This window comes from Mesorhizobium sp. M1182, assembly GCF_040318335.1.
Classification (GTDB): Bacteria; Pseudomonadota; Alphaproteobacteria; order Rhizobiales; family Rhizobiaceae; genus Mesorhizobium.
Genome location: NZ_JAMYMD010000041.1, coordinates 1 through 48,628 on the forward strand (window position 1 = coordinate 1; position 48,628 = coordinate 48,628).

General features: G+C 62.1%; 50 protein-coding genes and 4 tRNA genes. 23 read left to right on the forward strand and 31 right to left on the reverse strand.

What is annotated here, in order from left to right; genetic code table 11:
• The 4 genes from NKH33_RS29170 to rpsL form a co-directional block, all read right to left on the reverse strand.
• A partial coding sequence (locus tag NKH33_RS29170; RefSeq protein WP_352649818.1) for an elongation factor Tu occupies window positions 1-748 on the reverse strand: 748 nt, incomplete at its 3' end.
• Window positions 749-815: 67 nt separating this feature from the next.
• Window positions 816-2,906 carry an elongation factor G gene (gene fusA / locus NKH33_RS29175; protein ID WP_023680448.1) on the reverse strand — a complete coding sequence of 697 codons (2,091 nt, stop codon included), beginning with the start codon at window positions 2,904-2,906 and terminating at the stop codon, window positions 816-818.
• A gap of 30 nt (window positions 2,907-2,936) precedes the next feature.
• The gene (rpsG, locus tag NKH33_RS29180; protein ID WP_008875664.1) at window positions 2,937-3,407 is read right to left on the reverse strand and encodes a 30S ribosomal protein S7; all 471 of its coding nucleotides are present in this window, start codon (window positions 3,405-3,407) and stop codon (window positions 2,937-2,939) included.
• An 85-nt stretch (window positions 3,408-3,492) separates the two neighbouring features.
• On the reverse strand, window positions 3,493-3,864 hold the full coding sequence (gene rpsL / locus NKH33_RS29185; RefSeq protein WP_006333356.1) for a 30S ribosomal protein S12: 372 nt from the start codon (window positions 3,862-3,864) through the stop codon (window positions 3,493-3,495).
• A 462-nt stretch (window positions 3,865-4,326) separates the two neighbouring features.
• Between rpsL and NKH33_RS29190 the strand changes: the two genes are divergently transcribed.
• The gene (locus NKH33_RS29190; protein WP_352922791.1) at window positions 4,327-4,608 is read left to right on the forward strand and encodes a transcriptional regulator; all 282 of its coding nucleotides are present in this window, start codon (window positions 4,327-4,329) and stop codon (window positions 4,606-4,608) included.
• 123 nt (window positions 4,609-4,731) lie between these two features.
• Entirely contained in the window at window positions 4,732-5,661 is a 930-nt protein-coding gene (locus NKH33_RS29195) for a Gfo/Idh/MocA family protein (RefSeq protein ID WP_352922793.1), read from the forward strand.
• Between the two features lie 49 nt (window positions 5,662-5,710).
• Here NKH33_RS29195 and NKH33_RS29200 read toward each other — a convergent pair whose 3' ends face one another.
• The 14 genes from NKH33_RS29200 to tuf all read right to left on the reverse strand — a co-directional run bounded on the left by NKH33_RS29200 (window position 5,711) and on the right by tuf (window position 23,368).
• Window positions 5,711-6,376, reverse strand: coding sequence for an O-methyltransferase (locus NKH33_RS29200; protein WP_023680445.1), 666 nt, complete (start codon window positions 6,374-6,376; stop codon window positions 5,711-5,713).
• Window positions 6,377-6,459: 83 nt separating this feature from the next.
• Window positions 6,460-10,656 (reverse strand): DNA-directed RNA polymerase subunit beta', encoded by a 4,197-nt coding sequence (gene rpoC / locus NKH33_RS29205; protein ID WP_023680444.1) that lies wholly within the window; start codon window positions 10,654-10,656, stop codon window positions 6,460-6,462.
• Between the two features lie 131 nt (window positions 10,657-10,787).
• Window positions 10,788-14,924 (reverse strand): DNA-directed RNA polymerase subunit beta, encoded by a 4,137-nt coding sequence (gene rpoB / locus NKH33_RS29210; protein ID WP_352874931.1) that lies wholly within the window; start codon window positions 14,922-14,924, stop codon window positions 10,788-10,790.
• A gap of 283 nt (window positions 14,925-15,207) precedes the next feature.
• Window positions 15,208-15,585 carry a 50S ribosomal protein L7/L12 gene (gene rplL, locus NKH33_RS29215; RefSeq protein WP_352922795.1) on the reverse strand — a complete coding sequence of 126 codons (378 nt, stop codon included), beginning with the start codon at window positions 15,583-15,585 and terminating at the stop codon, window positions 15,208-15,210.
• 54 nt (window positions 15,586-15,639) lie between these two features.
• Complete coding sequence (rplJ, locus tag NKH33_RS29220; RefSeq protein ID WP_008875657.1) at window positions 15,640-16,158, reverse strand: 50S ribosomal protein L10; 519 nt, start codon at window positions 16,156-16,158, stop codon at window positions 15,640-15,642.
• 393 nt (window positions 16,159-16,551) lie between these two features.
• Window positions 16,552-17,250, reverse strand: a complete 699-nt coding sequence (gene rplA, locus NKH33_RS29225; protein WP_023680441.1) for a 50S ribosomal protein L1 — start codon at window positions 17,248-17,250, stop codon at window positions 16,552-16,554.
• 4 nt (window positions 17,251-17,254) lie between these two features.
• Window positions 17,255-17,683: a 50S ribosomal protein L11 gene (rplK, locus tag NKH33_RS29230; RefSeq protein WP_352922797.1), complete on the reverse strand. Its 429-nt coding sequence runs from the start codon at window positions 17,681-17,683 to the stop codon at window positions 17,255-17,257.
• Window positions 17,684-17,843: 160 nt separating this feature from the next.
• Window positions 17,844-18,371, reverse strand: a complete 528-nt coding sequence (nusG, locus tag NKH33_RS29235) for a transcription termination/antitermination protein NusG (RefSeq protein ID WP_006333333.1) — start codon at window positions 18,369-18,371, stop codon at window positions 17,844-17,846.
• A 27-nt stretch (window positions 18,372-18,398) separates the two neighbouring features.
• Window positions 18,399-18,602 (reverse strand): preprotein translocase subunit SecE, encoded by a 204-nt coding sequence (secE, locus tag NKH33_RS29240; RefSeq protein ID WP_023680439.1) that lies wholly within the window; start codon window positions 18,600-18,602, stop codon window positions 18,399-18,401.
• A 364-nt stretch (window positions 18,603-18,966) separates the two neighbouring features.
• Window positions 18,967-19,042, reverse strand: a tRNA-Trp gene (locus NKH33_RS29245).
• A gap of 77 nt (window positions 19,043-19,119) precedes the next feature.
• Window positions 19,120-19,623, reverse strand: coding sequence for a hypothetical protein (locus NKH33_RS29250; protein WP_352875014.1), 504 nt, complete (start codon window positions 19,621-19,623; stop codon window positions 19,120-19,122).
• 145 nt (window positions 19,624-19,768) lie between these two features.
• Window positions 19,769-20,251: a group II truncated hemoglobin gene (locus tag NKH33_RS29255; protein WP_352766675.1), complete on the reverse strand. Its 483-nt coding sequence runs from the start codon at window positions 20,249-20,251 to the stop codon at window positions 19,769-19,771.
• 96 nt (window positions 20,252-20,347) lie between these two features.
• Window positions 20,348-22,033, reverse strand: coding sequence for a COG3904 family protein (locus NKH33_RS29260; protein ID WP_352766676.1), 1,686 nt, complete (start codon window positions 22,031-22,033; stop codon window positions 20,348-20,350).
• A gap of 159 nt (window positions 22,034-22,192) precedes the next feature.
• Window positions 22,193-23,368 (reverse strand): elongation factor Tu, encoded by a 1,176-nt coding sequence (tuf, locus tag NKH33_RS29265; protein ID WP_254817137.1) that lies wholly within the window; start codon window positions 23,366-23,368, stop codon window positions 22,193-22,195.
• 271 nt (window positions 23,369-23,639) lie between these two features.
• On the opposite strand from tuf, the gene NKH33_RS29270 reads away from it, so the two are divergent.
• The 3 genes from NKH33_RS29270 (at window position 23,640) to NKH33_RS29280 (ending at window position 25,783) form a co-directional block, all read left to right on the forward strand.
• The gene (locus NKH33_RS29270; protein WP_352686955.1) at window positions 23,640-24,527 is read left to right on the forward strand and encodes a DMT family transporter; all 888 of its coding nucleotides are present in this window, start codon (window positions 23,640-23,642) and stop codon (window positions 24,525-24,527) included.
• A 33-nt stretch (window positions 24,528-24,560) separates the two neighbouring features.
• Window positions 24,561-25,010 carry a GFA family protein gene (locus NKH33_RS29275; RefSeq protein WP_352501672.1) on the forward strand — a complete coding sequence of 150 codons (450 nt, stop codon included), beginning with the start codon at window positions 24,561-24,563 and terminating at the stop codon, window positions 25,008-25,010.
• A gap of 113 nt (window positions 25,011-25,123) precedes the next feature.
• On the forward strand, window positions 25,124-25,783 hold the full coding sequence (locus tag NKH33_RS29280; RefSeq protein WP_352922801.1) for a peptidoglycan recognition protein family protein: 660 nt from the start codon (window positions 25,124-25,126) through the stop codon (window positions 25,781-25,783).
• Window positions 25,784-25,828: 45 nt separating this feature from the next.
• On the opposite strand, the gene NKH33_RS29285 is transcribed toward NKH33_RS29280, so the two are convergent.
• Window positions 25,829-26,086 (reverse strand): GlsB/YeaQ/YmgE family stress response membrane protein, encoded by a 258-nt coding sequence (locus NKH33_RS29285; RefSeq protein WP_023717513.1) that lies wholly within the window; start codon window positions 26,084-26,086, stop codon window positions 25,829-25,831.
• A gap of 159 nt (window positions 26,087-26,245) precedes the next feature.
• On the opposite strand from NKH33_RS29285, the gene NKH33_RS29290 reads away from it, so the two are divergent.
• Window positions 26,246-26,713 carry a YidB family protein gene (locus NKH33_RS29290; RefSeq protein ID WP_023680430.1) on the forward strand — a complete coding sequence of 156 codons (468 nt, stop codon included), beginning with the start codon at window positions 26,246-26,248 and terminating at the stop codon, window positions 26,711-26,713.
• A gap of 166 nt (window positions 26,714-26,879) precedes the next feature.
• On the opposite strand, the gene NKH33_RS29295 is transcribed toward NKH33_RS29290, so the two are convergent.
• Window positions 26,880-26,953: transfer RNA gene (locus NKH33_RS29295), tRNA-Gly, on the reverse strand.
• A 67-nt stretch (window positions 26,954-27,020) separates the two neighbouring features.
• A tRNA-Tyr gene (locus tag NKH33_RS29300) sits at window positions 27,021-27,105 on the reverse strand.
• Between the two features lie 202 nt (window positions 27,106-27,307).
• Between NKH33_RS29300 and rlmB the strand changes: the two genes are divergently transcribed.
• A complete protein-coding gene (rlmB, locus tag NKH33_RS29305) occupies window positions 27,308-28,165 on the forward strand; it encodes a 23S rRNA (guanosine(2251)-2'-O)-methyltransferase RlmB (protein WP_352922803.1) in 858 nt (285 codons plus the stop codon).
• Window positions 28,166-28,175: 10 nt separating this feature from the next.
• The gene (locus tag NKH33_RS29310; protein WP_352457472.1) at window positions 28,176-28,487 is read left to right on the forward strand and encodes a hypothetical protein; all 312 of its coding nucleotides are present in this window, start codon (window positions 28,176-28,178) and stop codon (window positions 28,485-28,487) included.
• A gap of 12 nt (window positions 28,488-28,499) precedes the next feature.
• Here NKH33_RS29310 and NKH33_RS29315 read toward each other — a convergent pair whose 3' ends face one another.
• From NKH33_RS29315 to gcl, 3 genes are all read right to left on the reverse strand, one after another.
• Entirely contained in the window at window positions 28,500-29,384 is an 885-nt protein-coding gene (locus NKH33_RS29315; protein WP_352922806.1) for a 2-hydroxy-3-oxopropionate reductase, read from the reverse strand.
• A gap of 245 nt (window positions 29,385-29,629) precedes the next feature.
• Window positions 29,630-30,427 carry a hydroxypyruvate isomerase gene (gene hyi, locus NKH33_RS29320; protein WP_352702326.1) on the reverse strand — a complete coding sequence of 266 codons (798 nt, stop codon included), beginning with the start codon at window positions 30,425-30,427 and terminating at the stop codon, window positions 29,630-29,632.
• 23 nt (window positions 30,428-30,450) lie between these two features.
• Entirely contained in the window at window positions 30,451-32,232 is a 1,782-nt protein-coding gene (gene gcl, locus NKH33_RS29325) for a glyoxylate carboligase (protein WP_352922809.1), read from the reverse strand.
• A 203-nt stretch (window positions 32,233-32,435) separates the two neighbouring features.
• Here gcl and bhcR point away from each other — a divergent pair, with 203 nt between their 5' ends.
• The gene (bhcR, locus tag NKH33_RS29330) at window positions 32,436-33,293 is read left to right on the forward strand and encodes an HTH-type transcriptional regulator BhcR (RefSeq protein WP_352472784.1); all 858 of its coding nucleotides are present in this window, start codon (window positions 32,436-32,438) and stop codon (window positions 33,291-33,293) included.
• A 40-nt stretch (window positions 33,294-33,333) separates the two neighbouring features.
• On the opposite strand, the gene NKH33_RS29335 is transcribed toward bhcR, so the two are convergent.
• The 3 genes from NKH33_RS29335 to NKH33_RS29345 form a co-directional block, all read right to left on the reverse strand.
• Window positions 33,334-33,690 carry a hypothetical protein gene (locus NKH33_RS29335; RefSeq protein ID WP_352501665.1) on the reverse strand — a complete coding sequence of 119 codons (357 nt, stop codon included), beginning with the start codon at window positions 33,688-33,690 and terminating at the stop codon, window positions 33,334-33,336.
• 395 nt (window positions 33,691-34,085) lie between these two features.
• Window positions 34,086-34,409 carry a BA14K family protein gene (locus NKH33_RS29340; RefSeq protein WP_352922812.1) on the reverse strand — a complete coding sequence of 108 codons (324 nt, stop codon included), beginning with the start codon at window positions 34,407-34,409 and terminating at the stop codon, window positions 34,086-34,088.
• 176 nt (window positions 34,410-34,585) lie between these two features.
• Window positions 34,586-34,753, reverse strand: a complete 168-nt coding sequence (locus NKH33_RS29345; protein ID WP_352649049.1) for a hypothetical protein — start codon at window positions 34,751-34,753, stop codon at window positions 34,586-34,588.
• Window positions 34,754-34,911: 158 nt separating this feature from the next.
• Between NKH33_RS29345 and NKH33_RS29350 the strand changes: the two genes are divergently transcribed.
• The 5 genes from NKH33_RS29350 to NKH33_RS29370 all read left to right on the forward strand — a co-directional run bounded on the left by NKH33_RS29350 (window position 34,912) and on the right by NKH33_RS29370 (window position 36,852).
• Window positions 34,912-34,987: transfer RNA gene (locus NKH33_RS29350), tRNA-Thr, on the forward strand.
• Window positions 34,988-35,128: 141 nt separating this feature from the next.
• Window positions 35,129-35,368, forward strand: a complete 240-nt coding sequence (locus tag NKH33_RS29355) for a hypothetical protein (protein WP_352541361.1) — start codon at window positions 35,129-35,131, stop codon at window positions 35,366-35,368.
• 265 nt (window positions 35,369-35,633) lie between these two features.
• Window positions 35,634-35,831 (forward strand): hypothetical protein, encoded by a 198-nt coding sequence (locus NKH33_RS29360; protein WP_352541362.1) that lies wholly within the window; start codon window positions 35,634-35,636, stop codon window positions 35,829-35,831.
• A gap of 133 nt (window positions 35,832-35,964) precedes the next feature.
• Complete coding sequence (locus NKH33_RS29365) at window positions 35,965-36,603, forward strand: cupin domain-containing protein (RefSeq protein ID WP_352472779.1); 639 nt, start codon at window positions 35,965-35,967, stop codon at window positions 36,601-36,603.
• Between the two features lie 48 nt (window positions 36,604-36,651).
• Window positions 36,652-36,852, forward strand: coding sequence for a DUF2905 domain-containing protein (locus NKH33_RS29370; RefSeq protein ID WP_352922815.1), 201 nt, complete (start codon window positions 36,652-36,654; stop codon window positions 36,850-36,852).
• A gap of 55 nt (window positions 36,853-36,907) precedes the next feature.
• On the opposite strand, the gene NKH33_RS29375 is transcribed toward NKH33_RS29370, so the two are convergent.
• Window positions 36,908-37,522 (reverse strand): TetR/AcrR family transcriptional regulator, encoded by a 615-nt coding sequence (locus NKH33_RS29375; protein WP_352702335.1) that lies wholly within the window; start codon window positions 37,520-37,522, stop codon window positions 36,908-36,910.
• A 90-nt stretch (window positions 37,523-37,612) separates the two neighbouring features.
• On the opposite strand from NKH33_RS29375, the gene NKH33_RS29380 reads away from it, so the two are divergent.
• The 5 genes from NKH33_RS29380 to NKH33_RS29400 are packed head-to-tail and all read left to right on the forward strand — an operon-like array spanning window position 37,613 to window position 42,185.
• Entirely contained in the window at window positions 37,613-38,719 is a 1,107-nt protein-coding gene (locus tag NKH33_RS29380; protein WP_352922818.1) for a polyamine ABC transporter substrate-binding protein, read from the forward strand.
• A 13-nt stretch (window positions 38,720-38,732) separates the two neighbouring features.
• The gene (locus tag NKH33_RS29385; RefSeq protein ID WP_352922821.1) at window positions 38,733-39,575 is read left to right on the forward strand and encodes an ABC transporter permease; all 843 of its coding nucleotides are present in this window, start codon (window positions 38,733-38,735) and stop codon (window positions 39,573-39,575) included.
• Window positions 39,576-39,577: 2 nt separating this feature from the next.
• Window positions 39,578-40,360 (forward strand): ABC transporter permease, encoded by a 783-nt coding sequence (locus NKH33_RS29390; RefSeq protein ID WP_352501653.1) that lies wholly within the window; start codon window positions 39,578-39,580, stop codon window positions 40,358-40,360.
• Window positions 40,357-41,427, forward strand: a complete 1,071-nt coding sequence (locus NKH33_RS29395) for an ABC transporter ATP-binding protein (protein ID WP_352472774.1) — start codon at window positions 40,357-40,359, stop codon at window positions 41,425-41,427. The genes NKH33_RS29390 and NKH33_RS29395 overlap by 4 nt, the downstream gene beginning before the upstream one ends.
• Window positions 41,424-42,185: an MBL fold metallo-hydrolase gene (locus tag NKH33_RS29400; RefSeq protein WP_352922824.1), complete on the forward strand. Its 762-nt coding sequence runs from the start codon at window positions 41,424-41,426 to the stop codon at window positions 42,183-42,185. The genes NKH33_RS29395 and NKH33_RS29400 overlap by 4 nt, the downstream gene beginning before the upstream one ends.
• Window positions 42,186-42,202: 17 nt before the next feature.
• Here NKH33_RS29400 and NKH33_RS29405 read toward each other — a convergent pair whose 3' ends face one another.
• Window positions 42,203-42,367: a hypothetical protein gene (locus tag NKH33_RS29405; protein ID WP_352835934.1), complete on the reverse strand. Its 165-nt coding sequence runs from the start codon at window positions 42,365-42,367 to the stop codon at window positions 42,203-42,205.
• Between the two features lie 279 nt (window positions 42,368-42,646).
• Here NKH33_RS29405 and NKH33_RS29410 point away from each other — a divergent pair, with 279 nt between their 5' ends.
• Window positions 42,647-43,420: an NAD kinase gene (locus NKH33_RS29410; protein WP_023679915.1), complete on the forward strand. Its 774-nt coding sequence runs from the start codon at window positions 42,647-42,649 to the stop codon at window positions 43,418-43,420.
• A gap of 140 nt (window positions 43,421-43,560) precedes the next feature.
• Here the strand turns inward: NKH33_RS29410 and NKH33_RS29415 are convergent, their stop codons facing one another.
• Entirely contained in the window at window positions 43,561-44,154 is a 594-nt protein-coding gene (locus NKH33_RS29415) for an outer membrane protein (RefSeq protein ID WP_352922827.1), read from the reverse strand.
• A 348-nt stretch (window positions 44,155-44,502) separates the two neighbouring features.
• Between NKH33_RS29415 and NKH33_RS29420 the strand changes: the two genes are divergently transcribed.
• Window positions 44,503-46,098 carry a DEAD/DEAH box helicase gene (locus NKH33_RS29420; RefSeq protein WP_352472771.1) on the forward strand — a complete coding sequence of 532 codons (1,596 nt, stop codon included), beginning with the start codon at window positions 44,503-44,505 and terminating at the stop codon, window positions 46,096-46,098.
• 140 nt (window positions 46,099-46,238) lie between these two features.
• On the opposite strand, the gene NKH33_RS29425 is transcribed toward NKH33_RS29420, so the two are convergent.
• Complete coding sequence (locus tag NKH33_RS29425; RefSeq protein WP_352472770.1) at window positions 46,239-47,132, reverse strand: LysR family transcriptional regulator; 894 nt, start codon at window positions 47,130-47,132, stop codon at window positions 46,239-46,241.
• A 127-nt stretch (window positions 47,133-47,259) separates the two neighbouring features.
• Here NKH33_RS29425 and NKH33_RS29430 point away from each other — a divergent pair, with 127 nt between their 5' ends.
• Window positions 47,260-48,144, forward strand: a complete 885-nt coding sequence (locus NKH33_RS29430) for an NmrA/HSCARG family protein (protein WP_352922829.1) — start codon at window positions 47,260-47,262, stop codon at window positions 48,142-48,144.
• A gap of 50 nt (window positions 48,145-48,194) precedes the next feature.
• A complete protein-coding gene (locus NKH33_RS29435; RefSeq protein WP_023679921.1) occupies window positions 48,195-48,467 on the forward strand; it encodes a DUF2798 domain-containing protein in 273 nt (90 codons plus the stop codon).
• Window positions 48,468-48,628 lie beyond the last annotated feature (161 nt).

The window sequence follows — 48,628 nt, forward strand, 5'->3', positions numbered from 1 at the left end:
TGGTGGTCGGACGGATGCCGACGATCTCCAGCTCCTCGCCGACCTTGACGACGCCGCGCTCGACGCGGCCGGTCACAACCGTGCCACGGCCCGAGATCGAGAACACGTCCTCGATCGGCATCAGGAACGGCTTGTCGAGCGGACGCACCGGCGTCGGGATGTAGGCATCGACCGCAGCCATCAGTTCGCGGATGGCGTCCTCGCCGATCTTCTTGTCGCTGTCTTCAAGGGCGGCAAGCGCCGAACCCTTGACGATCGGAATGTCGTCGCCGGGGAACTCGTTCTTGGTCAGAAGCTCACGCACCTCGAGCTCGACCAGCTCGAGCAGCTCGGCGTCGTCGACCTGGTCGACCTTGTTCAAGAACACCACGATCGAGGGCACGCCGACCTGGCGGGCCAAAAGGATGTGCTCGCGGGTCTGCGGCATCGGGCCGTCGGCGGCCGACACCACCAGGATCGCGCCGTCCATCTGCGCGGCACCGGTGATCATGTTCTTCACATAGTCGGCGTGGCCGGGGCAGTCGACATGGGCATAGTGGCGGTTGGCGGTCTCGTATTCGACGTGCGCCGTCGAAATGGTGATGCCGCGCGCCTTCTCTTCCGGCGCAGCGTCGATCTGGTCGTAGCGCTTGTATTCGCCAAAATACTTGGTGATCGCCGCCGTCAGCGACGTCTTGCCATGGTCGACGTGACCAATCGTGCCAATGTTCACATGAGGCTTAGTGCGCTCGAATTTACCTTTTGCCATGTGATCTCTCCATTCCTGCCAGCCCGTGCGGGCCTTGAATTAAGTTACTGATGCAACTCGTTTCGAGTTACGCGTATTTCTTCTGGACTTCCTGGGCGACCGCGGTCGGGACCGGCTCGTAGTGGTCGAACTGCATCGTGTAGGCCGCGCGGCCCTGGCTCATCGAGCGAAGGTTGTCCACGTATTTGAACATGTTGGCGAGCGGCACCATCGCGTTGATGACCACAGCTACGCCACGGGCTTCCTGGCCCTGGATCTGGCCGCGACGGCCGTTCAGGTCGCCGATTACGCTGCCGACATAATCTTCCGGCGTCACCACTTCGACCTTCATGATCGGCTCGAGCAACTGCACGCCAAGCTTGGGGGCTGCTTCACGGAAGCAGGCGCGGCCGGCGATTTCGAAGGCCAGAACCGACGAGTCCACGTCGTGGTAGGCGCCATCGATCAGCGTCGCCTTGACGCCGATCATCGGGAAGCCGGCGAACGGGCCCGAGGTCATGACGCTGTTGATGCCCTTTTCGACACCGGGGATGTATTCCTTCGGCACAGCGCCGCCGACGATCTTGGTTTCGAACTCGAATTCGCTGCTTTCCGGATTCGGCTCGAACAGGATCTTGACGCGGGCGAACTGGCCGGTACCGCCGGTCTGCTTCTTGTGCGTGTAGTCCTGCTCGTGCTTGCGGGTGATCGTCTCGCGGTAGGCCACCTGCGGCGCGCCGACATTGGCCTCGACCTTGAACTCGCGGCGCATGCGGTCGACGATGATGTCGAGGTGAAGCTCGCCCATGCCGGAAATGATCGTCTGGCCCGATTCCTCGTCAGTCTTGACGCGGAAGGACGGATCCTCGGCGGCCAGGCGGTGAAGGGCGAGACCCATCTTCTCCTGGTCGTTCTTGGTCTTCGGCTCGATGGCGATCTGGATGACCGGATCGGGGAATTCCATGCGCTCGAGGATGACCGGATGCAGCGGATCACTGAGCGTGTCGCCGGTGGTGGTGTCCTTGAGGCCAGCGAGGGCGACGATGTCGCCGGCAAACGCCTCTTCGACGTCGGCGCGCGAATTCGCATGCATCTGCAGCATGCGGCCGATGCGCTCTTTCTTGCCCTTCACGGTGTTGTCGACCGAGATGCCCTTGGTGAGCTTGCCCGAATAGATGCGGGCAAAGGTGAGCGAACCGACGAACGGGTCGTTCATGATCTTGAAGGCAAGCATCGACAGCGGTTCGTTGTCGTCGGCATGACGCTCGATCTCGGCGTCGGTCTTGGCGTCGACGCCCTTGATGGCCGGGACATCGGCCGGCGACGGCAGATATTCGACGACGGCGTCGAGCAGCGGCTGCACGCCCTTGTTCTTGAAGGCCGAGCCGCAGAACATCGGATAGAACTTCACCGCGATCGTGCCCTTGCGGATGAGCGCACGGATCTCGTCGTTGCTCGGCATCTTGCCTTCGAGGTAATTCTCGAGCGCCGTCTCGTCCATTTCGACGGCGGCCTCGATCATCTTCTCGCGGTATTCTTCGGCACGAGCCTTGAGGTCGGCAGGGATCTCGACGATGTCCCAGGCAGCGCCCAGCGTCTCGTCGCGCCAGACCAGCGCGTTCATCTCGACGAGGTCGACGACACCCTTGAACTCGGTCTCGGCGCCGATCGGCAGCTGCATGACGACGGCATGCGCACCGAGGCGCGATCCGATCATCTCGACCGAGCGGTAGAAGTCGGCGCCGATCTTGTCCATCTTGTTGCAGAAGATCATGCGCGGCACGCGATACTTGTCGGCCTGGCGCCAGACGGTCTCCGTCTGCGGCTCGACACCGGCATTGGCATCGAGCAGCGCAATGGCGCCGTCGAGCACGCGCAGCGAACGCTCGACTTCAATGGTGAAGTCGACGTGGCCGGGGGTGTCGATGATGTTGAAGCGGTGCATCTTGCCGTCGCGACCCTTCCAGAAGGTCGTGGTCGCGGCCGACGTGATGGTGATGCCGCGCTCCTGCTCCTGCTCCATCCAATCCATGGTGGCAGCGCCGTCGTGGACTTCACCGATCTTGTGCGACTTGCCCGTGTAATAGAGGACGCGCTCGGTGGTCGTCGTCTTGCCGGCGTCGATATGCGCCATGATACCGAAATTGCGGTAGTCTTCGATTTTATATTCGCGGGCCATGGGAGGTGCCTCTTCAGTCTCGTTCGCGCTTTACCAGCGGTAGTGCGCGAAAGCGCGGTTGGCTTCTGCCATCTTGTGGGTGTCTTCACGCTTCTTGACGGCGGTGCCGCGGTTGTTGGCCGCGTCCATCAGCTCGCCGGAGAGGCGGTCGACCATAGTGGTCTCGTTGCGGTTGCGGGCGGCGGCAATCAGCCAGCGGATGGCCAATGCCTGACGGCGCTCGGGGCGCACGTCGACCGGAACCTGGTATGTGGCGCCGCCGACGCGACGCGAACGCACTTCGACATGCGGCGCGACATTGTCGAGCGCCTGATGGAAGACGGTGACCGGCTCCTGCTTGGTCTTGGACTGGACCTGGTCGAGCGCGCCGTAGACGATGGTCTCGGCAACCGACTTCTTGCCGTCATACATGACGGCGTTCATGAACTTGGTGACGATCAGATCGCCGAACTTGGGGTCCGGATTGATCTCACGCTTTTCTGCACTGTGACGACGGGACATTTTTTCTCTGCCTCAATTCTACGCGGTGGCCTGGATCCCGGATCGTCGCTTGACGCCGCCCGGAACGACCTTGGCTACGCTTCGGTCACTTCGGACGCTTGGCGCCGTATTTCGAACGGCGCTGCTTGCGGTTCTTCACGCCTTGCGTGTCGAGCACGCCGCGGATGATGTGGTAACGGACGCCCGGAAGATCCTTGACGCGACCGCCGCGGATCATCACCACCGAGTGCTCCTGAAGGTTGTGGCCTTCGCCGGGGATGTAACCGATCACTTCAAAACCATTGGTCAGGCGGATCTTGGCCACCTTGCGCAGCGCCGAGTTCGGCTTCTTCGGCGTCGTGGTGTAGACGCGCGTGCAGACGCCCCGCTTCTGCGGGTTCTGCTGCATGGCCGGGACCTTGTTGCGCTTCACCGGCGCAATGCGCGGCTTGCGGATCAGCTGGTTGACGGTAGGCATTAAACCCTCTTGTCTCTCAATTCCGTATCTCGCCCGGTCAGGGCCGCTCAAAGCGTCACTTCCATACGCAAATTCGGGCCACAAACCGCGCCTCGCGGTCTTGCCCGAACAAATGGCAGAGGAAGCGGAAGCCGCTTCGTGCACGCCGGAAATGTCTTTTCGCTCGTAAAACGAACCCTGTTTGAGGCAAACTCCAAAGCGTGTCGCTTCGGAAGCAAGAGCCTCACATCGGTTCTGACTGGGCGGCTTCTACTCGTATGGCCACTGTCCGTCAACCCCGGAGCGGCAAATATTGCGCTGAACCCGAGGCTTGGCAGCCATGCGAAAAGCGCATGTAATTTTCTTGCGCCGTTTTTCAAGAGGAAGCCAGAAAGTGACCGGCTTGCGTCTGTTTCCAGGCCGTGCTTCGTGCGAAAAGGCGGCATGAGCAGCCCAAACCCCCTCGCCCGGAGGTACGAACCCGTGAATGACAATGAGGAGCGCCCGGTCACTATTATTACCGGCCGGGTGTGGAAGCGCAAAGGCGGCAAGCCGGAAGGCGTGCATGTGATGCTGGTCGCACCGGACGACGATTCGGCGGTGCGCCGCGCTCTCGAATCGCTTGCCGCCGAAGGTTATGCCGAGGCAGAGCTCGATCAGATCGGCGACCTGGACGGCGTGCCGGACGACGAGCCGCATCTGTCCGCCTATCAGGGCGCGCTCGAAGGCGAAGTGTCGATCGTGACGTTCGATGTGCCGATCTGAAGAGATCTGAATCGCGGTCGATCTCACGGGCCGGCGACAAAGCCCGGCGACTTGCCCGGCACAAGTTCTCTGCTAAGAAGCGACCTCTGGCAAAACCAAGCACACTTAACCTGCGGAGCCCCCATGTCCTCTAATCCCATCGAGCTCGGCATCGTCGGCGTGGGGAAGATCGTCCGTGACCAGCATCTGCCGGCGCTGGCGAAGGACCAGGATTTTCGCCTGGTTGCTGCAGCCAGCCGCCATGGCAAAGTCGAGGACATCCCGAATTTCCCGACGATCGAGGCGATGCTCGAGTCGGTGCCGGAGCTCGAGGCGGTGTCGCTGTGCATGCCGCCGCAGTTTCGTTACGACGCCGCGCGCTTGGCGCTGGCGGCGAAAAAGCATGTCTTCCTGGAAAAGCCGCCCGGCGCCACGGTCAGCGAGGTCGAAGACCTGAAGGCGCTGGCGACAGCGAACAGCGTCTGCCTGTTCGCCAGCTGGCACTCGCGCTATGCGCCGGCTGTCGAAGCTGCGCGCGCATTCCTTGGATCGACAACGATCAGGTCGGCCGCCATCAACTGGAAAGAAGACGTGCGCCGCTGGCATCCGAATCAGGAATGGATCTGGGCTCCCGGCGGCTTTGGCGTGTTCGATCCCGGCATCAACGCGCTGTCGATCGCTACCCACATCCTGCCGCCGATGTTCATCAGCTCGGCAGAACTCGATTTCCCCGAAAACCGCGCGGCCCCCATCGCCGCCCATATCGCCTTCCGTACGTCGAACGGTCTGCCGGTGACGATGGAACTCGATTGGCGTCAGACCGGCCCGCAAAGCTGGGACATCCTGGCCGATACCGAGGCAGGATCGATGGTGCTTTCTGGCGGCGGCTCAAAGCTTGCCATCGATGGCCGCGTCGTTCACGAGGAGCCGGAAGCCGAATATCCGATGCTCTACAAGCGCTTCGCCGATATCGTACGCGCCGGCACCTCCGACGTCGATCTCGCGCCCCTGCAGCACGTCGCCGACGCCTTCATGCTGGGCAAGCGCAATGTGGTGGAAGCTTTTTTCGATTGACGAGTGGGCGCCGGCCGGATCGCAGGTCTGGTCGGCGCACCGCACAAAATCAATTGACGATCGCTATTGCAAAGCCGTCATAGCCCTTGGCGCCAACAGTCTGGATCGCGGTGCCTTCCAGACGTTTGTCGCTGCCGATGAACGAGAACGCCGCGCGTGCCCCTTCGACATTGGCATCGCGACCATCTTCATTCACCACCGCGCCGTCACGGATGACATTGTCGCAGACGATGACGGTCCCCGGCCTCGAAAGACGCATGGCCCAGGACAGATAGTGCGGGTTGTTCGGCTTGTCGGCGTCGATGAAGATGAAGTCGAACGGCCCGGCATTCTCGGCGCCTAAGGCCGCAAGCGATTGAAGCGCCGGTCCGACTCGCAGTTCCACACGGTCAGACACCCCTGCTCGTTCAAAGTTCGACCGCGCGACACTGGCGTGGTGCGGATCAAGCTCGAGCGTCACGACCTTGCCGTCCATCGGCAATGCTCGCGCCATCCAGATTGTCGAATAACCGCCCAACGTGCCGATTTCGAGTACCTTCTTCGCTCCCTGCATTCGCGCAAGAAGTGAGAGCAGCTTGCCTTGTGCCGGGGAAACGTCGATAGGCGGCAGGCCCTGATCATGGTTGGCCGCCAGAACGGCATCGAGGGCGGGATCCGCCTCGAAAAGAGCTTCGACAATGTAGTCGTCGACAGAAGCCCAGATCTTCCTGCTCATCGTTCTCCTCCGATCCGATTGGGGAACCACAACGCGAAAAGGGGCCACTTGGGCCCCTTTTCTATCTTCTCTTTCTTGCGCGCTTACTGCGCCGCGTTAACCATGTCGGTCAGCATCGGCTCGGCGACCTCGACGCCGGACGCCTTGCGGCGCTCGTCGATGATCAACTCGTCGCGCGAGGTGGCGATGCGCCGGATCTGGCTCATCGTACCGCCGGTACCGGCCGGGATCAGCCGGCCGACGATGACGTTTTCCTTCAGACCCTGCAGCATGTCGGTCTTGCCGGCAACCGCAGCTTCGGTCAGCACCCTCGTCGTCTCCTGGAAGGAAGCGGCGGAGATGAAGGACGGCGTCTGCAGCGAGGCCTTGGTGATGCCGAGCAGCACCGGCTGGCCTTCGGCCGGCTTCTTGCCTTCCTCGACCAGGCGCTCATTGACCTCTTCCAGCTCGATCACGTCGACGTGGTCGCCCGGAATGTAGGTCGAATCGCCCTGCGTGGTGATCTCGACCTTCTGCAGCATCTGGCGAACGATCACCTCGATGTGCTTGTCGTTGATCGACACGCCCTGCAGTCGGTAGACCTCCTGGATCTCGTTGACGAGGTAGGAGGCAAGCGCCTCCACGCCCTTGATCGCCAGGATGTCGTGCGGCGCCGGATTGCCGTCGAGGATGTAGTCGCCCTTCTCGATGACGTCGCCGTCCTGGAGATGGAACGGCTTGCCCTTCGGGATCAGGTATTCGACCGGCTCAAGCGTCGAGTCATGCGGCTCGATGATGATGCGGCGCTTGTTCTTGTAGTCGCGGCCGAAGCGGATCGTGCCATCGATCTCGGCGATGATGGCGTGATCCTTCGGACGGCGTGCCTCGAACAGTTCGGCCACACGCGGCAGACCGCCGGTGATGTCCTTGGTCTTGGCGCTTTCCATCGGGATACGCGCCAGCACGTCGCCGGGGCGAACCTGTGCGCCCGGCTCGACCGAAAGAATGGCCTCGACCGAGAGCAGGAAGCGGGCGTCGCCGCCTTTCGACAGCTTGCCGACCTTGCCCTTGGCATCCTGGACGACGATCGCCGGCTTGAGGTCGTTGCCGCGTGGCGTCGAACGCCAGTCGATGACCTCGCGCTTGGTGATGCCGGTCGATTCGTCGGCGGTTTCCTGAACGGAAATGCCATCGACCAGATCCTCGAATGCCACCCTGCCCTCGATTTCGGTGAGGATCGGGCGGGTATAAGGATCCCACTCGGCGATACGCTGGCCGCGCTTCACCTTGTCGCCATCGTCGACGAAGATGCGCGAACCGTAGGTGACGCGGTGCGTGGCGCGTTCCTTGCCGGCTTCGTCGAGGATCAGCACCGCCATGTTGCGGCCCATGACCATCAGCTGGCCGTCGGAGTTGCGCACCACGTTGCGGTTGCGGATCTCGACCTTGCCCTCATAGGAGGCCTCAAGGAACGAGGAATCCACCACCTGCGCCGTGCCGCCCATGTGGAAGGTACGCATGGTGAGCTGAGTGCCCGGCTCGCCGATCGACTGCGCCGCGATAACGCCGACAGCCTCGCCCTGGTTGACGGGAGTGCCGCGGGCCAGATCGCGTCCGTAGCAGACCGCGCAGACGCCGACCCTGACCTCGCAGGTCAGCGCCGAACGGATGCGAACCGACTGCACGCCGGCCTTTTCGATCAGTTCCACGTCACGCTCGTCCATCAGCGTTCCGGCCTTGACCAGAACCTCGCCGGTGACCGGGTGGGTGATGTCGTCGAGCGAGGTGCGGCCGAGAACGCGCTGACCAACCGAGGCGACGACCTGACCGGCATCGACGATCGGCTGCATGGTGAGGCCCTTGTCGGTGCCGCAGTCGAGCGAGTTGACGATGCAGTCCTGCGCCACGTCGACGAGACGACGCGTCAGGTAACCCGAGTTCGCCGTCTTCAAGGCAGTGTCGGCCAGCCCCTTGCGGGCGCCGTGGGTCGAGTTGAAGTACTCGAGCACGGTGAGGCCTTCCTTGAAGTTCGAGATGATCGGCGTCTCGATGATTTCACCGCTAGGCTTGGCCATCAGGCCGCGCATGCCGGCGAGCTGGCGCATCTGGGTGGGCGAGCCGCGCGCACCGGAGTGCGACATCATGTAGATCGAGTTCATCGGCTTCTGACGGCCGTTGTCCTCGAACTCGACCGCCTTGATGCGGGCCATCATTTCGTCGGCGACCTTTTCCGAGCACTTGGCCCAGGCGTCGACGACCTTGTTGTACTTCTCGCCCTGGGTGATCAGACCGTCATTGTACTGCTGCTCGTACTCCTTGGCCAAAGCCTCGGTGTCGGAGACCAGCTTGATCTTGGCGTCCGGGATCAGCATGTCGTCCTTGCCGAACGAAATGCCGGCACGGCAGGCGTGGCTGAAGCCGAGAGCCATGATGCGATCGCAGAAAATGACCGTCTCCTTCTGACCGCAATGGCGGTAGACGGTGTCGATCATCTTGGAGATGTTCTTCTTGGTCATCTCCTGGTTGGCGGTCTCGTAGGGCACGTTGTGGTTCTTCGGCAGCAGCTCGCCGATGATCATGCGGCCAGGCGTGGTGTCGTAGATCTTCGACACGACCTTGCCGTCGGCGTCGACCGTGCGGAAGCGCCCCTTGATCTTGGCATGCAGCGTCACCGCCTTGGTCTCGAGCGCGTGCTGGAGTTCGCCCATGTCGGCAAACACCATGCCCTCGCCCGGCTCGTTCTGATTGACGATCGAGAGATAGTAGAGACCGAGAACCATGTCCTGCGACGGCACGATGATCGGCGCACCGGAAGCCGGGTGCAGGATGTTGTTGGTCGACATCATCAGCACGCGGGCTTCGAGCTGCGCTTCCAGCGACAGCGGCACGTGGACCGCCATCTGGTCGCCGTCGAAATCGGCGTTGAAGGCCGTGCAGACCAGCGGGTGAAGCTGGATCGCCTTGCCTTCGATCAGGATCGGCTCGAACGCCTGGATACCGAGGCGGTGCAGCGTCGGTGCGCGGTTCAGCAGCACCGGATGCTCGCGGATGACCTCGTCGAGGATATCCCAGACCTCCGGACGCTCCTTCTCGACCAGCTTCTTCGCCTGCTTGACGGTCGAGGAGTAGCCCTTGGCGTCGAGACGGGCGTAGATGAAGGGCTTGAACAGTTCGAGCGCCATCTTCTTCGGCAGGCCGCACTGGTGGAGCTTGAGCTCCGGACCGGTGACGATGACCGAGCGGCCGGAATAGTCGACGCGCTTGCCGAGCAGGTTCTGGCGGAACCGGCCCTGCTTGCCCTTCAGCATGTCGGACAGCGACTTCAGCGGACGCTTGTTGGCGCCGGTGATGACGCGGCCGCGGCGGCCGTTGTCGAACAGCGCATCGACGGCTTCCTGCAGCATGCGCTTTTCATTGCGCACGATGATGCCGGGCGCGCGCAGCTCGATCAGCCGCTTCAAGCGGTTGTTGCGGTTGATGACGCGGCGATAGAGGTCGTTCAGATCCGACGTGGCGAAACGGCCGCCGTCCAGCGGGACAAGCGGACGCAGGTCCGGCGGGATCACCGGAACCACCTTCATGATCATCCATTCCGGACGGTTGCCGGATTCCATGAAGTTCTCGACGACCTTGAGCCGCTTCAGGTACTTCTTCTGCTTGAGCTCGGAGGTGGTCGAAGCCAGCTCAGAACGCAGATCGCCGGCGATCTTCTCGAGGTCCATGCCGGCCAGAAGGTCGTGGATCGCCTCGGCGCCGATCATGGCGGTGAACGAATCCTCGCCATACTCGTCGACGGCCATCATGTACTCTTCCTCGCTGAGCAGCTGGTGCTCCTTCAGCGCGGTGAGGCCGGGTTCGGTAACGATGTAGTTCTCGAAGTAGAGGACCCGCTCGATGTCCTTCAGCGTCATGTCGAGCAGCGTGCCGATGCGCGACGGCAGCGACTTCAGGAACCAGATGTGGGCGACCGGTGCCGCCAGCTCGATATGGCCCATGCGTTCGCGGCGGACGCGCGACAGCGTGACTTCGACGCCGCACTTCTCGCAGATGACGCCCTTGTATTTCATGCGCTTGTACTTGCCGCACAGGCACTCATAGTCCTTGATCGGGCCAAAAATGCGCGCGCAAAACAGGCCGTCACGCTCCGGCTTGAAGGTGCGGTAGTTGATGGTCTCCGGCTTCTTGATCTCGCCGAACGACCAGGACAGAATCTTCTCAGGGCTGGCAAGCGAGATCCGGATGGAATCGAACACCTGCGCAGGCGCCTGGGGATTGAAGAGATTCATGACCTCTTGGTTCATGCCGTTCTCCTTTTCGGGGTCCTCGAAAACCCCTTGCATCTAGCGCGGGCCAAACGCCCGCCGACTTGATCGGCCATCGGCCGAGAATTTGGTGCGTCCGGTCGCGGGAAGACCGCGGCCGGACGTCTTGCTTACTCGGCCGCGTCGGGCAGCCGGATCGGGTTGTCGTCGAGCTTGGTGTTCTCCAACTCGACATTGAGGCCGAGAGACCGCATTTCCTTGACGAGAACGTTGAAGCTCTCGGGAATGCCGGCCTCGAAGGTGTCGTCGCCTCTGACGATCGCCTCGTAGACCTTGGTGCGTCCGGCGACGTCATCCGACTTCACCGTCAGCATCTCCTGCAGCGTGTAGGCGGCGCCGTACGCTTCGAGCGCCCAGACCTCCATCTCGCCGAAGCGCTGGCCACCGAACTGCGCCTTGCCGCCCAGCGGCTGCTGGGTAACGAGCGAGTACGGACCGATCGAACGCGCGTGGATCTTGTCGTCCACAAGGTGGTGAAGCTTGAGCATATATATGTAGCCCATCGTCACTTTGCGATCGAACGGCTCGCCGGTGCGTCCGTCATAGAGCTGCGACTGACCGCTGGTGTGCAGGCCCGCCTGCTCCAGCATGATGTTGATGTCGGCCTCGTGCGCGCCGTCGAACACCGGTGTCGCGATGGAGACGCCGCGGCGCATCTGCTCGCTGAGGCGAACGATGCTCTCGTCGTCATATTCGCGGACCGGCTCGTTGCGGTCGTTGGCCGGCATGAAGCTCTCGAGCGTCTTGCGCAGCGGCTTGATGTCGCCCGCTGTCTTGTACGCATCGATCAGATCGCCGATCTTCCTGCCCATTCCGGCGCAGGCCCAGCCCAGGTGCGTTTCCAGAATCTGGCCGACATTCATGCGCGACGGCACACCCAGCGGGTTGAGCACGATGTCGGCATGCGTGCCGTCCTCGAGGAAAGGCATGTCCTCGACCGGAACGATCCGCGACACGACACCCTTGTTGCCGTGTCGGCCGGCCATCTTGTCGCCGGGCTGCATCTTGCGCTTCACGGCCACGAAGACCTTGACCATCTTCATGACGCCCGGAGGCATTTCGTCGCCGCGCTGCACCTTCTCGACCTTGTCCATGAAGCGCTGCTCGAGCGCCTTCTTGGAATCGTCGTACTGGCCGCGCAGGGCTTCCAGTTCGCTCTGGAGCTTTTCGTTCTCCACGGCAAACTGCCACCACTGCGAACGCGGATACTCGTCGAGCGTGTCCTTCGACAGCTTCGAGCCCTTCTTGAAGCCCTTCGGCCCGGCAATCGCTTCCTTGCCGACGAGAACGTCGGAAAGACGCGAATAGACGTTGCGGTCGAGGATCGCCTGCTCGTCGTCGCGGTCCTTGGCGAGGCGTTCGATCTCCTCGCGCTCGATCGCCATGGCGCGCTCGTCCTTCTCGACGCCGTGGCGGTTGAAGACACGCACTTCGACGACCGTGCCGAAGGTTCCCGGAGGCATGCGCATCGAGGTGTCGCGCACGTCCGAGGCCTTTTCACCGAAGATGGCGCGCAGCAGCTTTTCTTCCGGCGTCATCGGGCTTTCGCCCTTCGGCGTGATCTTGCCGACCAGGATGTCGCCCGGCTGCACTTCCGCACCGATGTAGACGATGCCGGCCTCATCGAGGTTCTTCAGCGCTTCTTCCGAGACGTTGGGAATGTCGCGCGTGATCTCCTCCGGCCCCAGCTTGGTGTCGCGGGCCATGACTTCGAACTCCTCGATATGGATCGAGGTGAAGACGTCGTCGGCGACGATGCGCTCGGACAGGAGGATGGAGTCCTCGTAGTTGTAGCCGTTCCACGGCATGAACGCGACCAGCACGTTACGGCCGAGGGCCAGATCGCCGAGCTCGGTCGACGGACCGTCGGCGATGATGTCGCCCTTGTTGACCCGGTCGCCCATGCGCACCAGCGGACGCTGGTTGATGCAGGTGTTCTGGTTCGAACGCTGGAACTTCATCAGCCGGTAGATATCGACGCCGGACTTGCCGGGGTCGAGATCTTCCGTGGCGCGGATGACGATACGCGTCGCGTCCACCTGGTCGACGATGCCGCCGCGGCGGGCGCCGATGGCGGCGCCCGAATCACGGGCGACGATCGGCTCCATGCCGGTGCCGACGAACGGCGCTTCGGCGCGCACCAGCGGCACGGCCTGACGCTGCATGTTCGAGCCCATCAGCGCACGGTTGGCGTCATCGTTCTCCAGGAACGGGATCAGGGCCGCGGCCACCGACACCATCTGCTTCGGCGACACGTCCATCAGATCGACGTTTTCGCGCGGCGCCATCATCACTTCGCCGGCGTTGCGGCAAATGACGAATTCGTCGACGAAATGACCATTCTTGTCGAGCTCGGCATTGGCCTGCGCGACGTGGTGCTTGGCCTCTTCCATAGCCGAGAGGTAAACGACCTCATTGGTCAGCTTGCCGTTGACGATCTTGCGGTACGGGCTCTCGATGAAGCCGTATTTGTTGACGCGCGCGAAGGTCGCAAGCGAGTTGATCAGGCCGATGTTCGGGCCTTCCGGCGTCTCGATCGGGCAGATGCGGCCGTAATGCGTCGGGTGCACGTCGCGCACTTCGAAACCGGCACGCTCGCGGGTCAGACCGCCCGGTCCAAGCGCCGAAAGACGGCGCTTGTGGGTGATCTCCGACAGCGGGTTGGTCTGATCCATAAACTGCGACAGCTGCGAGGAACCGAAGAACTCGCGCACGGCGGCAGCCGCCGGCTTGGCGTTGATCAGGTCCTGCGGCATCACCGTGTCGATCTCGATCGAGGACATGCGTTCCTTGATCGCGCGCTCCATGCGCAGCAGGCCGACGCGGTACTGGTTCTCCATCAGCTCGCCGACCGAGCGCACGCGGCGGTTGCCGAGATTGTCGATGTCGTCGATCTCGCCCTTGCCGTCGCGCAGTTCGACCAGCGTCTTGACCACGGCCAGGATGTCGTCCTTGCGCAGCACGCGCACGGTATCCTCGGCCTTGAGCTCGAGGCGCATGTTCATCTTGACGCGGCCAACGGCCGACAGATCATAGCGCTCGCTGTCGAAGAACAGCGAGTTGAACATGGCTTCAGCGGTTTCCAGCGTCGGCGGCTCGCCGGGGCGCATGACGCGGTAGATGTCGAACAGCGCGTCCTGGCGGCTCTCGTTCTTGTCGACGTTGAGCGTGTTGCGGATGTAGGCGCCGACGTTGACGTGGTCGATGTCGAGGACCTTGATCTCATCCTCACCGGTGCCAAGCAGCACTTTCAGCGTCTTTTCGTCGATCTCGTCACCGGCTTCGAGGAAGATCTCGCCGGTCGCGTAGTTGACAATATCCTCGGCAAGGTAGTTGCCGAGCAGATCCTCGTCGGTCGCCTTGATCGCCTTGAGACCCTTTTCGCCAAGCGCCCTGGCCTGGCGGGCGGTGATCTTCTTGCCGGCCTCGACGACGACTTCGCCGGTGTCGGCGTCGACCAGGTCACCAACGGCCTTGAGGCCGCGGAAACGCTCGACGTTGAACGGGATGCGCCAATGGTCGCCGGCGCGCTTGTAGGTGATCTTGTTGTAGAAGGTCGACAGGATCTCTTCGCCGTCCATGCCGAGCGCCATCAGCAGCGACGTCACCGGAATCTTGCGGCGGCGATCGATGCGGGCATGTACGACGTCCTTGCTATCGAACTCGATGTCGAGCCACGAACCGCGATAGGGAATGACGCGCGCGGCAAACAGGAGCTTGCCGGACGAGTGCGACTTGCCCTTGTCATGGTCGAAGAAGACGCCCGGCGAACGGTGCATCTGCGAGACGATGACGCGCTCGGTGCCGTTGACGATGAAGGTGCCGTTCAAGGTCATGAGCGGCATGTCGCCCATGTAGACGTCCTGCTCCTTGATGTCCTTGATCGACTTGGCGCCGGTATCCTCGTCGATATCGAACACGATGAGGCGCAGCGTCACCTTGAGCGGCGCCGCATAGGTCAGGTCGCGCTGACGGCATTCGTCAACGTCGAATTTCGGTCCCTCGAACTCATACTTCACGAATTCCAGCATCGAGGAGCCGGAAAAATCGGAAATCGGGAAGACCGACTTGAAAACTGCCTGCAGTCCCTCGTCAGGACGCCCACCCTTGGGCTCCTCCACCATCAGGAACTGGTCATAGGATGCCTTCTGAACCTCGATCAGGTTCGGCATCTCCGCAACTTCCGGGATCTTTCCGAAAAACTTGCGTACGCGTCTGCGGCCATTGAAAGTCTGGGTCTGGGCCATCGTCGCTCCTTAGCTCAATTCTCGGGACGAGCCTCGCCGCGGCTCGCCTTGCATCTCGGGCCACCTTGGCGGCCCTGTCTTGTTGCCCGCCGCCTGTCGGCGGCTTCTTGTCTTTTCACCCGGCGTCAATTGGCGGCGGGCCAGAAACGGGAGAAAACCCGTTTCCTGAAGGCCGGTTTGCGGCCCTCAGGAAAGAGGTTTTCGCACTCTTCGCGTTACGCAGCCTCCCTTCGACGCGAAAGGAGTGGCGGGCGGCGCCACGCCGCCCGCCGGTACTCAACGCTTACTTCAGTTCGACCTTGGCGCCGGCTGCTTCCAGCTGGGCCTTGAACTTGTCCGCGTCGGCCTTGGAAACGGCTTCCTTGACCGGCTTCGGAGCCGCCTCGACCAGGTCCTTGGCTTCCTTGAGGCCAAGACCGGTGATGGCGCGAACTTCCTTGATGACGTTGATCTTCTGAGCGCCTGCCTCGGTGAGAACGACGTCGAATTCCGTCTTTTCGTCGACCGGAGCAGCAGCGGCCGCAGCGCCGCCGGCAGCGGCAACCGCCACCGGAGCAGCGGCGGAAACGCCCCACTTTTCTTCAAGAAGCTTCGACAGCTCGGCCGCCTCGAGGACGGTCAGCTTCGAAAGGTCGTCTACGATCTTTGCCAGATCAGCCATTGCAATGTTCCTTCATAAGGTTCGAACGTGTGTTTGTGATAGCGAGGAACGGCCTCATGCCGCCTCGTCCTTCCGGGCGTAAGCGCCGATGACGCGCGCGACCGAAGCCGCAGGCGCATTGACGATCTGGGCGATCCGGGTTGCCGGCGTGGCGATCATGCCAACCAGCCTGGCGCGCAGCTCATCGAGCGACGGAAGTGTGGCGAGTGCCTTTACACCGTCGGCATTGAGCGAGGTGGTGCCCATTGCGCCGCCGAGAATGACGAGCTTGTCATTTCCCTTGGCGAAATCGGACGCGACCTTCGGCGCCGCAATCGGATCCTCCGAATAGGCGATCAGCGTCTGTCCCTTGAACAGCTCGATGATCGATGCGGAGTCCGTGCCCTGAAGAGCGATTTTGGCGAGACGGTTCTTCGCGACTTTGACGGTGCCACCGGCGGCGCGCATTTTCGACCGAAGGTCGTTCATTTGCGCGACGGTGATACCGGCGTAGTGGGCCACGACGACTGAACCAGCGCTTGAAAACGCATCATTCAGGCCCGTGACGAGTTCGCGTTTTTCCGCTCTGTCCACTGCCTATCTCCAGTTGACCCCTGCCCTCTACGAAGGACAGGCGTCGGGTTGCCTTTTGCCGGCCGGGCCATCCAGTAACGGATCTCCCGAACGACGCTCGAGGATCCTGCCCCCTTTCGCCACACCTGCCGGCAAGCCGGACGGTGCGCAGACAAAAGGCAAACACGGTTCGAACCTTTCATTGGAGCTTGTGGCTCCTTTGTCCGGTCTTCACCCGTCTCATGCAGGCCCACATGAATTAAGGCCCACATCACCTAAGGCTTGGGGGCCGCCTGCAATCTCGGACAGGATGTCCGGAAGCCTTTCGACTTCCGGTACCGGGCCGCCGACAGGTCGGAGGCCCGGAATTCTTTCACGGATCAGCGTTTTAGCGGCCGATCCAATTGTTTCGTATCAGGACGCAGCGAGCGTCGAGACGTCGAGCTTGAGGCCCGGGCCCATCGTCGAGGTGACCGACACCTTCTTGACGTAGTTGCCCTTGGCACCAGCCGGCTTTGCCCTGGTCACCGCGTCAGCGAAGGCGCGGACGTTTTCTTCCAGCGCCTTGACGTCGAACGAGACCTTGCCGACGCCGGCGTGAACGATGCCGGCCTTCTCGACGCGGAACTCGACGGCGCCGCCCTTCGATGCCTTGACGGCGGCGGTAACGTCGGTGGTGACGGTGCCGACCTTCGGGTTCGGCATCATGCCGCGCGGACCGAGCACCTTGCCGAGACGGCCGACCAGCGGCATCATGTCCGGCGTGGCGATGCAGCGGTCGAAGTCGATCGTGCCCTTCTGGACGATGTCGACCAGATCCTCGGCTCCGACGATGTCGGCGCCGGCGGCCTTGGCCTCCTCGGCCTTGTCGCCACGCGCGAAGACGGCGACGCGAACGCTGCGGCCGGTGCCGTTCGGCAGGTTGACCACGCCGCGGACCATCTGGTCGGCATGGCGCGGGTCGACGCCGAGGTTCATCGCGACTTCGATCGTCTCGTCGAACTTCACCGAGGAGCGATCCTTGAGCAGCTTCAGCGCCTCACCCAAAGCGTAAGCCTTGTTGGGATCGATGCCTTCGCGGGTCTTCGATACACGCTTTGCAATTTTTGCCATGATCTCAGCCCACCACTTCCAGACCCATCGAGCGGGCGGAGCCCTCGACCATGCGCATGGCCGCCTCGACGTCGTTTGCGTTCAGATCCTTCATCTTCCGCTCGGCGATGGCGCGCACCTTGTCGCGGCCGATCGTGCCGGCCTTGACCTTGCCCGGCTCCTTCGAGCCCGACTTCAGGTTGGCGGCCTTCTTCAGGAAATAGCTCACCGGTGGCGTCTTCATGACGAAGGTGAACGACTTGTCCTGGTAGTAGGTGATGACGACCGGAACCGGCGAGCCCTTTTCCATTTCCTGGGTCTGCGCGTTGAACGCCTTGCAGAACTCCATGATGTTGATGCCACGCTGACCAAGCGCCGGGCCGATCGGGGGCGACGGCGTGGCCGATCCCGCGGAAACCTGGAGCTTGAGCTGGCCTGCAATTTTCTTAGCCATCTCTCTTCCTGCCTTTTCTCATGCCGGTCTTGCCGGCGGTTGCAGTCTGGTGGTGCGGTCCGCGCAGCCGGCTAAAGCCGCATTCGCCTCCCACCCGTTTTTGGCCGCGCGATCTCCGCGCCGCCTTCCCTGCCGCCGAAACCGGTGCAGGGATTTCGGATCAGCCCTTCTCGACCTGTCCGAATTCCAGATCGACCGGCACAGCGCGCCCGAAGATCGAAACTTCCACCTTGAGCCGCGCCCGCTCCTCGTCCACTTCCTGGACGAAACCGTTGAAGGACGCGAATGGTCCATCCGAAACGCGGATCGCTTCGCCGATCTCGAACGTCACCGACGGCTTCGGCCGCTCGACGCCCTCCTGAACCTGGTTCAGGATACGCTGGGCCTCGGCTTCGGTGATCGGCACCGGCTTGGAGTCGCCCAGGAAACCGGTGACCTTCGGCGTGTTCTTGACGAGCGAGAACACGGCGTCGGTCAGATTGGCTTTCAGCAGCACATAGCCCGGAAAGAACTTGCGCTCGGCATCGACCTTGCGGCCGCGGCGGATCTCGACGACCTTCTCGGTCGGCACCACGATCTGCTCGATGTCGGCGGACAGGCCCTTCTGCTTGGCCTTGTTCTCGATGTCCTCGGCGACCTTCTTTTCAAAGTTCGAGTAGGCGTGGACGATGTACCACCGCGCGGTCATTTCAAGACTTCTCCGTAATCGCCGGACTTACTGTCCGAGGCCGAGGATTTTTTCGACCGCAAAGCCCATGGCCACGTCTGCGGTAAAGAAAAAGATCATCGCGATGACCGCGAACACAAGAACCATCACCGTCGAGATCATCGTTTCGCGCCGCGACGGCCAAGTGACCTTGGCGGTCTCCGCGCGAACCTGCTGGAGAAAGGTGAAGGGATTTGTGGTTTTCGAAGCCATATGCCGCTCTGTCTGCAAGACCCGTTGGCCGGGCCTCCTGGATGATCCCGCTGGCCGGGACGTGCCGCTTGAGCGTGCGTTCGCGCCGAATCAGCGCAATCATTTCGCCCATGCAAATCAGACGCGTAAAGCCGGCTTCCCAGCTCCACGCGTCGCGTGTCTGTTTCGTCTACATAAAACCGATTCTTGATCCACGCAAGTGGCAAGTGTCCGCTTTATGCCCAAACGCCGCCTCGGAACCATCCAGTCGTCCCGTCCCGGCTATGCGGCCCTTATGCCGCAACTTATACTATATGGCAAGTCACAAGCCGATTTTCAAAGGCCGCACTGCAAAAGAATCGTTTTTAGGTATCCATTCAAAGAATGGCACGGGCAGCAGGGCTCGAACCTACGACCTGCGGTTTTGGAGACCGCCGCTCTACCAACTGAGCTATGCCCGTATGCGCATGTCGGCGCAGCAGGCGCTTCCTAAAAGCTTCCGCGCGCTCTGTAAAGAGCGACGTGCGCTACCCGGCCTTCATCTTCGAAAGTCCAGGCGTCCTCCCGGCCATTTCCCGTCGATCCGTTGATTGCTGACGATCCAGCCGACCCAGGGACGCACGATTTTCGGGTCGGTCAGATTGATGTATTTTCCAACCAGCCCTTTCGCACCCTCGCGCCGCGCATCGATGAGCCCCTTGCGCACGCCATCATGCCAATCGAACAGCAGGTAAACCCTCTCTCCCGCCGTCTTCACCTCGCCCCGGCCGGACTTCCATTTATGCTTGCTATCGCCCGGGATCGTGGGATCGGCACCGCCGTTCCATCGGCTGGACCAGCTGCCTTCGATGGTGTCGTTGCGGTCGCGGTCGCGGTCGGTGCCCCATGCCTCGGCATTTTCATCGCTTGGAGTTCCCTCCAGTTTCAAGCCGGCGGCGAACGCCGACACCTCCTCGTCGTCGGGAGTGGGGACGTCCATGACGCCAAACGGATTTCGGATTCCGCGGTTGCTGTCAGAATTTGCTTTGCTGTCCGATCCCATCGCAGGCCTCCGGTTTTTCAGCGCGGCCCCCGCCAGCCACAGCGGCCTCAAACCGTTCCAGCCTGGCGGACCGAACCATTCACCGCCACCCATTTCCCGCAAATCGGGTCCTGGCGGCAGGCTTTTCGACCGATTTGCGCCCCGGTCAGTCTCCCGAAGGCGCCTTGTATGGGCCGCCCGGCACCCCCCAATCCCAGGCCGGCATTGGTTCGGTCTCGGGATCGCAGGTCGGGCCCTTGTTGGAGTTCATCTTGGCCAGCCGCGATCCCCATTCGACATAGGCCATGAAAGCCGAGCGGAATTCGGGATCGTCAGGCAGCCCGACCTCGTCGGCGGCGTCGGCGAGAAGGTTGATCCAGCGCCGGCGCTGCTCCTCGGTCAGATGCTTGCCGAGATGGTGCATCACCATCTCGCGATGGCCGCCATGCTTTTCGCTGTAGGTTTTCGGTCCACCGAAAACTTCGCCGATGAAGGCCGCGACGTGAGCGGGATGATCCGGCGACATGTGCTTGAACACCGGCCCGACGATGGGATCCCGAGAGACGCTGTCGTAGAAGGTTTGGGTCAGGCGGTTCAGCGCTTCGGTGCCGCCTGCCCATTCAAACAATGTCGGGACATCCTGGCTCATTCGCGATCCCTCCGATGCTGGTCTTCAACCGCGCTGGACGATAGCGGAAACATCGAGCGCCGCTCAACCTGCCTCGATGGCCAGTGCAAGGTTGCGCTAAAGCTTCGCCGGCGTCTCTGCCTCGGCGCTGGCGGACGGCAGAACGCGGCAGTTGTCGGGCTTCGGCGACGACTTGCAGATGGTGGCGCCCGTCAGCGCGTCCACCGATTGCGGCCCCGTCGTCAGTCCAACCTTCAGCATTAGGTCTGGTTCGAGCTGGCGCTCGACCGAGCGCTGCTCGAGCGCGGCGAACAGACCGGGACCAATCGCCATGTCCTCGAGATAGGTCTTAATTATCTGCTGCTGTCCCATCAGGTACATGCCGAGCCGCGCTTGCGGACCGACAAACCGTCTGACGCCGCCGGCAAGCATGAGCGCGCAGGCCGAATCGCATGCCGCTCCCGAATCGACGGTCAGGCCGGCATAGGCGCCCTCTTTAGCCAAGCAACTCCACTCTCCCGGGTCGCAGCCAACGAAATCGGTGCGGGCGACAGCGATGTCGAGCTTCTTTTCGTGGATAAGTCGCCCCACCGCCAGAGCACTGAACAGGTCGCCTCCTTGTGAGCTGACCACCACCGGCAGCCGTCGGTTGCCAAGCATGGCGAGCAACTGGCGCAGCTTCTGCGGGGTCTGAGGCGCAATCGCGCCTTCGGCCGAGATCCATTCCGGGCAGTTTGGATTGCAAAGCGGGTTGCTGCCGCGGACCAGGACGAAGCGCATGTCTGCGACCTCCTTGGGCCGCGGGGTTTCGAGCCCTGCGGGTGCAGGCTCGGCTTTCGCCACCACTTCGCCGGCCGGCTTCGTGATATTCGCCGGCGCCGGCACCTCCCTGCAACTCGCCGGCAACGGATCGGACGTGCATAGGATTGGCGCGGTCAGCAGGTCGACGGCATCCCGGCTGGTGACGAGATTCATTTGCAGCATGTCGTAGGGAGCCAATTGCTGGATACCGCTGGCCGGTGTGCTTTTCATGGTCTCGAGCACACCCAGGCCGACGCCCATCTCCTTCAGATAGGCCGCCAGCTTCCGCTCCAGCGGCTTGTTCATCTCATAGGTCTTGTAGCTGCCGGCGTTCTTCCGGCTGACGACCTTGGTGCTGAGAATCTTCTTCTTGCCCTTCACCATGCGGTAGGTGGTGCGGTACAGCAATTTCGTCCGGATATAGGTCGTGGTGATCTGATGGACGCCGAGAAAGGCCCATTCGCCTACCACGCGCCGGATGCCGCCGGAAAACATCAACGGACAGGCGGAATTGCAGATGGCGCCATCGGCATAAGCATTGCCAAAATAACGGGCGCTCTTGCCGTCGTTTTCCTTGCAGTTCTTCACATCTGGCAGACAGCCGACGAAGCGGGTTTTGCCGACGGCGATATCGAGCTTGTTCTTGCGGATCAGGCGACCAAGTGTCAGCGCCGCTTCGACATTGCCGCCGGGGGAATCGACGACGATCGGCAGCTTTCGGCCGCCAAGCGCTTTCAGCGCGCGTTTGAACAGGGCCGGCGTGCCGGCTTCTATCGAGCCTTCCGCCGATATCCATTCCGGACAGGTCGGCTCGCAGCCCGGCGCGCTGCTGCGCACGACGACGAACCGCATCGTCGGGCCGAAATCCGGCGCGGATTTTTCCGGCGTGGATTTCTTTGCATCCGCTGCGAAGGCAGCGTGGCCCATGGCAAGCAACGACACCAGGCAGATCAGCCCTAGCGACCACCATGCCTGACTATGCAAACGGCGCCATGGAACCATTCGGGCAGCCCCCCTCGATGCAACCTATACTAGTTATGGCAGAGGCGCTTGCAACAGGATTTGAAGCAATGCGGTTAATCCATTGCCAGAATATCAGAATCAAAAGGGCGGCCCGAAGACCGCCCCTTTGCATCCGATCTCAACCGGCAGCGCCGGCGACTACTCTTTGATGGTGACGACGATGCCGGCACCGACGGTGCGGCCGCCTTCACGGATAGCGAAGCGCAGCTTCTCTTCCATGGCGATCGGCACGATCAGCTCGACATCGACGGTGATGTTGTCGCCCGGCATCACCATCTCGGTGCCTTCCGGCAGCGACACGATGCCGGTCACGTCCGTCGTGCGGAAATAGAACTGCGGACGGTAGTTGGTGAAGAACGGCGTGTGGCGGCCGCCCTCGTCCTTGGTCAGGATGTAGGCTTCGGCAACGAACTTCTTGTGCGGCTTGACGGTGCCGGGCTTGGCCAGGACCTGGCCGCGCTCGACGCCTTCACGGTCGACACCGCGCAGCAGCGCGCCGATGTTGTCGCCGGCCTGGCCCTGGTCGAGCAGCTTGCGGAACATCTCGACGCCCGTGCAGGTCGTCTTGGTGGTCGGACGGATGCCGACGATCTCCAGCTCCTCGCCGACCTTGACGACGCCGCGCTCGACGCGGCCGGTCACAACCGTGCCGCGGCCCGAGATCGAGAACACGTCCTCGATCGGCATCAGGAACGGCTTGTCGAGCGGACGAACCGGCGTCGGGATGTAGGCATCGACCGCAGCCATCAGTTCGCGGATGGCGTCCTCGCCGATCTTCTTGTCGCTGTCTTCAAGGGCGGCAAGCGCCGAACCCTTGACGATCGGAATGTCGTCGCCGGGGAATTCGTTCTTGGTCAGAAGCTCACGCACCTCGAGCTCGACCAGCTCGAGCAGCTCGGCGTCGTCGACCTGGTCGACCTTGTTCAAGAACACCACGATCGAGGGCACGCCGACCTGGCGGGCGAGCAGGATGTGCTCGCGGGTCTGCGGCATCGGGCCGTCGGCGGCCGACACCACCAGGATCGCGCCGTCCATCTGCGCGGCACCGGTGATCATGTTCTTCACATAGTCGGCGTGGCCGGGGCAGTCGACATGGGCATAGTGGCGGTTGGCGGTCTCGTATTCGACGTGCGCCGTCGAAATGGTGATGCCGCGCGCCTTCTCTTCGGGCGCCGCATCGATCTGGTCGTAGCGCTTGTATTCGCCAAAATACTTGGTGATCGCCGCCGTCAGCGACGTCTTGCCATGATCGACGTGACCAATCGTGCCAATGTTCACATGAGGCTTAGTGCGCTCGAATTTACCTTTTGCCATAGTCTCTTTCCTTGGACGGCCTGGGGACGGCCTGGACCTTCAGTTCAGTCGAATGCGGGGCGATTAGCGACTAAGGCCGAAAAACACAAGTGCCTTGTCGCCGAGCGCGCTCGCCCGCCCGAACGCGTGATCCGGTTTCGGAGAATGTGGCGCGGATATAGGAACGAACAAGGGCAATTGGAATGGTTGTGGCGGCGGCTGACGGCTTTGACGGATTTACAGCCGGATCTGGCCCATTGCCGCCCTGGCGCCGGTCTGATTTCGTGGGCCTATGCATTTCATCCCGACTGCCATACGAGGCCCGCTGTTCATGGTCGTTTCGACCGGGTCCTACATCGTCAACGACACGATGATGAAGCTCGCAACCGCGGGACTGCCGCCCTATGAGGTGCTGTTCCTGCGCGGCGCTGCGGCAACATTGTGGGGCATTCCGCTGCTGTTCATGCTGGGCTACGGCAAGCAGATCCCGCTGATCCTCGACGCCAAGGTTTTGCGCAGGAACATGCTCGAACTGGGTGCGATCCTTTGCTACGTGGTGGCGCTCGCCAACATGCAGATCGCCGATTCGACCGCGCTCGGACAGATCACGCCCTTGCTGATGCTGGTCGGCTCCTCGATGCTGTTTGGCGAACGGATCGGTGGGCTGCGCCTGGCGCTGATCGGGCTCGGCTTTATCGGCGCAGTGATGGTGGCACAACCGACAATGCAGGGGATTTCGGTCTATGCGCTGCTGGCGCTAGGCAATGCCGCCCTGTCCGCGGCGCGCGATCTGGCCGGACGCAAGGTCGCCGCCGACGTGCCGGGAATGGTTGTAGCTATTTCCGCGGTGATTGTCGTGCTCGCGGGCGCCGGCGTTGCGCATCTGGTTTCCGAGCAGTGGGTGGTGCCTGAAATCCGTCACCTGCTGCTGATGGGCGGCGCCGGACTGTTCCTGATCTTCGGCCACTTCTTCATCTTCATGGCCTATCGCGTCGGGCCGACCAGCGTGGTGGCGCCGTTCTACTATTGCTTTACCGTCTGGGCGGTGATTTCAGGCGTGGTGGTATTCCGGCAACTCCCGAATGCGCTGGCCATCTGCGGCATCCTGCTGGTGGTCGCCAGCGGGTTGACCATCGTCTCGCTCGACGAGCGCAAGCGCCGGTTGACCGTCGTCGCTTGAAACTGAAATCGGCCTGCACAATAGGAGGAGCGCGTGGCAAGCCCGGATGACAACCAGAATTCACGCAACCGCAGGCTTATCGGAAAGTGCCTGTGCGGCGCCGTTCAGTACGCGGTGGCGGACGCGTTCGTCTACGCCGCGAACTGCCACTGCTCGAACTGCCGGCGCACCACCGGCTCGGCGTTCAAGCCATTCGCCGGCATCGAGCGCGACAGGCTGAGCCTGACCAAGGGCGAGGACAATCTCACGATCTTCGGCGATGAAACCGGCCATGACGCGCACTGCAAGACCTGCGGCTCGTTGCTCTATTCGGTGGTCCGCGACGGTGCCTTCGTGCATGTCGCCATGGGAACCCTGGTCGACGAGCCGACCATCCGCCCGACGCAGCACATCTTCGTCGGCTCCAAGGCGAAGTGGTTCACGATCACCGACGATCTGCCGCAATACAGAGAACACGCGGTCGCCGGAGATGCCGGCGAATAGCTGACCGTTAGAAAACGCTCAACCAAATTATCGTTTCGTTTTCGCGTCCGCCGCCAAGGAAACTATGAAACTATACTGTGCTCCGTCACTGAACTTATGTCGCGGGGATTTCTGTGGCATTGCCGCCCGACTGGTTGCCCAATGTTGCGATGAGGCGCGTCATTTGCCACTGGACGGCCGGCTCGCATTCGGCCGGCGATACCGACAGGGATGCGTATCACATACTGGTCGAGGGGAATGGCCGCCTGGTCAGGGGCCGGCCCTCGATCGCGCTCAATTCAGGCCGGGTAAAACCGGGATATGCCGCGCACACGCTCAACTGCAACGGCGGCTCGATCGGGGTTTCGCTCTGCTGCATGGCCGGGGCGGAGGAAAGGCCGTTCGATGCCGGCCGCTATCCGATGACCAGGGCGCAGTGGGGCGCGATGGCCGCCGTCGTCGCCGAACTCTGCAAATACTACCGCATCAAGGTCACGCCCAAAACGGTGCTGTCGCATGCCGAAGTCGAGAGCAATCTCGGCATCGAGCAGCGCGGAAAATGGGATTTCACCCGGCTGCCCTTCGATCCGACGATCAGCGGCGCAAGCGCCTGTGGCGAGCGGCTGCGCCGCGACGTGACGGCGGCAATGGGCGCGATGCCAAATCTGCCGGTGAGGATTGGGCGCGATGCCGCATGGCAGCGACTGCTCGAGGAATTATGGCCGATCATGGTGAGAGGGCTGGAAGCCGGCCTCAACACGCTGATCCGCGAAATCCTCAAAAGGATCAGATAGGGGGTCGGCATTCACCCGAATGCCGACGCAACTGCCGGACGGCTTCTACAGTGCCCTCTTGCCGCTGAACTGATGATAGGCCCACAGGACAACCACGGCACCGACCACGGCGACGATCAGGCTATAGATGTTGAGCCCGGTAACGCCCGACGCGCCAAAGGCGCTGAAGATGAGCCCGCCGACGATGGCGCCGACAATCCCGAGCACGATGTCGAGCACCAGGCCTTGCCCGCTTTTATTGACGATCTTGCTGCCTATGAAGCCGGCGATGACGCCGAGAATAATCCAGCTTAATATTGACATTTTTCCTCTCCGTTCCCCGCACCCGATTACTTCCACATTATTAAGCAAAGCTCAAGCCAACTTGAAAATCATGATTACGGAAAGCTCAAACCGGCTTGAAATTCGCCATGGATGCGTCATTGTTGGAGACGGACGGGCAATTTGACATGGAGATCCACAATGGGACTGTTTGACAATGCCGTTCCCGGCGGCAACGTCGCCAAGCCGCTGATGATCGCGCTCGGCGCACTTTTGGTGGGAAAAATGCTGAGCGGTGGAAGTTCCGCCCAGCCGGAGGCGGCGCAGAGCCCTGCCCCCGTCCCGCCTGATACAACCGCATCCGCCGATGGCGGACTGCTCGGCGGTCTGGGCGGACTGCTCGACAAACTGAAGGACGCCGGCCACGGCAACGTTGCCAATTCGTGGGTCGGCACCGGTCAGAACCAGCCGATCAACCCCAGCGATCTGGGCAGTGCCCTCGGCCCGCAGATCATTCAGGAGATCGCGCAAAGGACGGGTCTGAACCAACAGGACCTGCTCAAGCAACTGTCGGCGGCCTTGCCAGGGCTTGTCGACCAGCTGACGCCGAACGGGCAAGTGCCGCAGCAGAACCAACTCGCGTCCATATTCAGCAAATTCGCGAGCTGACGCCTGTCGCCCCACACCGCCTGCGGTTCGGGACAACGATAACACAGATTAAGATGCGCGTCCGTCTGGACGCGCAACGAATACTTTGAACTATCGGCAAAGCGCTTCGCTTGGCGGTGCCTGCTTCGGAATCGTGCGCGAGGTGCGCCGCGGCTTGGGGGAAATCTGGAGCGGGTAGCGGGAATCGAACCCGCATATTCAGCTTGGAAGGCTGCTGCTCTACCACTGAGCTATACCCGCGCCTTTCAGTCAAGCATCGGATCCGCTCCGACGCTCGCTCTGCGTTTCAGGGCTTCCGGGCCGGCAGTGGTGGAGAGGGTTGGATTTGAACCAACGTAGGCATAGCCAACGGATTTACAGTCCGTCCCCTTTAACCACTCGGGCACCTCTCCAGTCTGCCGCCGGAGCCATGCAACGAGGCATCGACGCGTCGCGGCTGCCTGAGCAGCCCTTCCGCGAAGCGCCTTATGGCGGCAGCGCCCAAAACTGTCAACCGCAACAGTCCGGCAAAAAGCGCTGAATTTCGCACCTCGCCCGACAAGCAGCTTATGCAGCTGTATCCATGGCCGGACGACACGGCTATAGAAGCCGGCCATGAGCAACGATAACAAATCGAAGACCCCGAAAGACACCCACTACGCCAAGCTGCGGCGCGCGCATCGCGACGAGAAGAGCGGCGGCGCGCCGGCGTTCAGGCCGCGCCAGCCGGTGCCGGCCGGCGAGAACGCCGCGGACGGGCTGGTGCGGCTTTACGGGCTGCACACGGTGCGGGCCGCACTCGACAATCCGCGCCGAAAAATCAAGAAGATGCTGGTGACGCGCAACGCTGCCGAGCGGCTGGCAATCGCCGACCTTGGCGCTTTGCCCTTCAAGGCGGAACTGGTCGAACCCAGGGACATCGACAAGGTCACCGGCTCGGATGCCGTGCACCAGGGCGTGCTGATCGAGGCCGAGCCGCTGAAACCGAAACGCCTCGATGCGCTCGGCGACACCAGTCTGGTGCTGGTGCTCGACCAGATCACCGATCCGCACAATGTCGGTGCGATCCTGCGCTCGGCCGTGGCTTTCGGCGCCGGTGCACTGATCACCACGGCGCGCCACAGCCCGCAGGAATCCGGCGTTCTGGCGAAATCGGCCTCCGGCGCGCTCGAGCATATCGATCAGATCGAGGTGAAGAACCTCGCCGATGCGCTGGAGCAGCTGCACAAGGCCGGGTTCCAGACGATCGGCCTGGATTCAGACGGGCCGGCGGAGCTCGAAACGAGCTTTGCCGGCGACAAGATCGCTCTGGTGCTCGGCGCCGAGGGAAAAGGCCTGCGCCAGAAAACGCGCGAAACGGTGACGACGCTCGCCCGCCTCGACATGCCCGGTGCCATCCGCTCGCTCAACGTGTCGAATGCCGCGGCGGTGGCGCTTTATGCGGCGAGGCGGTGGTTCGCGCGCGGCAAATAGGGCGCAATGCATGTCATTGGATTTTGCCGTTCTCAATCCAGATGGACATATCGATCGATGCGTATCGGTAGGTCCCTCTGCGCATCATGAAATCGTGTCAATCGCAAACCAAAACGCGTTTGAATTCATACTGAAATTCGAAGATTTCTATGAGGACGTCACTCTTCCGATCGAATCCCTACCTTCCTTGACCAAGCAAGTTGAGGCACTTGTGCGAACTGAAGGAATGTCGGAGGAATCCAAAGATTTTCTGAAGCGTTTTGCCGATCTCATACGCTATGCGGTCGAAAGAAGTCGGCCCATCGAAGGTATTGCAGACTAATTCACCTCACTCTCACCCAACCTCGTGTCCCGCCATCCGCTCCAGCGCCCTGACCAACGCTGAATGATCCTCCTTCGCCCCGCCGTTCGCCGCGCACGAGTTGAACAATTGCTGCGTCGTTGAAGTGTTGGGCAGGGCGACGCCGAGCGCTTTCGCGCCTTCAAGGGCGAGATTCAGGTCCTTCTGGTGGAGTTCGATGCGGAAGCCGGGCGCGAAAGTGCGCTTAATCATGCGCTCGCCATGCACTTCCAGGATGCGCGAGTTTGCGAGCCCGCCCAGCAGCGCCTGCCGGACCTTGGCCGGGTCGGCGCCGGCTTTCGATGCAAAAACAAGCGCTTCGGCAACGGCCTCGATAGTCAGCGCAACGACGATCTGGTTGGCGACCTTGGTGATCTGGCCGACGCCGTTGGGTCCGACCAGAGTGATGTTCTTGCCTATCTTCTCGAAGATAGGCCTGGCGCGTTCGAAGGCTTTTTCCTCACCGCCGACCATGATGGTCAGCGACGCCGCCTTGGCGCCGACCTCGCCGCCCGACACCGGTGCATCGAGATAGTCGCAGCCGACATCGTTGATCTTTTTTGCGAATTCCTTGGTCTCGATCGGCGAGATCGAGCTCATGTCGATGACCAGCTTGCCTTTAGTGAGGCCTGACGCGACGCCATTCTCAGCGAACAGCACGTCGGCGACCTGCGGCGTATCCGGAACCATGGTGATGACGATGTCGGCGGCACGTGCGACGGCATCATGGCCGGTGACGACCTTCAGGCCCTTGGCGACGAGGTCGGCCGGCGGTTTCGAGCGGTGGTCGCTGGCGACGACCTGATAACCGGCGTCTAGCAGATGCCCCGCCATCGGCGCGCCCATGATGCCGAGGCCGATGAAGCCGATGATTTCCATTTTTAGTTCTCCGTCGTACTTGTTAAGGCCGAGTTCTTTCGCGCCCCCTCTGGCCTGCCGGCCATCTCCCCCACGGGTGGGGAGATCGGCAATTTCGGCGTCGGCTTGTAACTTTCTAAACCTCGAAAATTGGCGAAAGCGGCGGCGACATCCAATTTCCCCCCTCGTGGGGGAGATGCCAAGTTTTGGCAAAGAGGGCAGGCCAGAGGGGGGCGCGCAGGAACGCGACGTGCGATACGCAGCGTCTACGCCGCCGCGCTGCCCTGCCCGGCCGCGTCCCGAAACCACCCGAGCCCGGTTTCCGTTCCGCCCTTGGGCTTGTACTCCGCACCGACCCAGCCGGAATAGCCGATGCGGTCGATGTGGTTGTACAGGAAGGGAAAATTGATCTCGCCCGTCCCCGGCTCATGACGGCCGGGATTGTCCGCAAGCTGGATATGCGCGATGCGGTTGAGGTTTGCCTCGATGGTACGGGCGAGATCCCCCTCCATGATCTGCATGTGATAGATATCGTATTGCAGGAACAGGTTCTTCGAGCCGACGCGGTCGATCAGCGCCAGGGCCTGATCCGAGTAATTCAGGAAAAAACCCGGAATGTCGCGGGTGTTGATCGGCTCGATCAGCAGCCTGATGCCGGCCTGCTCCAGCTTTTCGGCCGCGAAAGCCAGATTTTCGGCGAAGACGTCTTCCAGCACGGAGCGGTCGACGCCTTGCGGCGCGATGCCGGCGAGGCAGTTGACCTGCTCGCAGCCGAGCGCATGGGCATAGGTGACGACCTTGGCAATGCCCTGCCGGAACTCCGGCACGCGGTCGGGCAGGATCGCGATGCCGCGCTCGCCCTTGGCCCAGTCGCCGGCAGGCAGGTTGAACAGGACCTGCGTCAGCCCGTTCTTCTTCAACCTGGCCGCGACGACATCCGGCGCATGGTCGTAGGGGCCGATATACTCGACGCCCTTGAAGCCGGCGCGGGCGGCGGCATCGAAGCGGTCGAGGAAGTCATGCTCGCCAAAGAGCATCGAAAGATTGGCTGAGAACCGTGGCATGGCAGTAGTTCCTCATATGCGGCTTAATCGAGCATGACGATCGCCGTGGGGGCATCTTCATGGCGTTCGGCAAGCTCCTCGAATTCGGTGATCTTGTCGATTTCGGTACCCATCGAAACGTTGGTGACGCGCTCGAGGATGAATTCGAGCACCACCGGAACCTGGTGCTCGTCCATCAGGCGCTTTGCCTCTTCGAAGGCACCGGCGAATTCCTCCGGCCGGCGCACCCTGACGGCCTTGCAGCCCATCGCCTCGGCAACGGCGACGTGGTCGACGCCGTAGCCCGCCTCTGGATCGCCCTGTCGATTGACGTTCTCGAAGGCGAGGCTGACCTCGAAATCCATCGAAAAGCCGCGCTGCGCCTGGCGGATCAGGCCGAGATAGGCATTGTTCACGACGACATGGATGTAGGGCAATTTGTGCTGTGCGCCGGCCGCCAGTTCCTCGATCATGAATTGGAAATCATAGTCGCCGGACAATGCCACAATTGTGCGGTCCGGATCGGCGGCGCGAACACCGAGGGCTGCCGGCAATGTCCAGCCGAGCGGGCCGGCCTGGCCGCAATTGATCCAGTTGCGTGGCTTGTAGACGTGCAGGAATTGCGCCCCGGCGATCTGGGACAGGCCGATCGTGGTGACATAGGTGGTGTCGCGGCCGAACGCCTTGTTCATCTCCTCGTAGACGCGCTGCGGCTTCAGCGGCACCTGGTCGAAATGGGTCTTGCGCTTCATCGTCTTCTTGCGCTGCCGGCATTCGCCGGCCCAGCCCGACCAGTCGCGCAATTTTCCGGCCGTCCTCCACTCGGTGGCGACGTCGAGCAGCATCTTAAGCGCCGCACCGGCGTCCGAGACGACGCCGAGGTCCGGCGCGAAGACCCGGCCGATCTGCGTCGGCTCGATATCGACGTGGATGAATTTCTTGCCCTTGGTATAGACGTCGATCGAACCGGTGTGGCGGTTGGCCCAGCGGTTGCCGATGCCGAAAACGAAATCGGCTTCGAGCATCGTGGCATTGCCATAGCGGTGCGAGGTCTGCAGCCCGCACATGCCGGCCATCAGGCGGTGGTCGTCGGGGATCGCGCCCCAGCCCATCAGCGTCGGAATGACAGGCACGCCGGCGACCTCGGCGAACTCGATCAGCAGATCGGACGCATCGGCGTTGATGATGCCGCCGCCGGCGACGATGACAGGCTTTTCCGCCGCATTCAGCATCGTCAACGCCTTCTCGGCCTGGGCGCGCGACATTGCCGGCTTGAACGGCACCAGCGGCTCGTAGGCATCGATGTCGAACTCGATCTCGGTCAGTTGCACATCGACAGGCAAATCGATCAGCACCGGCCCCGGCCGCGACGAGCGCATCAGATGAAACGCTTTCTGCAACGCCATCGGCACCAGATAGGGTTCCATCACCGTAACCGCCCATTTGGCGACGGGTGCGGCGATCGCCGCAATGTCGACGGCCTGAAAATCCTCCTTGTTGAGACGCGCCCGCGGCGCCTGCCCGGTGATGCAGAGGATGGGAATTGAATCGGCAGCGGCCGAATAGAGGCCGGTGATCATGTCGGTTCCGGCGGGACCCGAAGTGCCGATGCACAGACCGATATTGCCCGATCTGGCGCGGGTAAACCCTTCGGCCATATGCGAAGCCGCCTCGACGTGCCGCGCAAGGATGTGGCGGATACTGCCCCTCGCCTTCAGCGCCGAATAGAGCGGGTTGATCGCAGCACCCGGCACGCCGAAGGCACAGGAGATGCCTTCCTTTTCGAGAACGAGAACCGCTGCGTCGACTGCGCGCATCTTGGCCATGTCAGCCTCCACGGAATTGTTGATAGCCGATGATGCCAGCGCACCAATGATTTTTCAATTTTTTCAGAATATATTTTCATTTCTAGAAAACGGCTCTTGTAGATTGAATTGATTTGACTTTCTGTTTTCCACGAATTCGCTTCGCAAATCGATGAAAAACTTTTTCATTGCCTTGCTGGGCGAACAGAGCGAAGAATGGCCCGATGGAAACCACCGAAAAACGCCAGCGCGGCCGGCCGCGCGCCTTCAACGGGCCGGCCGAGGCTGCTTCGGTGCAGTCGCTGGACCGGGCGCTGCGCATCCTGGCAATCGTTGCCGATGGCAGCGGCCTGTCGCTGAGCGAGATCGCCGCCAGTTCCGGTCTGCCGGCATCCACCGCCTACCGCATGCTGACGACGCTGGAGAACCACGGCATGGTCGAGTTCGACGGTACCGACCAGCTGTGGTCGATCGGCGTCGAGACCTATCGCATGGGCGCGGCGTTCCTGCGCCGCCGCAAGCTGGTCGACCGCGCCCGTATCGTCATGCAGGAATTGATGGAGAAGACCGGCGAGACCGCCAATCTCGGCGTCGCCGAGGACGATTGCGTCGTCTTTGTCAGTCAGGTCGAGACGCATCAGGCGATCCGCGCCTTCTTCCGGCCGGGGACGCGCAGCTCCTTCCATGCCTCGGGCATCGGCAAGGCAGTGCTGGCGCATCTCGAGCCGGAACGCGTCGCCACCATCCTGCGCCGGGCCGGGCTGGAGCGCTTCACCGAAAACACGCTGTCCGATATCCCGGCGCTCGCCCGCGACCTGGTGACGATCAAGCTGCGCGGCTGGTCGGTAGACGACGAGGAGCGGCATCCGGGCATGCGCTGCGTTGCCGCCGCCATCTTCAATGAGTTCGGCGAGCCGATCGGCGGCGTTTCGGTTTCCGGGCCGACGGTGCGGGTAACGCCGGAACGGCTGGCCGAGATCGGCCCGCTTGTGCACGATGCGGCGGCGAAGGTGACAAGGATGATCGGCGGGCTGCCGACCCCTCCCGGCCTTCGCAGCGAACCGAGCGCATGGCTGCGCTGACCAGCGTCGAATGGTGCGACATCTGCCAGGATGGCCAAAGCTAGGCCCCGGGCACCGCGCTCTTGGTCGATAGGTCGTAGAAATCAAGCAGCATCGCCAGCCCAACTCCGCAGGCGGTGAAGATTAGGCCGGCAATGAAGATACGATTGGCGCGTTCATAAACGCGCCGTTGTAGAGACGTTAAGTCGAGCAGCAACCGCAGCGCTCGTATCTGCAGGGCAATGCCGATCAAAATCGGCACGACGGCGGCCAGGTGATAGATTTCCCAAGGTATCGGGTTGGCGGCCCAATGCGTGATGAAGCCCAGCGAGAACGCCAGCAGGATGCCGACGGTGGTGATTGTGCCGTTGCGGAAAACCGTCTCGATCGGCTCTTCGTTCGGATCGTGCTCGCCCAAGCGCCCTCTCCCTGTTTCGCTATCGGTGCAGACTAGGCTGTTGGGAAATCGCTGTATACTGCCGGGTTCCTGGTGAAATCGGAGACAAATGATAGCTAAATTGCTTGGAGACTGAAGCTGGCGCTGCCCCTCATTGCCCTGCCGGGCATTCTCCCCGTATAGTGACGGGGAGAAAGAAGCTGACCGCGACCTTGGCGCCCTCTTGCAGCGCTGGAGACTGCCGAAGTCATCGCCGAGAGCGTCCCTTCTCCCCGTCACTATACGGGGAGAAGATGCCGGCAGGCAGATGAGGGGCAGCGCCGACACTGATAGTCAGTCGATTTCGACAGGAAGCCTATCGCCGAACAACAGAAAAAGGGCCAGTGGGGCGCCCTTCTTCCGGTTGCATGAAACGGTCATCCCAAGCTGGCATCGTGGCCCTCAAGCCAGCAGCGATGGCGATAGCCGTCGTAGCCGACATAGGTGTCCGAGTACGGGTCGTAGCTCTGGTAGCGATTGAGGCAGCGCCGGACGTGCCACGAGCCGCCGTCTTCCTCGATATAGACGGTGCGCGGCTGGGCCAGCGCGCTGCCGAGCAGGAAGCCTCCGACACCTGCGGCAATGCCGATGCCGAGGTGCTTGTGCTTGTGATGGGCGGCCGACGGCTGAACGGTGCCGACCAGCATGGCGGCGGCGACAGTGGTGGCGACGAGGCCGGAAATGATGGTGCGCTTGAACATGACGATCTCCTTGTTGTGGGAGGCGATCCAACCGCCTCTTGACCATCAGTCGTCGCGACAAGGAAAAAGGTTCGAAGGTCCTTTTGGATTTTTTCTCGGCGGGCGAAATCGCGCGGTCTGATGCGCGACCACGAATGGTCGCGCCGTCGACAGTTCACCGGAACAACCGGCAGGCCTCACCCCATCCCGGTGATGTGGCGAAGCCAGAAGGCGAGCGCGATGAAGCCGACGATGGTGGTGACGCCGGTCCAGTCGATATTGGCGTGCTTCAGGTCCTTGATGAGCTTCACCAGGAGAACCCAGGCCACGACGACGAGCGGGAGAATGATGACAAACCTGATCATGCGACTGCCTCGCTGATGCGATTGCACCTTCCATCAATATAGGAAGCGAATTGGCCGTTTTCAGGACGCCCCGGCGGCAGAACCGGCGCGTTCGCCGGGAACCGAAAAACGGAGTTTTGTCTTTACTGGCGCATCAAATATGGTAACCGAAGCGCCGTGCCCTTGTAGCTCAGCTGGTAGAGCAGCGGTTTTGTAAACCGAAGGTCGGCGGTTCGATCCCGTCCGGGGGCACCAGCAAGCAAGGATTGCTTGCGAGGACTTCCCAACACGCATCGATATCTGGTCATCCCCGATTTCCACAGGGTCGGGCCGTCAAGAGCGGTGGCACATCAATTCAAACGCATATAACTGCATCGGAAACCATGGGAGTTTCCGTTGGAGCAGAAACGCACGACCGCCCCCTTCATCAACGGGATGTTTGGCGGCCTTATCGTCTTCGCCTTCGCGTTCGGTTTTCGTTTGCTGACAAGTCCCGACCCCGATCCAACATCAAGAGCAACGACAAGCCTTTCTGTACTGGCCTTCGCCATTTGTTTCGGCGCAGCCTTCCTGCGCGAGCACCGACGCCAGATTGCCGCCGCCAGAGAATATCTTAGCCGCCCAAGAACGTTTTAGGGCCACGCGTTCCGTCCCCGTCGGGGAACCACAAACGTCGCGTGAAATTGCCGGCTTAATCTGACGCCAGATTGCACTTTGGCATCTCATACCAAGAGACGCCGAGCCCATTAGTGCCTAGCCCTTACAGCCATCATTTCGGCCCCTCTCCGGCTCCGGGCCATTTAACAGCATTCGATTAAATTGCCCCTGTGTATATTAGCACTCGCTCAATTAAGCGCGCCGACAATGCCCCGTGTGGCGGGCCAAACCAACGGGTGTTGTCATGCGAAGTGATTTCGCCGCGGCGCGCGAGCTTTTGGAGTGCGCACAAAACCGCCTCTGCGGCGCAGATGAAACGAGCCGACGCGTCAACGAGGTCCTCGACGCGCTGATTGAAGAAATAGCCATCGCGGAATTCCGCAAGGCGCCACTGACGGTCGTGCCGTTTCCGCGTGCGCGGCCTCCCAAGCATGTTCGGTAGAGCGCTGATCGCCCGCGTCGCCGAAGAGCCGGCAGCTGGTGTTTCCGCAATCGCCTGTTCGAGCGTCGTTGAACGATCAATCGGTTGACGATAAAGTTGCTGGACACCGGTGCTCTGAACCCGGAGCTGATCCATGTCACACTGTGGAGATGTCTACGAGAACAAGGTGACCGGCGAATATGCCGTCATCCTGCGTGGCACAGAAGACCGCGGCCAGGGACCTGGCATCGCTCATCTGACCGCCCGGCCGGGAGCCGCAGTGGTGGGCGAGCACTTCCACCCGAACCTGACGGAACGGTTTACCGTCCTCCGTGGCCGTCTCGACGCTTGCATCGCCGGGAAGACTTTGTCCCTGGAGCCTGGCCAATCCGCCACGGTCGAAGCAGGCGTCGCACATGATTGGTGGAACAGCAGCAAAACCGAAGAAGCGCATGTCCTGGTCGAAGTCGACCGGGCGCCAGGTGCGGACAATGTCGACCCGAACCGTTTCGAGCTGCTGATCGGCATGCTCTTCGGCCTGGCCAATGCCGGCAAGGTGGACAGAAAAGGTAGACCTTCGCCGCTTCAGGCAGCAGTCATCGCCAGGGAATTTGCCGACGTGATCGTCTTCACGCACCCGCCACCTGCGATTCAGCGAGTGGCGCTGGCGATCCTGGCGCCACTCGGCCATCTGCTCGGCTATCGCGCGATCGACCCGGACTACTGCAAGCCGCACGGGCATGTCACGCCGGCTCCTGAAATCCTCGCTCGAGCAGGCCTAGTAGCCGGATGATCGGGGTCCATATTGGGCGCCCGGCATTTTTGTCGGCAGGATGCTGCCATGTCGCGAATTCTGATCGTCGTTGGTCTCAGCATAGTCGCCATAGGCCTGCTGTGGCCTTGGTTGGCCCGGACCGGCCTTGGCAGGCTGCCCGGCGATATCGTGATCGAGCGTGAGAACTTCAGGCTTTATGTCCCTATCACCACGGGGATACTGGTCAGCATCGTGCTCTCGGCCATTCTATGGCTGATCAACCGGTAGGCGATGCTCCGGCTGCGGCGATTTGTGTTGCAGGCTCAACTCGCCCTTGATCTTCTTACACTCCGATCGCCGCCACCAAAATCCGGTTCTGCCGTCGTATCGCCGCCCGCAACTCGGCAATCCTCGCCTCCTCGCGCTTCACGAATTCGATGAACATCATGTTCATGTTGTTGAAGATGAGTTCGCCGAGTGCCGGCCCGTCGATGTCGCGACGCACCAGCCCGAGCGCCTGCAGGCGGACGATCAGCGCGCGGATCTGCTCGGTCAGGGCGCGGTCCAGCCCCGTATAGGCCTGGCCGAACGGGCTGTCGGGCAGCTGCGTCGAGATCGCCATCGCCTGCCGCCACATCTCCTTGCTGAGATAATGCAGCGAGTGCTCGATATAGATGCCGAGCAGCGTATCGAGAGCGTCGCCGACATTGGCCGGCGGGTTGGCGACGACGCCGCGCCCGGCATTCAGCACCTCGTTGACCTCCATCGAGACGATGGCGCCGAGGATGTCGCCCTTGTTCTGGTAGTAATTGTAGATGGTGCCGACCGAGACTTCGGCCTGCGCCGCGATGGTCTCGATCTTGGCGCCTTCATAACCGGCATCGCGGAAAAGCGCCGCCGCCGCCTCGATGATGCGGCGGTGCCGATCCGCCTTCTGCCTTGCCCGCAATCCGCTCATAACGGCTGTTTGCCACAAAATCAGAATTGACTCAATTTTAGAATTGGTTCAATTTTTCCTACAAGCCAAAAAGGCAAGGGAGAACACTCGATGTCCGTCAATCCAAAGACCCCCAATCTAACAGTCAGGAATCCGCTTTCCGTTCTGAAGAGCCATCTCCAAGGCGCGTGTGCCGCGGCAGCACTGCTGCTGGCGGCGGGCAGCCTCGCTCAGGCGCAGGATCTCAACGCGCTGATCTGGTGCGATCACGCCGATCCGGCGCTGCTGCAGCCGTTCGAGGAAGCGAACGGCGTCAAGGTCAATGTCAAGGAGTTTGAAGGCACGGGCGCCGGCCTGGCCATCGTCGAACAATCGCAGCCCGGCGACTGGGACGTGATGGTGATCGACAGCATCGACATACCGCGCGGCGTCGAAAAAGGCCTGTTCGAGCCGCTGCCGGAAGACAAGCTGCCGCTGGCCGATCTGTTTCCGCAGGTGAAGATGGACAGCTCCACCGTCGTTGACGGCAAGCGTTACGGCATCACCGAAAAGTTCGGCTACAACACGATCGGCTACAACAAGACTAAGGTCGACCCGGCCGACATGCAGACGATGGCGGCGCTGACCGGCGACAAATACAAGGGCAAGATCGCCATCTACGATTATTACCTGCCTGTCATCGGCATGGCCGCACTGGCGATCGGCAAGAAGACGGCGGAACTGACCGAAGCCGACCTTCCCGCCATCAAGGAAGAGCTGCTCAAAATGAAGGCCAACGCCAAGCTGGTCGGCGAGGTGACCGCCAGCCAGACGGCACTGGCGACCGGCGAGGTCGACATACTGGTCGGCGGCGGCGAATGGGTGACGGCGGGGCTGGCCAAGGAAAACCCTGCCCTCGACTTCTCCATTCCGAAAGAAGGCGCCGTGCTGTGGTCGCAGTCGCTGGCAATGTTCAAGGATTCCAAGAACAAGGAGCTGGCGCTTAAATTCATCCAGTACATTATGAGCCCCGAAGGCCAGGCGCGGCTCGCCACCTCGTCCTGCTATTGGGGCATGCCGGCCAACAGCAAGGCGGCGTTGAGCGACGAGCAGAAGAAGATCCTGCGCTTCGACGAGCAGCCGGAATTCCTCGCCCGCGCCCAGTCCTATCCTGCGCCGAACGCCGACCTCGACAAGAAGATGCAGGACGTCTGGACCGAAATGCTGCAGGCGCAATGACCGGCTGCCGGTCGTGAACGCCGTCAACAGTGGGCGTGCCCTGCCCTGGGCGCTGGTCGCGCCGGCGCTCGGCTGGACGCTGGTGTTTTTTGTGCTGCCCTTCGTCGCCATGGCGGTATCCAGCCTGACGGCACATGAAGGCGGCGGCTTCACGCTGTCCAACTACAGCCAGTTCTTTGCCAATCCGTCCTACTGGCAGGCGATGGTGAACTCGCTGCAGGTCACAGCGATCGTCACCGTGATCTCGGTGCTGCTTGCCTATCCTTTTGCCTGGATCCTGGCCGAACAGGTGCCGGAGCGCTGGCAGCGGCTGGCGCTGATGCTGGCGGTGCTGCCGTTCTGGACCTCCTATGTCGTGCGCTCCTATTCGTGGCTGCTGGTGCTGGCGCAAAACGGCGTCGTCAACCGCGCACTGACAGGCTCTGGCCTGTCCAGCGAACCGCTGCAGCTCGCCAATACGCGGCTGGCCACCATCACCGGCTTCGTGCATTTCTTCGTCATGCTGTTGACGCTGACGATCTTCGCCAATCTGAAGCAGCTTAGCCCCAGTTATCGCAAGGCCGCCGCCGACCTCGGCGCCGGGCCGGTTCGGACTTTCCTGCATGTCGTTCTGCCGCTGACGCTCCCCGGTATCATGGTCGGCGCCTTCCTCACCTTCGTGCTGTGCATCGGCGACTACATCACGCCGCAGATCCTCGGCGGCAACAACGAGCTTTTGATGCCGCAGCTCGTCATGATGCAGATCGGCCGGCGCGGCGACTTTCCGCTCGCTTCGGCGTTGTCGATCATCCTGATGGCGGTGGTCACCATTGCCTATCTCGCCTGCTCCCGCTGGCTGAAGATCGAGCGGGCCTGACCATGCGCGCGCTCATCCGCCTCGTCTCCGGCCTTTACGCCATCGCAATCTACGGCTTCATCTTTCTACCGGTCATCGTTCTGGTGCTGTTTTCGCTGCAGGCGACGTCGTTTCCGATCCCGCCCTTCACCGGACCGTCGCTGCGCTGGTACGAGGCCGTGCTCGCCGACACGCGGCTGACCTCGGCTCTGGTCAATTCGCTGCTGGTGGCGGTCGTCTCCTCGGCTGCCGCCGTCACGTTGGGCTTTCTCTCCGCCTGGGGTTTTGCGCGCTTCGCCTTGCCGGGCTCGGGCCTGATGCGCGGGCTGATCACCTTGCCCCTGACCGTCAGCTATCTCATCATCGGCATGGGGCTGCTGGTCCTGTTCAACTGGGCCGGCGTGCCGAAGTCGCTCACTGCCGCCGGCATCGGCCACGTCGTGATCAACCTGCCGCTCTGCTTTGCCATCGTCTACAGCCAGATGGGCGACCACCAGATCAACATCGAGCGCGCCGCGCGCGACCTCGGCGCGCCCGAATGGAAGGTGCTGCTGCTGATCACCGTGCCTGTCATGGCACCGGCGATCTTCGCCGGTTTCTTTCTGTCGATGACCTTCTCCTGGGACGAATTCGTCATCTCGTTCCTATTGACGCGCTTCGATACGACGCTGCCGGTCGAGATCTGGAACCTGCTGCGCTCCGGCCTCAATCCCAAGACCAACGCCGTCGGCTCGCTGGTCTTCGCCGTCTCCATCGTGCTGGTGGTATTGTTCGAGCTGATGCTGTTGCGGAGGAAGCCGGCATGAGTGCGCCACTGGTCGATATAAGCTCCGTCTCGCATCGCTTCGGCCAGCATACCGTGCTGAAGAACGTCTCGCTGACGATCGAGCCTGGCAGCTACACGATCCTGCTCGGGCCGTCCGGGTCCGGCAAGACGACGCTTCTGTCCATCCTCGGCGGCTTCGTCACGCCGAGCGAAGGCAAGGTGCTGATCCGCGGCGAGGACTGCACTGCCGTGCCACCGGCGAAGCGGCCGACGACGACCGTGTTCCAGGACTACGCGCTGTTTCCGCATATGAGCGTCGGCAGCAATGTCGGCTTCGGCCTGCGCATGCGGGGTGTCGATGCCGCAACCCGGGCAGCAAGGGCGCGCGAGGCGCTGGCGCTGGTTGGGCTGGCCACTGCCTTCGACAAGAAGCCGCACCAGCTTTCCGGCGGTCAGCGGCAGCGCGTGGCACTGGCGCGCGCCCTGGTGGTCGAGCCGGCGGTGCTGTTGCTCGACGAGCCGCTCGGCGCGCTCGACCTGAAATTGCGCCGGCAGATGCAGGACGAATTGAAGGCGATCCAGAAACGCGTCGGCACCGCCTTCATCCACGTCACCCACGACCAGGAAGAGGCGATGGCGCTGGCCGATCATTGCGTGGTGATGAATGACGGGCGCATCGAGGACGAAGGACCGCCCGAGCGCGTCTATGCCCGGCCAGCGACGCGCTTTTCCGCGACTTTCATGGGCGAAAGCACGCTGATATCGGGAACGGTGACCGAGGCGAAGAGCGGCAAAATCGCCGTCACCACGAAGCTTGGGTCGCTCTCGCTGCCCGGCACATTGCCGGCCGGCTCGACCGTTGCGCTGGCCATCCGCCCGGAGCATCTTGTCTTCGGCGCTGCCGGCGGTGCCGTGGCGCTCGGTACGGCCAAGGTCAGCGACGTCGTCTTCCAGGGCAGCTTCAAGCGTGTGCTGGGGACCTCCACGACCGACCCGGCGCTGCACTTCATCGCCAAGGTCGCGGCAGCATCGGCCGTCCAGGCGGGCGACGTTGTCGCGGTATCGTGCGATGCTGGCGACGTCATCCTGCTTGCGGACCAAACATGAGCACGCTTCCAATCATCGACGCTCCTGACTGGTACGAAACTATCCGCATGGGCGATGGCGTGACGCTGATCCACGAGCCGTGGATCAAGCCGTTCTTCCGCTGCAACATCTGGCATGTGCGCGGCCGCGACCGCGATCTTCTGTTCGACACCGGCCTCGGCCATTTCAGTCTGCGCCGCCTCGTGCCGCTGGTCACGGAGCGCAAGCTCACCTGCGTGGCCAGCCACACCCATTTCGATCACATCGGCTGCCATCACGAATTTCCCGACCGCTGCGTGCACCCGGCCGAGGCCGAAATCCTCGCCGATCCACGCAACGAATGGACGGTTGCCGACCGCTATGCCACCGACGAGATGTTCGACGGCATGCCGCAAGGCTGGGACACGAAGCGCTACCGGATCCTGCCCGCACCAGCCGGCCGGTTGCTCGAGCAAGGCGACATCGTCGATCTCGGCGACCGTGCCTTCGAGGTCATCCACACGCCCGGCCATTCACCCGGCGGCATTGCGCTCTACGAAAACAGGACGGGCATCCTGTTTTCCGGCGACTTCATCTATGACGGCCCGCTGATCGACGACGTCTATCACTCCGATATCGACGATTATGTCGAAACGCTGCTGCGCATGCGCGATCTCGATGTCTCGGTCGTGCACGGCGGCCATTTCCCGAGCTTCGGCAAAGTCCGCTATCGCCAGCTTGTCGACGAGTACCTCGCGCAAAAGCGCCAGGCCGGCTGCCATCTGTTGCAAGCCCGATAAGCACTGGCGCTGTGGCGTCAAAGCGCCCTTTGCGGACAGGGTGTCCCCGCCGCGTCGCCGCAGCGCGAGGCCGTGGGCTCGGGTCTAAAGCTCTTTTCCTCCGCCTGGCGCACCAGTTCCGCGAAAGCCAGGGCAAAACTTGCCAGCATCAGGAAGACAATAATCAAGCGTGCCAGCGGCAATAGATCGGCCTCGACTGGTTAGCCCCCACGCCGCCCGTCCGCTGCCGGCTAACATGATCGATATGGCTTTACGAGAGTTTAAGGCGAGTCTTAACCATCACATCATTTTGTCCTCCGACATGATGCGCGAGTGCGGCTTGTTTGGTCGCCATCTCCAGGCACCTCCCTCCCTTTGCAGAAATGCCCACCCATGCTAACCCGGCGCTGGCGCGGCCCAGCAACCGGTCGCCGCCAATCGGTCGCCAGACGGTCGTCGCCAATCGGTTGTCGTTGAGAGCCATGAGCAAAACCGCCAGCCGTTTCGCCTTCGTCTCATCCGGTACAGCCGACGCCAATGCAGCGCTGGAAAGCCTCTCTGCGCGTTACGGCCAGGCCTCCGTCGAAGAAGCCGGGATCGTCGTGGCGCTCGGCGGCGACGGCTTTCTGCTGCAGACCCTGCGTGAGACGATGAGCACGGGAAAGAAGGTCTACGGCATGAACCGTGGCACCATCGGTTTTCTGATGAACGAATACCGCGCCAGCGGCTTGACCGGGCGCATCGCGGCGGCCGTTGCCGAAACGATCCGTCCGCTGGAGATGCAGGCGGTGACGGCCGAAGGCGAGACGATTTCGGCGCTCGCGATCAACGAGGTCGCGCTTTGGCGCCAGTCGTACCAGACGGCCAAGATCCGCATCACCGTGGATGGGCAAGAGCGGCTGGAGGAATTGCACTGCGACGGCGTGATGATTGCGACGCCGGCCGGCTCGACCGCGTATAATCTGTCGGCGCACGGGCCGATCCTGCCGCTCGACGCTCCGCTGCTGGCGCTGACCCCGGTCAGCCCGTTTCGTCCGCGCCGCTGGCGCGGCGCGCTGCTCTCCAACAAGGCGATCGTGCGTTTCGACATTCTGGAGCCGGAAAAGCGGCCGGTGAATGCCGCCGCCGACCACACCGAGGTCAAGGCGGTGACGACGGTCACGGTGAGGGAATCGCCGACGGCAACGGCGACGCTGCTGTTCGATCCCAACCATTCGTGGAACGAGCGCATTCTCGCCGAACAGTTCAGGTATTGAACAGACCGTGCAAATAAAAACCCGGCACGAGGCCGGGTTCCTATTTGACAACACAAGTGTTGCGGCGGCCGATCGTTGCGATCAGAACTTGTAATTCAAGCCGATGACTCCGGTGTGTATGCGGACCTTTGCTTCGACATTCAGGCCGGTGTCGACTGTATAATCGCTCTTGCCCAGATGAAATATTTGTATTCGCCCTTGAGCGACCAGTGATCGGTAAAGGCATATTCCAGGCCCGCGCCCAGGGTCCAGCCTGCTCTGGTTTTCGAGGTGCCGTTGGTCCCGATCGGACCGCTTGTGCTAATCTCAACCCTGCCGAAGCCGAGACCGCCGGTACCGTAGATCAGCAGCCTATCCATCGCATAGCCAATTCGGCCACGCAGCGATCCGAGCATCTTTACATCGGAATCGCAAGAGAAGGTGGGGTTCGGACAGTCCGTGCCGCCATCGATATGGGCGGCCGAGATGTCCGCCTCGACGCCATAGACTATATTTCCGCTCTGGAAATTGTAACCGGCCTGGACGCCGCCCAGGGCGCCGCTGCCATCATGATCAGCCGTCCCGCCAACAGTATATTCCCAGTCTACTTTGCTGCTGCCACCGCCGACATGTGCGCCTAGATAGAGGCCCGTCCAGTTATACGTTGATGCGACCGGCAATTCCACGACATCGGCCGCGATCGCCGGAGTCAAGGCCGCTGCCAGAAACGCTGCGGAGAGAAAAGCTTTCTTCATAATGTGGCCCCCTTAGCCAAGAAAAATAGATGAATCATTTGTGGCTAGTTTTCTGAGTTATTTCAAATCTCAAATGACACTTTGGCGTGTGGTCAGAATGAATGCACCCTGGCGTTGCTGATCTGCAACACCTGCGCTGGTGCGAGAATGTCGCCTTGCTGAAGAGCGGGCCATCGACGAGCGGTAACCATCGCGATTAAGCTTACGGCTTCACAATCGCGCCAATGCCGCCCGTTTGTGTTGACAAATCGTGGGCTTGCGCCTACCTGCAATACCGATCTTGCAGGCGCGCGGCGCTTGCCGCGACTGCATATGTTGCGCCCCCGAACCAGCCAAAGACAGCCAAACTTGTCCTCAGACACCCAGATCGCTCAAGAAGCGTTGACCTTCGCAGACCTCGGCCTGTCGCCGAAGGTCCTTTCCGCAGTTACCGATGCCGGCTACACCGAGCCGACGCCGATCCAGGCTGGTGCTATCCCGCACGCCTTGCTCGGCAAGGACGTGCTGGGCATTGCCCAGACCGGCACCGGCAAGACGGCGTCCTTCGTCCTGCCGATGCTCACCCGGTTGGAAAAGGGCCGCGCCCGCGCCCGCATGCCGCGCACGCTGATCCTCGAGCCGACGCGCGAGCTCGCCGCGCAGGTCGAGGAAAACTTCGTCAAATACGGCAAGAACCACAAGCTCAATATCGCACTGCTGATCGGCGGCGTGTCCTTCGACGAGCAGGACAAGAAGCTCGAGCGCGGCGCCGATGTGCTGATCGCGACCCCCGGCCGCCTGCTCGACCATCGCGAGCGCGGCAAGCTCCTGCTCAACGGCGTCGAGATCCTCGTCATCGACGAGGCCGACCGCATGCTTGACATGGGCTTCATCCCCGACATCGAGCGTATCTGTGAGATGATCCCGTTCACCAGGCAGACGCTGTTCTTCTCGGCGACGATGCCGCCGGAAATCACCAAGCTTACCGAGAAATTCCTGCACGCACCGGTGCGCGTCGAAGTGTCGAAGGCAGCATCGGCCGCCACCAACATCATCCAGCGGCTGGTGAAATCCGGCCCGAAACCATGGGACAAGCGCGAGACGCTGCGCAATCTGATGAAAGCCGAGGATGCCGAGCTGAAGAACGCCATCATCTTCTGCAACCGCAAGATCGAGGTATCGGAGCTGTTCCGCTCGCTGCTGAAATATGACTTCGACGCCGGCGCCCTGCACGGCGACATGGACCAGCGCGCGCGCATGCAGATGCTGGCCAATTTCCGTGACGGCAAGCTGCGCTACCTCGTTGCTTCGGATGTCGCGGCGCGTGGCCTCGACATTCCCGATGTCAGCCATGTCTTCAATTACGACGTGCCGATCCACGCGGAGGATTACGTCCACCGCATCGGCCGTACCGGCCGCGCCGGGCGCTCGGGCAAATCCTTCACCATCGCGACCAAGTCGGACACCAAATACATCGACGCCATCGAGCGGCTGATCGGCACGAAGATCGAGTGGCATGACGGCGATTTGTCGACGGTCGTTGCCAGCGAAGGCGGCGAGGATGAGGCCCCGCGCCGTGGCCGCGGTGCGCCACGCCGTGCCGGTCGCAAGGATGACGCCAAGGACAGGGGCGAGCGCAAACCGCGTGAACGCCACGCCAAGCGCAGCGAAGAAGCAGCGCCGGAAGCAGTTAGCGCGGAACAGCCGGTCGTGGCCGAAGCCACCGTCGCCGACATCGACGAGCGGCGTACCCGCAAAGAGGCGATCCGCTCGGAAAACAGCGAGCGCCAGGCTTCACCTGAACGCAAGGCTTCGCCCGATCGCAACGAACGGCGCGCGCCGGAACGGGGCGACACCAGGCCGCAGCGCGAGCGCCCTGCCCGCCAGCGCCAGGAAGACAATGACGCGACCGTCGGCTTCGGCGACGACATGCCGGCCTTCATGCGGATCGTGGCCAAGGTCTGACACGGCTCGCGCGCGGCCCCGCCGACGCGCGAAGCACCCTCTTTTGAGAAGTACTGCTCTCGGTAATCTTGTGGCGTTGCTGCGAGGCGGTCGATTTTGGTGCTGCCGGCGATCCGTATGCCGCTAGGCTCGCTATGTAGCTAAAGATCCCTGAGCTCCAGGCGGGATGCCAGCAGGTCCAGAAAAGCGCGAACTTTGGCTGAGGACGACCTGCCTTCCGGCCACACGGCGTGTATCGGCACCGGCACCGGCTCGAATTCGGTTAGAACCAGTTCCAGGCGGCCATCGTCCACCAGGTGCTTTACCTGCCAAAGCGGCGAGTAGCCCAGACCCAATCCGTGAACCGCGGCCGCATAGATCGATATCATCAAATTCGACCGGAAGGTACCCGCGACCTTCACCGGCCGGGGCTTGCCTTCAATCTGAAACATCCATTCGCCTGGGCGGCCGTCGACGGTTCGTACGATGCATTGATGCTCACGCAATTCGAGCGGATGGGCCGGTCGGCCGTGTTGCTGGAAGTAGGCAGGTGCGCCGAACACCACGCGCCGCAGCGCGCCCAGGCGCTTCGCACGTAAATTGGAATCCGGCAAATTGCCGATTCGGACAGCCAAATCGAGGCGCTCGGCATCGAGATCGACAAATTCATCGGAAAGCTGGAGGTCAACCTCGACCCGGGGATATGTCCGCATATAATCGGCGATGACCGGCACGAGGAAGTCCGGGCCGAACAGAACCGGGGCACTGACACGCAGGATGCCCCATGGCTCCGACCGTCGATTGGCCGCCTGAAGCCTGGCTTCGTTAATTTCCTCGACGGCGGGTTTGATGCGCTGGAAAAAGGCCGCTCCGGCTTCGCTCGGCGTCGAGCGGCGTGTCGTCCTGTGCAGAAGCTCGACCCCGATTGATTCCTCCAATGTCGCCAGGGACCGGCTGACCGACTGCAGTGAGCGGTTCAGCCGGCGTGCGGCAGCCGTCAGACTGCCATGCTCGACAATGGCAATGAAGGCTTCGAAATCATCTATCCGGCTCATCGCTCATCGCTCCTTTCTACCGAAAATCGGGAGAACCTATCGCAAAATCGATCAATTGTAACGAAGTTCGCTAGATTTTATCTTCCCTGCACAGGCCGAAAGGCAGACTCGAAGGAAGGAGATCGTCATGCGAACACCCAGTCCAACGGTCCTGGTCGTAGGCGCCGCAGGCCGCGTTGCCGGTTTGGTGGTGCCTGAACTCGTCCGCCGCAATGCCAGGGTTCGAGCGCTTGTTCGTGACGCCGCGAGTGCCGAAAAAGCCCGGAAAGCCGGCGCATCCGAGATCGCGATCGGAGATCTGCGCAACCATCGGAGCCTTGAGCAGGCCGTGAAAGGTGTCGACGGTCTCTTTCACATCGGACCGGCCTTTGCTCCGGACGAAGCCGCCATGGGGGTTGCCATGGTTGAGGCGGCGGCGCGAGCAGGCGTTCGAAAGTTCGTCTTTTCGTCGGTGATCCAGCCGACCAATACGAGGCTGGAAAACCATGCAAGCAAGGTACCCGTTGAAGCTGCCCTCTATTCGACGAACATGGAGTACACCATTCTGCACCCGGCCAATTTCATGCAAAATATCGCGCCGGCCTGGCCGTCCGTCGTCGAGCACGGCGTTTTCGCCGAGCCGTTTCCAAGGACGGCGAAGCTCGCCCGCGTCGACTATCGCGATGTGGCTGAAGTGGCGGCAATCGCACTGACCGAAGCGCGTTTGTCCTATGCGACCCTCGAGCTGTGCGCCGACGGTATGCACAGCCGCGAAGAGGTCGTCGCCATGATGAGCGAAGCGCTTGGCCGGCCGGTTTCGGCGGGCGAGCCGACATTTCAGGACTGGGCGGCGAAGGCCCGCCTTCCCTATACCGACCGGCAGTTGCAGATGCTGGCCAAAGTACACAGCCACTACGCCAAATACGGCCTCGGCGGGAACAGCCTGACGTTGCGTGCCGCGCTTGGCCGCGAGCCGCGTTCGCTGCGAAGCTTCATTCGGGAATTGGCGCTGCAGACGGCATATGCCGCCTGATCGTCCTCACAGTAACGCTGACGCACATTTTTTCTGATTGGGAGATTTCGATGCAAGCATCACCGGATCGAGCCTTCAAGTTGAGAAAGCTGCCGCCCTCCTACGGCGCGGTGGTGATGCCGTTGGTTCTTTCGATTCTGATGTCCTCGATTGTCTCGGCGGTTTCGACGGCAATCGGCGCAGGCTGGACAAACGGGTTTATAGCGGCCTGGAGCTATGCATGGGGCGCTTCATGGCTTGTCGCGTTTCCCAGTCTGCTGATTGTGCTTCCGATCGTGCGTCGGATCGTTGCCGCGATTGTCGATCAGCCGGCCCGGTCCTGACATCACGAACGAAGGGTGCCGGCGGCCGGAGGGCCGGCATAGCCATTAGAGCGACCCCTTGCGGGGCTGCGGCCGGAGTTGTGTGCGTCAAGTTCTGCAAAATGGCGTGGCATTGCGGTGACGTCGGCGTGTCCGCCGCGCAGCCCCCGTGTTTAGCGGAG

What these genes read in the sequence shown, in the direction of transcription:
- NKH33_RS29435 (WP_023679921.1), top strand. Translation starts at nt 48,195, where the DNA reads ATGCAAGCATCACCGGATCGAGCCTTCAAGTTGAGAAAGCTGCCGCCC.
- secE (WP_023680439.1), bottom strand. Translation starts at nt 18,602, where the DNA reads ATGGCTTCGAAAACCACAAATCCCTTCACCTTTCTCCAGCAGGTTCGC.
- NKH33_RS29415 (WP_352922827.1), bottom strand. Translation starts at nt 44,154, where the DNA reads ATGAAGAAAGCTTTTCTCTCCGCAGCGTTTCTGGCAGCGGCCTTGACT.
- NKH33_RS29400 (WP_352922824.1), top strand. Translation starts at nt 41,424, where the DNA reads ATGAGCACGCTTCCAATCATCGACGCTCCTGACTGGTACGAAACTATC.
- NKH33_RS29390 (WP_352501653.1), top strand. Translation starts at nt 39,578, where the DNA reads ATGCGCGCGCTCATCCGCCTCGTCTCCGGCCTTTACGCCATCGCAATC.
- NKH33_RS29270 (WP_352686955.1), top strand. Translation starts at nt 23,640, where the DNA reads ATGCATTTCATCCCGACTGCCATACGAGGCCCGCTGTTCATGGTCGTT.
- rpsG (WP_008875664.1), bottom strand. Translation starts at nt 3,407, where the DNA reads ATGTCCCGTCGTCACAGTGCAGAAAAGCGTGAGATCAATCCGGACCCC.
- rplK (WP_352922797.1), bottom strand. Translation starts at nt 17,683, where the DNA reads ATGGCTAAGAAAATTGCAGGCCAGCTCAAGCTCCAGGTTTCCGCGGGA.
- rlmB (WP_352922803.1), top strand. Translation starts at nt 27,308, where the DNA reads ATGAGCAACGATAACAAATCGAAGACCCCGAAAGACACCCACTACGCC.
- NKH33_RS29195 (WP_352922793.1), top strand. Translation starts at nt 4,732, where the DNA reads ATGTCCTCTAATCCCATCGAGCTCGGCATCGTCGGCGTGGGGAAGATC.
- NKH33_RS29345 (WP_352649049.1), bottom strand. Translation starts at nt 34,753, where the DNA reads ATGATCAGGTTTGTCATCATTCTCCCGCTCGTCGTCGTGGCCTGGGTT.
- gcl (WP_352922809.1), bottom strand. Translation starts at nt 32,232, where the DNA reads ATGGCCAAGATGCGCGCAGTCGACGCAGCGGTTCTCGTTCTCGAAAAG.
- NKH33_RS29425 (WP_352472770.1), bottom strand. Translation starts at nt 47,132, where the DNA reads ATGAGCCGGATAGATGATTTCGAAGCCTTCATTGCCATTGTCGAGCAT.
- bhcR (WP_352472784.1), top strand. Translation starts at nt 32,436, where the DNA reads ATGGAAACCACCGAAAAACGCCAGCGCGGCCGGCCGCGCGCCTTCAAC.
- nusG (WP_006333333.1), bottom strand. Translation starts at nt 18,371, where the DNA reads ATGACCGCGCGGTGGTACATCGTCCACGCCTACTCGAACTTTGAAAAG.
- NKH33_RS29365 (WP_352472779.1), top strand. Translation starts at nt 35,965, where the DNA reads ATGTCACACTGTGGAGATGTCTACGAGAACAAGGTGACCGGCGAATAT.
- NKH33_RS29370 (WP_352922815.1), top strand. Translation starts at nt 36,652, where the DNA reads ATGTCGCGAATTCTGATCGTCGTTGGTCTCAGCATAGTCGCCATAGGC.
- fusA (WP_023680448.1), bottom strand. Translation starts at nt 2,906, where the DNA reads ATGGCCCGCGAATATAAAATCGAAGACTACCGCAATTTCGGTATCATG.
- hyi (WP_352702326.1), bottom strand. Translation starts at nt 30,427, where the DNA reads ATGCCACGGTTCTCAGCCAATCTTTCGATGCTCTTTGGCGAGCATGAC.
- tuf (WP_254817137.1), bottom strand. Translation starts at nt 23,368, where the DNA reads ATGGCAAAAGGTAAATTCGAGCGCACTAAGCCTCATGTGAACATTGGC.
- NKH33_RS29315 (WP_352922806.1), bottom strand. Translation starts at nt 29,384, where the DNA reads ATGGAAATCATCGGCTTCATCGGCCTCGGCATCATGGGCGCGCCGATG.
- NKH33_RS29285 (WP_023717513.1), bottom strand. Translation starts at nt 26,086, where the DNA reads ATGTCAATATTAAGCTGGATTATTCTCGGCGTCATCGCCGGCTTCATA.
- rpoB (WP_352874931.1), bottom strand. Translation starts at nt 14,924, where the DNA reads ATGGCCCAGACCCAGACTTTCAATGGCCGCAGACGCGTACGCAAGTTT.
- rpoC (WP_023680444.1), bottom strand. Translation starts at nt 10,656, where the DNA reads ATGAACCAAGAGGTCATGAATCTCTTCAATCCCCAGGCGCCTGCGCAG.
- NKH33_RS29395 (WP_352472774.1), top strand. Translation starts at nt 40,357, where the DNA reads ATGAGTGCGCCACTGGTCGATATAAGCTCCGTCTCGCATCGCTTCGGC.
- NKH33_RS29255 (WP_352766675.1), bottom strand. Translation starts at nt 20,251, where the DNA reads ATGAGCCAGGATGTCCCGACATTGTTTGAATGGGCAGGCGGCACCGAA.
- NKH33_RS29380 (WP_352922818.1), top strand. Translation starts at nt 37,613, where the DNA reads ATGTCCGTCAATCCAAAGACCCCCAATCTAACAGTCAGGAATCCGCTT.
- NKH33_RS29200 (WP_023680445.1), bottom strand. Translation starts at nt 6,376, where the DNA reads ATGAGCAGGAAGATCTGGGCTTCTGTCGACGACTACATTGTCGAAGCT.
- NKH33_RS29310 (WP_352457472.1), top strand. Translation starts at nt 28,176, where the DNA reads ATGTCATTGGATTTTGCCGTTCTCAATCCAGATGGACATATCGATCGA.
- NKH33_RS29340 (WP_352922812.1), bottom strand. Translation starts at nt 34,409, where the DNA reads ATGTTCAAGCGCACCATCATTTCCGGCCTCGTCGCCACCACTGTCGCC.
- NKH33_RS29260 (WP_352766676.1), bottom strand. Translation starts at nt 22,033, where the DNA reads ATGGTTCCATGGCGCCGTTTGCATAGTCAGGCATGGTGGTCGCTAGGG.
- NKH33_RS29250 (WP_352875014.1), bottom strand. Translation starts at nt 19,623, where the DNA reads ATGGGATCGGACAGCAAAGCAAATTCTGACAGCAACCGCGGAATCCGA.
- rpsL (WP_006333356.1), bottom strand. Translation starts at nt 3,864, where the DNA reads ATGCCTACCGTCAACCAGCTGATCCGCAAGCCGCGCATTGCGCCGGTG.
- NKH33_RS29360 (WP_352541362.1), top strand. Translation starts at nt 35,634, where the DNA reads ATGCGAAGTGATTTCGCCGCGGCGCGCGAGCTTTTGGAGTGCGCACAA.
- rplA (WP_023680441.1), bottom strand. Translation starts at nt 17,250, where the DNA reads ATGGCAAAAATTGCAAAGCGTGTATCGAAGACCCGCGAAGGCATCGAT.
- rplL (WP_352922795.1), bottom strand. Translation starts at nt 15,585, where the DNA reads ATGGCTGATCTGGCAAAGATCGTAGACGACCTTTCGAAGCTGACCGTC.
- NKH33_RS29375 (WP_352702335.1), bottom strand. Translation starts at nt 37,522, where the DNA reads ATGAGCGGATTGCGGGCAAGGCAGAAGGCGGATCGGCACCGCCGCATC.
- NKH33_RS29410 (WP_023679915.1), top strand. Translation starts at nt 42,647, where the DNA reads ATGAGCAAAACCGCCAGCCGTTTCGCCTTCGTCTCATCCGGTACAGCC.
- NKH33_RS29290 (WP_023680430.1), top strand. Translation starts at nt 26,246, where the DNA reads ATGGGACTGTTTGACAATGCCGTTCCCGGCGGCAACGTCGCCAAGCCG.
- NKH33_RS29430 (WP_352922829.1), top strand. Translation starts at nt 47,260, where the DNA reads ATGCGAACACCCAGTCCAACGGTCCTGGTCGTAGGCGCCGCAGGCCGC.